Origin of the sequence: Rufibacter ruber, assembly GCF_014138425.1 — a bacterium.
Classification (GTDB): domain Bacteria; phylum Bacteroidota; class Bacteroidia; order Cytophagales; family Hymenobacteraceae; genus Nibribacter; species Nibribacter ruber_C.
The window spans coordinates 1-57,671 of record NZ_JACJIQ010000023.1 but is presented as its reverse complement, the minus strand read 5'-3'; the positions used below and the strand labels follow the sequence as shown (position 1 = coordinate 57,671).

Annotated in this window: 41 protein-coding genes (1 of these 41 running past the window's edge); 30 read left to right on the top strand and 11 right to left on the bottom strand. The window is 53.3% G+C overall.

Annotated elements, in window-relative coordinates; all coding sequences use genetic code 11:
• Positions 1-126: the final stretch of an FtsB family cell division protein gene (locus tag FHS90_RS20295; protein WP_182514380.1), read on the top strand. The gene continues 198 nt to the left of window position 1, outside the view; 126 of the gene's 324 nt are visible here — the last part of the coding sequence; the start codon falls outside the window, past its left edge; the stop codon is at positions 124-126.
• A 107-nt stretch (positions 127-233) separates the two neighbouring features.
• Here FHS90_RS20295 and dnaK read toward each other — a convergent pair whose 3' ends face one another.
• The 3 genes from dnaK to FHS90_RS20280 all read right to left on the bottom strand — a co-directional run bounded on the left by dnaK (position 234) and on the right by FHS90_RS20280 (position 4,241).
• Positions 234-2,093 (bottom strand): molecular chaperone DnaK, encoded by a 1,860-nt coding sequence (gene dnaK / locus FHS90_RS20290; protein ID WP_182514379.1) that lies wholly within the window; start codon positions 2,091-2,093, stop codon positions 234-236.
• A 190-nt stretch (positions 2,094-2,283) separates the two neighbouring features.
• Positions 2,284-3,102 carry an FkbM family methyltransferase gene (locus FHS90_RS20285; protein WP_182514378.1) on the bottom strand — a complete coding sequence of 273 codons (819 nt, stop codon included), beginning with the start codon at positions 3,100-3,102 and terminating at the stop codon, positions 2,284-2,286.
• 80 nt (positions 3,103-3,182) lie between these two features.
• Positions 3,183-4,241: an Ldh family oxidoreductase gene (locus FHS90_RS20280; protein WP_182514377.1), complete on the bottom strand. Its 1,059-nt coding sequence runs from the start codon at positions 4,239-4,241 to the stop codon at positions 3,183-3,185.
• Positions 4,242-4,512: 271 nt separating this feature from the next.
• On the opposite strand from FHS90_RS20280, the gene FHS90_RS20275 reads away from it, so the two are divergent.
• Together FHS90_RS20275 and FHS90_RS20270 are read left to right on the top strand one after the other, a co-directional pair.
• A complete protein-coding gene (locus FHS90_RS20275; protein WP_182514376.1) occupies positions 4,513-6,078 on the top strand; it encodes a DUF4139 domain-containing protein in 1,566 nt (521 codons plus the stop codon).
• A 474-nt stretch (positions 6,079-6,552) separates the two neighbouring features.
• Complete coding sequence (locus FHS90_RS20270) at positions 6,553-8,913, top strand: tetratricopeptide repeat protein (protein WP_182514375.1); 2,361 nt, start codon at positions 6,553-6,555, stop codon at positions 8,911-8,913.
• Between the two features lie 1,308 nt (positions 8,914-10,221).
• Here FHS90_RS20270 and FHS90_RS20265 read toward each other — a convergent pair.
• On the bottom strand, positions 10,222-11,151 hold the full coding sequence (locus tag FHS90_RS20265; RefSeq protein WP_182514374.1) for a Ppx/GppA phosphatase family protein: 930 nt from the start codon (positions 11,149-11,151) through the stop codon (positions 10,222-10,224).
• Between the two features lie 666 nt (positions 11,152-11,817).
• A complete protein-coding gene (locus tag FHS90_RS20260) occupies positions 11,818-12,705 on the bottom strand; it encodes a class I SAM-dependent methyltransferase (RefSeq protein ID WP_066832434.1) in 888 nt (295 codons plus the stop codon).
• 195 nt (positions 12,706-12,900) lie between these two features.
• On the opposite strand from FHS90_RS20260, the gene dapF reads away from it, so the two are divergent.
• The 8 genes from dapF (at position 12,901) to FHS90_RS20220 (ending at position 24,419) form a co-directional block, all read left to right on the top strand.
• Positions 12,901-13,671 (top strand): diaminopimelate epimerase, encoded by a 771-nt coding sequence (gene dapF, locus FHS90_RS20255; RefSeq protein WP_182514373.1) that lies wholly within the window; start codon positions 12,901-12,903, stop codon positions 13,669-13,671.
• Positions 13,672-13,796: 125 nt separating this feature from the next.
• Positions 13,797-14,354 carry a GNAT family N-acetyltransferase gene (locus FHS90_RS20250; protein ID WP_182514372.1) on the top strand — a complete coding sequence of 186 codons (558 nt, stop codon included), beginning with the start codon at positions 13,797-13,799 and terminating at the stop codon, positions 14,352-14,354.
• A gap of 194 nt (positions 14,355-14,548) precedes the next feature.
• Positions 14,549-15,829 (top strand): glycosyltransferase, encoded by a 1,281-nt coding sequence (locus FHS90_RS20245; protein ID WP_182514371.1) that lies wholly within the window; start codon positions 14,549-14,551, stop codon positions 15,827-15,829.
• Positions 15,830-15,944: 115 nt separating this feature from the next.
• On the top strand, positions 15,945-17,141 hold the full coding sequence (gene glf, locus FHS90_RS20240; RefSeq protein WP_074987945.1) for a UDP-galactopyranose mutase: 1,197 nt from the start codon (positions 15,945-15,947) through the stop codon (positions 17,139-17,141).
• Positions 17,128-19,380, top strand: coding sequence for an SDR family oxidoreductase (locus FHS90_RS20235; protein ID WP_182514370.1), 2,253 nt, complete (start codon positions 17,128-17,130; stop codon positions 19,378-19,380). The genes glf and FHS90_RS20235 overlap by 14 nt, the downstream gene beginning before the upstream one ends.
• Positions 19,381-19,832: 452 nt before the next feature.
• Complete coding sequence (secA, locus tag FHS90_RS20230) at positions 19,833-23,213, top strand: preprotein translocase subunit SecA (protein ID WP_182514369.1); 3,381 nt, start codon at positions 19,833-19,835, stop codon at positions 23,211-23,213.
• 1 nt (position 23,214) lies between these two features.
• Complete coding sequence (gene deoC, locus FHS90_RS20225) at positions 23,215-23,874, top strand: deoxyribose-phosphate aldolase (RefSeq protein WP_241498946.1); 660 nt, start codon at positions 23,215-23,217, stop codon at positions 23,872-23,874.
• Between the two features lie 11 nt (positions 23,875-23,885).
• Positions 23,886-24,419 (top strand): sporulation protein, encoded by a 534-nt coding sequence (locus FHS90_RS20220; RefSeq protein WP_182514368.1) that lies wholly within the window; start codon positions 23,886-23,888, stop codon positions 24,417-24,419.
• A 79-nt stretch (positions 24,420-24,498) separates the two neighbouring features.
• Here the strand turns inward: FHS90_RS20220 and FHS90_RS20215 are convergent, their stop codons facing one another.
• The gene (locus FHS90_RS20215; RefSeq protein ID WP_182514367.1) at positions 24,499-24,930 is read right to left on the bottom strand and encodes a hypothetical protein; all 432 of its coding nucleotides are present in this window, start codon (positions 24,928-24,930) and stop codon (positions 24,499-24,501) included.
• Between the two features lie 198 nt (positions 24,931-25,128).
• Here FHS90_RS20215 and FHS90_RS20210 point away from each other — a divergent pair, with 198 nt between their 5' ends.
• Entirely contained in the window at positions 25,129-26,331 is a 1,203-nt protein-coding gene (locus FHS90_RS20210; RefSeq protein ID WP_066834740.1) for a M20 metallopeptidase family protein, read from the top strand.
• Positions 26,332-26,402: 71 nt separating this feature from the next.
• On the opposite strand, the gene FHS90_RS20205 is transcribed toward FHS90_RS20210, so the two are convergent.
• Positions 26,403-27,611 carry a porin gene (locus FHS90_RS20205; protein ID WP_066834737.1) on the bottom strand — a complete coding sequence of 403 codons (1,209 nt, stop codon included), beginning with the start codon at positions 27,609-27,611 and terminating at the stop codon, positions 26,403-26,405.
• A 416-nt stretch (positions 27,612-28,027) separates the two neighbouring features.
• On the opposite strand from FHS90_RS20205, the gene FHS90_RS20200 reads away from it, so the two are divergent.
• From FHS90_RS20200 to FHS90_RS20120, 17 genes are all read left to right on the top strand, one after another.
• The gene (locus FHS90_RS20200; RefSeq protein WP_066834734.1) at positions 28,028-28,456 is read left to right on the top strand and encodes an Hsp20/alpha crystallin family protein; all 429 of its coding nucleotides are present in this window, start codon (positions 28,028-28,030) and stop codon (positions 28,454-28,456) included.
• 178 nt (positions 28,457-28,634) lie between these two features.
• The gene (locus FHS90_RS20195; RefSeq protein ID WP_066834731.1) at positions 28,635-30,125 is read left to right on the top strand and encodes a Do family serine endopeptidase; all 1,491 of its coding nucleotides are present in this window, start codon (positions 28,635-28,637) and stop codon (positions 30,123-30,125) included.
• A 134-nt stretch (positions 30,126-30,259) separates the two neighbouring features.
• A complete protein-coding gene (gene amaB, locus FHS90_RS20190) occupies positions 30,260-31,804 on the top strand; it encodes an L-piperidine-6-carboxylate dehydrogenase (protein ID WP_182514366.1) in 1,545 nt (514 codons plus the stop codon).
• A gap of 221 nt (positions 31,805-32,025) precedes the next feature.
• Positions 32,026-32,523, top strand: coding sequence for a DUF4442 domain-containing protein (locus tag FHS90_RS20185; protein ID WP_182514365.1), 498 nt, complete (start codon positions 32,026-32,028; stop codon positions 32,521-32,523).
• Between the two features lie 399 nt (positions 32,524-32,922).
• Positions 32,923-33,483 (top strand): RNA polymerase sigma factor, encoded by a 561-nt coding sequence (locus FHS90_RS20180; RefSeq protein ID WP_066834719.1) that lies wholly within the window; start codon positions 32,923-32,925, stop codon positions 33,481-33,483.
• Between the two features lie 44 nt (positions 33,484-33,527).
• A complete protein-coding gene (locus tag FHS90_RS20175; protein WP_182514364.1) occupies positions 33,528-34,139 on the top strand; it encodes a hypothetical protein in 612 nt (203 codons plus the stop codon).
• The gene (locus FHS90_RS20170; RefSeq protein ID WP_182514363.1) at positions 34,120-35,481 is read left to right on the top strand and encodes a hypothetical protein; all 1,362 of its coding nucleotides are present in this window, start codon (positions 34,120-34,122) and stop codon (positions 35,479-35,481) included. Before FHS90_RS20175 ends, FHS90_RS20170 begins: the two co-directional genes overlap by 20 nt.
• 113 nt (positions 35,482-35,594) lie before the next feature.
• Positions 35,595-36,020, top strand: a complete 426-nt coding sequence (locus FHS90_RS20165) for a RidA family protein (RefSeq protein WP_066834759.1) — start codon at positions 35,595-35,597, stop codon at positions 36,018-36,020.
• Between the two features lie 197 nt (positions 36,021-36,217).
• Complete coding sequence (locus tag FHS90_RS20160) at positions 36,218-38,020, top strand: MutS-related protein (protein ID WP_066834713.1); 1,803 nt, start codon at positions 36,218-36,220, stop codon at positions 38,018-38,020.
• Positions 38,021-38,157: 137 nt separating this feature from the next.
• Positions 38,158-38,406: a hypothetical protein gene (locus FHS90_RS20155; protein WP_066834710.1), complete on the top strand. Its 249-nt coding sequence runs from the start codon at positions 38,158-38,160 to the stop codon at positions 38,404-38,406.
• A gap of 158 nt (positions 38,407-38,564) precedes the next feature.
• A complete protein-coding gene (locus FHS90_RS20150; protein WP_153042703.1) occupies positions 38,565-39,005 on the top strand; it encodes a hypothetical protein in 441 nt (146 codons plus the stop codon).
• Positions 39,006-40,165: 1,160 nt separating this feature from the next.
• Positions 40,166-41,086, top strand: a complete 921-nt coding sequence (locus tag FHS90_RS20145) for a nucleotidyltransferase family protein (RefSeq protein ID WP_182514362.1) — start codon at positions 40,166-40,168, stop codon at positions 41,084-41,086.
• Between the two features lies 1 nt (position 41,087).
• Positions 41,088-42,233 carry a phosphotransferase enzyme family protein gene (locus FHS90_RS20140; protein ID WP_182514361.1) on the top strand — a complete coding sequence of 382 codons (1,146 nt, stop codon included), beginning with the start codon at positions 41,088-41,090 and terminating at the stop codon, positions 42,231-42,233.
• 16 nt (positions 42,234-42,249) lie between these two features.
• Positions 42,250-42,891, top strand: a complete 642-nt coding sequence (locus tag FHS90_RS20135) for a carbohydrate-binding family 9-like protein (protein WP_182514360.1) — start codon at positions 42,250-42,252, stop codon at positions 42,889-42,891.
• A 182-nt stretch (positions 42,892-43,073) separates the two neighbouring features.
• Positions 43,074-44,369 carry a sugar MFS transporter gene (locus tag FHS90_RS20130; protein ID WP_182514359.1) on the top strand — a complete coding sequence of 432 codons (1,296 nt, stop codon included), beginning with the start codon at positions 43,074-43,076 and terminating at the stop codon, positions 44,367-44,369.
• Between the two features lie 72 nt (positions 44,370-44,441).
• The gene (locus FHS90_RS20125; RefSeq protein ID WP_182514358.1) at positions 44,442-45,881 is read left to right on the top strand and encodes a Gfo/Idh/MocA family protein; all 1,440 of its coding nucleotides are present in this window, start codon (positions 44,442-44,444) and stop codon (positions 45,879-45,881) included.
• 115 nt (positions 45,882-45,996) lie between these two features.
• The gene (locus FHS90_RS20120) at positions 45,997-47,655 is read left to right on the top strand and encodes a beta-N-acetylhexosaminidase (protein WP_182514357.1); all 1,659 of its coding nucleotides are present in this window, start codon (positions 45,997-45,999) and stop codon (positions 47,653-47,655) included.
• 660 nt (positions 47,656-48,315) lie between these two features.
• Here FHS90_RS20120 and FHS90_RS20115 read toward each other — a convergent pair.
• The 4 genes from FHS90_RS20115 to FHS90_RS20100 all read right to left on the bottom strand — a co-directional run bounded on the left by FHS90_RS20115 (position 48,316) and on the right by FHS90_RS20100 (position 55,713).
• Positions 48,316-49,149, bottom strand: a complete 834-nt coding sequence (locus FHS90_RS20115; protein ID WP_246387247.1) for an endonuclease/exonuclease/phosphatase family protein — start codon at positions 49,147-49,149, stop codon at positions 48,316-48,318.
• Between the two features lie 299 nt (positions 49,150-49,448).
• Positions 49,449-50,669: a BT_3987 domain-containing protein gene (locus tag FHS90_RS20110; protein WP_182514356.1), complete on the bottom strand. Its 1,221-nt coding sequence runs from the start codon at positions 50,667-50,669 to the stop codon at positions 49,449-49,451.
• A gap of 11 nt (positions 50,670-50,680) precedes the next feature.
• A complete protein-coding gene (locus tag FHS90_RS20105) occupies positions 50,681-52,525 on the bottom strand; it encodes a RagB/SusD family nutrient uptake outer membrane protein (protein ID WP_182514355.1) in 1,845 nt (614 codons plus the stop codon).
• Positions 52,526-52,545: 20 nt separating this feature from the next.
• Complete coding sequence (locus FHS90_RS20100; protein ID WP_220483114.1) at positions 52,546-55,713, bottom strand: SusC/RagA family TonB-linked outer membrane protein; 3,168 nt, start codon at positions 55,711-55,713, stop codon at positions 52,546-52,548.
• Positions 55,714-56,338: 625 nt separating this feature from the next.
• Between FHS90_RS20100 and FHS90_RS20095 the strand changes: the two genes are divergently transcribed.
• Positions 56,339-57,394, top strand: coding sequence for a LacI family DNA-binding transcriptional regulator (locus FHS90_RS20095; RefSeq protein ID WP_066834674.1), 1,056 nt, complete (start codon positions 56,339-56,341; stop codon positions 57,392-57,394).
• The last annotated feature ends 277 nt before the right edge of the window (positions 57,395-57,671 follow it).

The following is a 57,671-nucleotide window of genomic DNA, read 5'->3' as shown; positions in this document are numbered from 1 at the left end:
ATGAGCAACCCTGAGCTGCTGGAGAAGTTTGCCCGGGAGAAGTACCTCATGAAAAAGCCCACTGAAGACCTCTACATCATAGTTGAAAAAGACGAAGAGGAACTGCAGGAGCAGCAACAGCAGTAATATACCTATTCCTATACAAGCAGAAAGCGCAGCCACCGGCTGCGCTTTCTGCTTGTATAAGTCTTTCTGTTTTCGGCCTGTTTTCAGAAAAACAGGCCGAAAACGCATTACTCAATCTTCTTGCCGGTCATGGCTTTCTTGATGGAAATTTGCATCACGCGCTCCGCAAACGGACTGGTCTGCTCCTCCAGCACATCCACGGCCTTTAGAATGGTGTCTTTATCTCCTGAAGGAAGTACATCTTTCAAGTGCTGCACGTTCTGGCGGGTGAGGGCAATTTCCTCTGGGGTCAAATGTTCACCGTTTTTCTCCAGGAAGCGCTCCACCTGGTAAATCATCTGCTCAGCCGTGGTGCGGGCTTCAATGACCATGCGGGTAGAAACATCTTCGCGGGCGTGGGTGATAGAATCCATCAGCATCTGCTCCACCTGTTCATCGGTGAGGCCGTACTGCGGTTTCACCTCCACCTCTTGGCGCACGCCGGAACGCAGTTCAAGGGCCTCTACTTTCAGGATACCGTCGGCGTTTAGGATGAAGTTCACATCCACCTTGGGGAAACCGGCGGGCATGGCCGGAATGCCTTTCAGGTCGAACTCGGCCAGTTTGCGGTTCTCTTTCACCAGATCCCGCTCGCCTTGATAGACCGAGATCTTCATGTTCACCTGCCCGTCTACCGACGTGGTATATTGGCGGCCTGCCTTGGTGGGGATTTTGGAGTTGCGTGGAATGATGGAGTCCATCAAGCCGCCCATGGTCTCAATGCCCAACGTGAGCGGCGTCACGTCCAGCAGCAGAATGTCTTTGCGGTTCCCGGCCAGCACATCGGCCTGAATGGCGGCGCCCAGGGCCACCACCTCATCTGGGTTGAGGGAGTTGTTGGCGGGCTTCCCGAAGAAGTCGCTCACGGTCTGGTACACCAGCGGCACGCGGGTAGAACCGCCCACCATGATCACGGTGTCAATCTGCTCCGGTGCCAGGCCTGCGTCTTGCAGGGCCATGCGGCAGGAGGTCATGGTACGGTCCACAATGGGCGTGATGAGCGTCTCAAACGTGTGCTTGTCCAGTTGCAGCTCAATGCCGTTCAGTTCAGAAGAATAGCTTTGCTGGCTGCTCAGGGTCTTTTTGGCTTCCTCGGCTTTGAGCCGAAGCGCCTGGGAGGTGTTGGCATCCTGGCCGGCTAAGTCAGCAACCAATTTGTTCCCCCGCGTCCAGTGCTCAAGAATGGCCCGGTCCAGGTCGTCGCCGCCCAAAAAGGTGTCGCCGTTGGTAGAAAGTACTTCAAAAATGCCCTGGTGAATCTTCAGGATGGAAATATCAAACGTCCCGCCGCCTAGGTCATACACGGCAATGGTTTTCTCCTCGGTGGGGTCCAGGCCAATGCCGTAGGCCAGCGAGGCCGCGGTAGGCTCGTTCACAATGCGCAGCACCTCCAGCCCCGCCAGTTTGCCGGCGTCACGGGTGGCCTGGCGCTGCGAGTCGTTGAAGTAGGCCGGCACGGTGATCACGGCGCGGTTTACCGGGGTTTTCAAGGCGTGCTCGGCGCGGGCTCTTAGCTCTTTCAGAATCTCGGCAGAGAGTTCAATGGGCGAGTAGAAGCGGTCCTGCACCCGTATCTTCACCAGTCCTTCAGAATTGTCGTCAATGATCTTATACCCGAAGAAATCCTTGTGCTCGCCCAAATCCTGGTACGATTTGCCCAGCAGGCGCTTCACCGAGTAGATGGTGTTGGCCGGGTCAGTGATCAGGTACTCTTTAGCGGCATTGCCCACCAGCACTTCGCCCTCTGGCGAGAAATGCACCACAGACGGCACAATGGTGCCCATGCCCAGGTCATTGATGGCAATGGGGGTTTTGTCTTCTGGGTGCATGTACGCCACCAGGCTGTTAGTAGTGCCCAGGTCAATGCCTACTATCACCTCTTCCTGCTGGATGGAAGCGGTGGTTAAGTTTATTGCTATTTTAGCCATGGTATCAGATTTTTAACAGGCCGCCGTAGCCGCCTAGGCAAAAGTACAAAGAAATAGCCGCTTACCCGTCTACGGTATCTCTTCGGGAACTGGCGGTGCTGTAGGTGAAAGAAATTTCCGCTCTGCGGGAACGGGGAAAGGGTTTTCTGTTTTAAGGCTGTTTTCCCAAAAGCAGCCCTAAAACAGGCGGTTACCTCCTGGTGAAATGCAGAAGGTAGTCTGTGGTGTTCTCATAGAGGTCTGCAGACGTGGTAGAGGTGGCCTGAAAGCCTTCCTGCTCAAGCAGGGAGAGGAAGGGGGCAGGTTCACCATTGATGGCGGGGTGGAACTCCAGAACCAGTTCACCTATGTCAGAAATCTTCTGACTGGCCACCAGCTCGGCAATCACGGGTACTTCTGCGCCTTCAATGTCAAGCTTCAGCACGTCTACCGGCTGGGTGAGATAGGTAGAGAGCTGTACCGTGGGTACTGTCAAGGCCACGGTCTGGGCGCTTGCTGTAAACGTGCCGGCATCTAAGCGCCCCAACTCCTCATGGGCATAGAAAGAAACAGTGCCAGCGGTGGCCGCCAACGCCGCATTCACCAGTTGGACCTGGTGTAGCTTGTTCTGCTGTACAAACAGCTGCAGCAGGTGAAACGCCTGGGGGTCTGGCTCAAACGCGAGAACAGAAGCGGTGGGGTAGGCAGTGATGAAAAAGAGAACCGAGACCCCAATATGGCTTCCGCCGTCTACAATGAATCTTTTTTCCCCGGCGGTTTTGGCCCGGTAGCAGTCTAAGACAAAGATTTCCTCAAACTGGTAAAGCAGGAAAATATAGCTGGTAAAGTAAAGCCGCTTTCCAAACAGCAGGATGCTCTGAGTGCCAGAATGCCGGCTGCCCCGCTTGCCCGCCCAGTGGGCCTGCACCAGCAACCTGGTGTACGCCCACAGGAGCGCCCCTCTGGGACAGGCATGCTGCCTGAAGAGAATGAGCCTGTAAGCCTTGAGGTAGTGGAGGAGCAGTTTCATGTGGTAGATCTGTACCGTAAGCAAGGGGTTTTCTGTTTTAGGGCTGTTTTCCTGAAAACAGCCCTAAAACAGAAGCTATTTTATAATTGCACCCCAAACTTCTCGCCCAAGACTTCCAAATCTTTGACCACCGGCGGCAGCAGCGGGATCCCGTCTTTCAGGCGTTGCTCGGTGAACAGGCGTTCCGGCTCCCCGGGAATGAGCACCTGCTGGCCTTCTTTGGCTTTGGAAGTCTTGAAACGGGTAATCCAGTGGTCCATGTGCTGTTTGAATTCGGCCGCCGGGCGGAAGGCATCTACGCGCATCGCCCCAAAGAAATGGCCAATTCCCGCGCCCACAGGGTCTGCGGGCGGCGCCAGGAAACTCACAAACGGCGGTACCCACGGCCCGTAGTTGGCGCCAGAAAGTACCGCTGAGAAAATGTCAACCACCGCGCCCAACGCGTAGCCTTTGTGGCTGCCCGTGTCGCCGCCCAGCGGGAGCAGTGCGCCGCCGTCTTTCAACTCATTGGGATTGGTAGAGGCACTCCCGTCTGCGGCCTGAATCCAGCCCAGCGGGGCCTCCAGGTTCTTGCGCTGCAGCATCTCCAATTTACCGTTGGCGGCGGTGGTGGTGGCCATGTCGGCTACAAACGGGGGCTGCTCGCCCGCCGGAATTGCCACCGCAATGGGGTTAGTGCCCAGCAGCCGTTCCAGCGAATGGGTAGGGGCCACCAACGGACTCGCATTGGTCATAGACATCCCAATCATATCATGCGCCAGCGCTTTCATGGCGTGGTACCCGGCAATGCCGTAGTGGTTGGAGTTTTTCACGCTCACCCAGCCGCTGCCTGCGTTTTTGGCCTTTTCAATTGCAATCTGCATGGCTTTGGGAGCCACCACCAGGCCAAGGCCGCCGTCGCCGTCTACCGTGGCGGTGCTGGGGGTCTCATGCACAATGCGCACGGTGGGGGTGGCGTTGATGCGGCCCGCCTCCCAGAGGCGCACATACCCCACCAGGCGGGCCACGCCGTGCGAGTCTACGCCACGCAGATCAGCTGAAAGCAGGGTTTCAGTGGCGCTGAGGGCATCTTCTGCCGGGCAGCCCATACTCAGGAAAATCTTATGGGAGAAGTCAAAAAGGCGTTGGTACGAATACATGGGCAGATCAAATTCTAGTGGCCCAAAGGTACGGCAAAGAGATGAAAAGTTTCCCGGGGAAATGTTAGCTTTGGTTGGAATAAGAAGAGCCAGTACCCGCTATCTTTTCCTGCGTTATCAAAAGAAAGAACGCAGGCGTATGGAATAGGTGCGCGGCTGGCATCTTGTTTAGAACATCAACGCAACTGACATGAAGAAATCTTTTTATCTACTCTTAGCGGTTTTCTCTTTTTTGCCTGTTTTTCAGATTTTAGCCCAAAAACAGGAATCTATGGACACCCAGGTGAAACGGGTGACCGTGTTCCTGAACCGGGCCCAGGTCACCAACACCGGCCGCGCCAGCGTTGACGCCGGCGTAACCGAGCTGGTGCTGGAAGGCCTGCCCGTGCAGCTGGATGAACGCAGTGTGCAGGTAAACCCCACCGGCAACGTCACGCTGCTGTCAGTGCGCTATGAACAGAACTTTCTCCAGAGTGCCGGTAAACCCAAAGAGCTGCAACGCCTGGAAGATTCGCTGCAAAGCTACAACGGCCGCATCAGAACCCTCACTGACCAGCGCGAGGTGCTGCAAAAGGAGGAGGGGCTGCTGCAGGCGAACCAAAGCATTGGCGGCCATGATGCGGGCATCACCGCCGCCCGCCTGAAAGAGGTGGCAGAGTACTACCGCACCCGTCTCCTCGCCATCCGGAGGGAGATCCAGACCGTAGACCTGCAGCTGGCTATCCTGCGCGACCGGCAGAACCAGTTCAACAGCCAGGTAAACCAAGCGAGAAGCAACCAGCAGGCCAACAACCGTGTAATTGTGGCGGTGCAGGCCACTGGCCGGGCACAGGTGGGGCTGGAAGTAACCTACCTGGTCATGAACGCCGGTTGGGAGCCCATTTATGACCTCCGCGCCAGCGGAAACCAGGGGCCCGTGCAGCTCCAGTACAAAGCCAACGTGCGCCAGAACACCGGGGTTGACTGGAACAACGTGCAACTCACCCTAGCCACCACCAACCCCGCCGAGGGCGCCCAGAAACCGGAGCTGGACCCGCAGCGGATAGGGTTTGTGCAGCCCAGATCCATAGATGCAAGAGTAATGGGAAGAGCCGCTGGGGTGTCTGTGCTGGAAGATTCTAAACAGCAGTTGAATGAAGTAGTGGTGACGGGTTATGGTGTCAAGAGGAAAGAAGCTGTTGCAGCCCCAGCCATGAGCACGTCAGACTACACAGAAGCCGTGGCCACTACCTTGGCGGCCGAGTTTAAGATTGGGATCCCGTTCAGCGTGCCGTCAGACGCGAAGCCGCACACGGTAGACATTCAGCAGCACAGCCTCACCACCACGTACGCCCACACCGCCGTGCCTAAGTTAGACCCCACCGCGTTTCTTGTTGCCCACCTCACTAATTGGGAGAATCTGAAACTGCTGCCCGGTGAGGCCAACGTGTTTCTGGCCGGTACCTTTACCGGTAAGTCTTACCTGAACCCGGAGCAGACCCGTGACACGCTTACGTTATCTTTGGGCCGTGACCAGAACGTGGTGGTGCAGCGCGAGCGCATGAAAGATTACCAGAAACGGTCTACCCTGGGCAGCAATATCAAAGAGCAGGTAGGCTATGAAATCAGTTTGCGCAACACCAAGGCACAGCCGGTGACCATCACCGTAGAAGACCAGATTCCGCTCAGCACTACCTCTGAGATTGAGGTGGAAGACATAGAGACCAACGGCGGCACCCTGAACAAGGAAACCGGGAAAGTGACTTGGCAACTTATGCTCAAGCCTAATGAAACCGTAAAACGCACCCTGCGCTACGTAGTCAAGTACCCCAAAAACCGGCAGCTGAGCGGTTTGTAAGCAGAAAAGCGTTTTCGGGCTGCTTTCAGAAAAACAGCCCGAAAACGAAAAAAATCCGTATTTGCTCATCTATGCGGAAGAAGACGGGCAGCGGTGGCTATTGGCACAGACGCTCGCAGGTCCTCTGGACGCTACGAGGTCTTTTGTGCCGGCGCTTTATGTTCTGGTTCTAGAGATAGTAACTATGGCGTAGAAGTTACTTGCGTGCCTTTTATCTGCTTCACTAGCGTTGTACAAATTGAAGAGGATTTGCCCCTCACCCTACTTTCCCCGCAGCGATAAGCAACACCCAGATCCGTTTCCGGGCTGTTTTTCCAAAAACAGGCCCAAAACGCACCGCCAACTTCTTAGTTGTTTTTCTTCGCCGCAGGCAACTGAACCTTTCCCTGGCGCATCTACTCAGTAGAGATTGCAATAAAGATGATTTCTGGAACAGAATTTGCCTTCACCAGAATATCAGATAAAGCTAATATTATGAACGCACGCCTACTCTCCCTCTTTCTCCTGGTATTGCTCTTCTGGAGCGGGCAAGCCCGGGCGCAGTCTAAGGTAATTTATGACCAAAAGAAGCTGGAGAGCCTGACGTTGTCCAGCGCCGACCATGCTGAGCTGCACTCCATTGCCGTAGACCTGGGGTATGTCTCCAGCCGGTCCCGCACCACCAGGCTGTTGCTGCCGGTAGAGTTTGAGCAGCAGGAGCGCATCACGCGTGACGGAAACCAGATCAACTTTACCGCCTCTCTCAAAAACATGCGGGTACGGGAGCGCGTGCTGTACCGTGAATTTGATTTTGCAGAGGCGCTGGTGCCGGCCACCATTACCGCCAAAGTGCAGCTGTTAGGCGCTGAGGACAAGGTGTTGCAGACGTTTGACGTGTACACCAAAGACATTGACCAGAACGGCACTACCGTATTGGCCCAGAGTTTTATCAAAGACACCACCGCCTTCAACGGTTATAAAGTAAGGGTGGTAGAGACCAAACTGGGGTTTTCGGCCAAAAACCGTTCGCTGGTGCGGGAGCGTAAAGAGTTGGTGAACCGCTACTATGACACAGATGCCCGGCTGGCACAGCTGTCACGGGACCTGCAGACCATCAACCCCAATGATATAGACCGGCTGGCCCAGCACGGCGAACGCCTGAAAGCCTTAGAAGTAGAGATGGACCGCGCGGTAGACAGCAAAATGGAGAGGGAACTGGGGTTAAGGCAGCATGACCCTGTGCAGCTCATGCGCCGCGCCAGAGACCTGGACAGCCGCCTGCGGGAACGCCGCGCCGCCCTTGACCAGATGTGGGCGCGCCTGCCTGAGATTTTCTACAACCGCGGCCTGGAACTGGCCATGAACGGGAACGCCCGCGCCGCCCGTGATTTCTTTGAACGCTCCGTGGCCGCGAACCCTGCCTTTGCACCGTCACACTTGCAGCTGGCAAGACTTGACCTGCAGGCCGGCTACCTGAAAGAATCTGCCCAGCGCACCCGTGATCTCCTGAACCGCATGCAGCCTGACCCGGAGACGTTCCGGTTTGCCCAGGAATTGGCGCTGAACATCCAGAACGAATACGTGCGCTTTGGCGAGCAACTCAACAACCAGGGCAATTACCACCAGGCGCTGCAGCAGTTTGAAGAAGCCCGGGAGTTCTGCCGCGGCATCTCCAGCCTGCGGTGCCGCCCTGAACTCTGGGAAAGCGGCATTGCCTACGCCACCAACGGAATCTATGACAACCTGTTGCAAGCCGGAAGAACAGCCTTGCACGGCAAGAACCTCCCCCAAGCCGAGAAACTGGCCCGTGAAGCCCAGGCCTATGCCCGTAACAACCGCACGTTTATTCGCACAGACGCGGCCGCCCAAACCTTGATGCGGGACGTGCAGCAGCAGGTGTATGTGAACCACATGGCCTCCGGCCGAAAAACCTTGCAAGCCAGGCAATACGCAGACGCGCTCGCTTCTTTTGAGAAAGCCAAAAGCGTGGCCGCAGAATATGACCTGAAGGAGCAGGCAGATGCTACCTCTTTGCTACGGCAAGCGGCCAAGCCGGTAATTCTGGCCAGGATCAATGACGGGCAGCAGCAAGCCGCTAACAACCGCTTGGCCCAGGCCCGCACCATTGCCGCCGAAGTGACCAACCTGCAGGTGAAGTACAACCTGGTAAGTGACAAAGAGCTGGATGCCAAATTCCGGCAGTTAAGCCAGGGTATTTTCTCGCAGGAATGCGCCAACGCGCAGGCCAGTTATGAGCAGCATTACCAACGGTCATTGCAGTTGAGCCGCCAGGGGCAGTTTGCCCAAGCCGCCGCCGCGCTTGATCAGGCCCTGGCCGCGGCCAAAGAGAATGGCGGCTGCGCCATCTCCACGGCTACCGCCGATGCCGAACTAGTGCGCATTGACGCTCCCGCCCATTACCAGGAGACCCTGCAAAAGGTAGAGTACCTCATCAGCCAGAACAAAATGACCGAGGCGGTACAACTCTACCTGCAAGCAGGGCAACAGTTTGCAGAAGATGGCGTGGAGCGGTTTGGCCTGCAGCATGCCCCGCTGTTAGCCCTGGCAGCCCGGCATGAAAACAAGACCTTCGTGGCCGAGGTGGCCCGCCACACCGCTGCCCACGGAGAGGCCGCCGCTGCCATTGATCTGATCAAGCGTCTGGTGTCCCTGAAGTATACCAAATACAACCTGAACCAACTGCAGGAGCAGGTAGGCGAGCAACTGGCGGTTCGGGATGTGCAGGCCAACCCCAAAGCCAACTACAAGCAGCAAGCCGAAACCTATACCGGTGGCAACAAAGACCTGAAAAAGCTGAACAAGGCGTACCAGAAGAAATTCAAGAAGTTAACCTAGTCACAGAAGAGCGGTCCCGCAAGGGCCGTTCTTCTGTTTTTGGCCTGTTTTCGAGAAAACTGCTCCAAAACGCAGTAGCGTTGTTCCCTCTCCCATGGGGAGAGGGCTAGGGTGAGGGGCAAGCTATGAAACAGAGTAGTTGGCCCAGACACTCACAGGAGCTGCGCACATTACGAGGGCTGAAGAATGGCTGATTGTTTTTTGCTGATGGTTGGAAGATGGAACTGGCGCGAGACTCCGCTCCCGTGCCGTGGGATGGGGAGAGGCTCCAAACTCGTCGGGAGCCGTTCAGCCATGAATAGAACCCCCTCCTGCCGCTCCCGGGAGGGGAGTTATCTGGCATGTGAGGGGCAAGTGCCCTGTGCCCCTACATCTGGCATGCGTGTCCCTCGGCAGTCCGGGATTTGCCATCCCGGACACAGTGCCTGCGGATTTGCAATTTGCGGCGCCTGCAGATCAAACGTGTCGCCACGGGGGTTGCAAATCCCCGTGTACCAGCTTCCGGATTGCAAATCCGGAAGAGCGTGATACTGGGCAGGAGTCAACTATATGTGGTAACAAGGGAATTGATCAGGAATGCGTGTCCTCCTGTGTAAACATCCCCCTTCGCCCCCTTGAAAGGGGGAGTATCTGGTAGCGTTACAAGGCACGGAAGTAACTTCCGCGCCATAGAGGAGCTATAGAGGGCAGAAGTCATGTGAGGCTGCCGCCTCATGGAAGCTGAAAGCTTCCGCTATTATAGGTCCAAGTTGGAAACTTGAACCAGAGAAAGTGGCAAACCAGCAGCAAGAAGTAAACCAACAAACAATTATTAACAATCAACGCTTCTTCTAATGGCACCTCTGTAAATTAGCACTTCTGCCCCTGGCTGATGTGCGCAGCACGGGCTCGCCATAGGCTAGCGGAACAGCAGTAGTTACCTGCAGAGGCAGACAGAGCAGTACAAGCAGTAATAGCAAAGGAACCTGAACCAGTCCTGGGGGTGAGCGCCTCTGTTAATACGGTGCCGCGCCAGCGGCAAGGCCGGAGGGCCTAGTTTTAACAGCAGTGCGAACCGTCAGGACGGGGCCCCGCGGCCGTGAGCGCTTACCGGAAAAGATGAAACAACATCGCCCGTGAACTAACGCATCAAACAGCACAGCCAAGGGAACTACAGACTACACATTGCCACTGCTACCGCAGAAGCAACTTCTCATGCAGCAGCAGCAGGCTGCACTTTCCTGCCACAGCAATGGACCCACCGCCGCTGCAAAAACATACAGCAGCAAACAGATTAGTTACAAATCAAGCGAAAGCAATAAATAAACTTTATCCCTGTAATAACTCCGCCAACATCCCCTCCTTCAAAGCATACGAAGAAACCCTGATGTGCTCCAGGTTGTACTTCTCCAGCACCCAGTCAATGAGCACGCATGCCACCACAATCATGTCTACCCGCATCTCCAGCATGCCGGGAATAGCCATACGCTCTGTCCGGTTCTTTTGGAGGAGTTCTTTGTTCTGCCGTTGAAAAGTGGAGACACTTAACTCCATTTCTGGGGAGCCGTTGGCGTCACGGGTGAGGCCTTGTTGGGCCAGGTCCATGTCTACCAGCGTGTCAAAAGTGCCGGAGGAGCCCACCAAAACCTCGGGCTGGTGCTGGAGCACGGCGGCGGTGAGCTTCTGGAGCTGGTCTTGCAGGTAATGACGCTGGGCCTTCACGTCTTCAGGGGCCATGGGGTCTGTGTGGAAGAACTTGTCCAGCAGGCGCTGGGCTCCAATCTCAAAGCTTCTCTTCCAGAGAATGCCCTTGTCTGTGCCAATGATAAATTCTACGCTGCCGCCGCCAATGTCCATGACCAGCGCCGGCTTGGGGCCTATCTGCAGCGCCTGCTGCACACCTTTGAAAATCAGCTCAGCCTCGCGGGCGCCACTGATCACCTCAACGTCAATGCCGGTGTGTTCTTTGATAGCCTGCACCACCTCTATACCGTTGCTGGCGTTCCGGATGGCGCTGGTGGCCGTGGCTTTCACTTCGGCCACGCCGTGTTGGGCTATGATTTCCTGAAACTCCTTCAGGGTCTTGAGCCCCCGTTCCCGCGCCTCTGGCAGGATTTCGCCCTTGCTGATGCCGCCTTGCCCCAGCTTCACCGGAACCTTGGTCTTGAAAAGCGTCTTCGGCTCGCCGTCTTCCTGTAGTTCTACAATGAGCAGGTGAAACGTATTGGTGCCAAGGTCAATAAGGGCTAAACGGCGCATCTTTTTAATGGGGAATTAAGAATTATGAATTAGGAATGGGCAAAATAGGCTGTCGGTTTTTACTAACTCCGGGTGTTGTACGGGAAAAGTAGAAGACCGCAGTTGCCCTAAAACAAAATTGTTTCGGCGCAGCCTATGTTGCCCAATAAACAAAGAAAGCTGTTTTTGGCCTATTTTCTGAAAAACAGGGCAAAAACAGCTTTTGATATTTAGCTAGATATTGGAGAAATTATTCTGGGTGCTTCTCTCTTTTGTCATCCTGAAATGATCTTGCGTGCTAGCTAGACAGGCATTTGCTCTATGGAAAGAAAATGTACTTTCTCTGCTATTTGAGATTTGCAATCCCGAATTTGGTTACCTGCGGATTTGCAATCCGCGGTGCGTGCCGATTAAAAGTACGGAAGCGGGGATTACTCATCCCCGAGGTAGGGCTTCCGGATTACAAATCTGGAAGAGCCTTCACCCGTACTCTTTTTCCGCTTTTTCTACTGTGGTAAACACCCGTCATGTGTCAGCTGCTTTTCTATGCAACTTGAGTTAGATGGTACAAAAGAAGACAGTTTCCTGTATTTAGCTTTTGTCTTTCTAGCTGGCTCAAAAGATCCTTTCAGGATGACAAAGTAGAGGAAGATGATTGGAGATTAACAATCAACTAACAACCAACCTCTACTTCTCAGAGCTGAACCTGAAAAAAGTACCCAGCGGCAGTTTGCGCTGGCCGCGGTCTTGTAAGTAAAGCTCCCCCAGTTCCTCATTCTTCACCGTCTTCCCGAAGGAGGCTCTGATCAGATTGTCCAGTATCAAAGCCGAAAAGCCCAGGGAATACAGGTTGATCACGAAGAAGTTGTTTTCAGGCTCCAGCAGGTCGGCGCAGAGCTTGATGAGTTCGTTGATCTGCTCTTCCAGCTGCCATTTCTCGCCGTCCGGGCCTCGGCCGTAGGCGGGCGGGTCCAGGATGATGCCCTGATACTTGTTTCCGCGCTTGACCTCGCGGCGGGCGTATTTCATGGCGTCTTCCACCAGCCAGCGTATGTTGTCCAGGTTGCTGGCCTCCATGTTCTGGCGGGCCCAGAAGTTGACTTGTTTCACAGAGTCTAAGTGCGTAACATCGGCGCCGCCGGCGTTGGCGGCCAAAGAGGCGCCGCCGGTGTAGGCGAACATGTTCAACACCTTCGGCTTGCCGGGCAGGGCGCGGGTTTTATCATAGATGAACTGCCAGTTGGGGTCTTGCTCCGGGAACAGCCCTACGTGCTTGAAAGAGGACAGCCCCAGCCTAAACCGCAGCTTAAGGTCATTGTAGCGGTAGTTGATGAACCACTGTTCGGCCATGCCTTTCCTGAGCTGCCACTGGCCTTTCTCAGCGTTTCCCTTCTCACGCTTGAACACCGCCTGCGCCAGACGGTCCCACTCGCTCTCTGGCAAATGTTTGTCCCAGGCGGCCTGCGGCTCAGGGCGGGCCAGGATGTAATCGCCGAAGCGCTCCAGTTTCTCAAAGTTGCCGCAGTCAATGAGTTCATAGTCCGTCCAGGCGGTAGTGGTCAGGAAAGAATACATATCTTTGTAAAGTAGTGGTGCCGCAAAGGTACGTTATTCGTAGCACGTAGCACGTATCAGGTAGCACGACTTGAGTATTCTCAGTGAGGCCGTTTTTGGCCTGATTTCAGAAAAACAGGCCAAAAACGGCATTGTGCTTTGAAAAAGAATTCAGTTCTGATACCTGCTACGTGCTACCTGATACCCCAAAGAAACATGAAGTTGACTTTCTATAAATACCAGGGCACCGGCAATGATTTTGTGGTGCTGGACAACCGCTCAGGAGACATTTCGCTTACCCAGGAGCAGGTGGCGTTTCTCTGCGACCGCCGCAAAGGCGTGGGTGCCGACGGCCTCATGCTGCTGCAGCTCAAAGAGGGCTATGACTTTGAGATGGTCTACTACAACGCAGACGGCAGGCCCAGCTCCATGTGCGGTAACGGCGGGCGCTGTCTGGTGGCCTTCGCGCAGTTTCTGGGGGTGGTGCAAGAGGAGGCGTATTTTATTGCGTCAGACGGGCCGCACCAGGCGTATCTCAAAGACGGGCTGGTGCACCTGCAGATGATAGACGTGCACCACGTAGAGGAGCTGGAGAACGCCTGCTTCCTGAACACCGGCTCGCCGCATTACGTGCAGCAGGTGGCGGCGCTGCAGGAGCTGGACGTCTTTGCCGAAGGCCGTGCCGTTCGTTACTCAGACCGCTTCAAGGCTGAGGGCACCAACGTGAACTTTGTGGAGCACCTGCCGGGGAATAAACTGTTTGTGCGCACCTATGAGCGGGGCGTAGAAGACGAAACCTTCTCCTGCGGCACCGGCGTGACGGCGGCAGCCCTGGCGGCCAGCCGAAGCGGGTACCAAAGCCCTGTAAACATCAAGGTGCTGGGCGGGCAGCTGCAGGTGAGCTTTGAGAAAGACGGCAACAGCTTCAAGAATGTCTTCCTCATCGGCCCTGCCGAACAAGTCTTCAAAGGCGAAATCACGCTATGAAACCCTTTTCTGTTTTTGGCCTGTTTTCTGAAAAACAGGCCAAAAACAGGTAATTTATTCTTGGTTGATTTCGGCACAGCCGATTACAATTCTTAATTCCTAATTCCCCATTCCCAATTAAAAAAGTGCTGCTGCAAACCCACCGCCTCTTTCTCCGGGCCCCGGAGCCCACTGACCTGGACTTTCTCTACCTGTTTGAGAATGACACCACGCTGTGGCCGGTGAGTCTGTCATTGGCGCCGTTCTCCAAAGAGGTGCTGCGGCAGTACCTGGAAAACGCGTCACTGGACATTTACGCGGCCAGGCAGCTGCGGCTCATGGTTTGTCTGCAGCAGGGGCAGACCGTGATTGGCACGGTAGATCTGTTTGATTTTGAGCCGCTGCACCGGCGCGCCGGGGTGGGCATTGCCGTGATGCAGGAGTACAGAGGCAAAGGCTACGCCCGGGAGGCCCTGCAGCTACTGGAGTTCTATGCGGCGCAGGTGCTGCAGCTGCATCAGCTAAGCTGCTCAGTAACCGCAAACAACGGGGCAAGTCTGGCGCTTTTCCGGCAGTTGAACTACACTCAGGTGGGAGTCAGGCAAGACTGGCTGAAGACGCCAACCGGCTGGCAAGACGTGGTGGAGTTTCAGAAAATACTGTCTTTGGGCGGTTCCAGCAAAGATGCGCAACTAACTGGTTAGCCACCAGGTAAATACGGTTCTCTGTTGGCTTGTTGAGGTGTTAATACGGGTTTTCCCTCCGGTCTGGAATAATATAAAGTCTGATTGGGCGTTTCACGCAGCCTTTTTAAGAAAATTACGTAAGCAAGTGGGCAATGAGAAAAAGGGCTTCCCTTTTTCTATGATAGACCCACACTAAACAAAAGCTTACGAATATGTTTGACCTAGACTCTGATTTTATTCCCAGTGCGGGAAGCGGCTATTTTGTATCTGAGCCTGAAGCGAGCACTGCCAGTACTACTTCTGCTGCCTCCAAGAAAGATCTAAGAGCCACTTCTGGCAAGTCAGCCGGTAACAGTATGGAAGAGTACCTGAGCACTGTTTCGGCTCTGGTCTGCCTCTCGCACCTGCGTTGGGATTTTGTATATCAGCGTCCGCAGCATTTACTTTCCCGCTTCGCCAAACATACCCGTCTCTTCTTTATTGAGGAGCCGCTTTTCTTTGACAACGCCCGCCCGCGCCTGGCGGTTTCTAGCCGCGAAGACAACGTGACGGTGGTGGTGCCGCACCTGCCGCATGGGTTGACCGGGGCTGAAATTGAAGCCGAACAGCGCAACCTGCTGGACAAATTCTTCAAGGTGAACAAGCTGGAAGACTACGTTTTCTGGTATTACACGCCCATGGCCCTGGAATTCACCCGCCACTTCACCCCAAGCCTCACCGTGTTTGACTGCATGGATGAGCTGTCTGCCTTCAAATTTGCGCCGCCCAGATTGCTGGAGCTGGAGGCAGAATTGATGGCCAAGGCCGATGTGGTGTTCACCGGCGGGCAAAGCCTGTATGAGGCCAAGAAAGACCGCCACAAAGAAGCCTACGCGTTCCCCAGCAGCATTGACAAAGTGCACTTCGGCAAAGCCCGCCAGCCGCAGGAAGACCCCGCCGACCAGGCCCACATTCCGCACCCGCGTATGGGCTTCTTTGGCGTAGTAGATGAGCGTTTTGACATTGAATTGCTGCGCTCTGTCGCCGCTGCCCGCCCAGAATGGCAGTTCGTGATTATTGGGCCCGTGGTGAAAATTGACGAAGCAGACTTGCCTAAAGGTGAAAACATTCACTACCTGGGCGGAAAATCATACCAGGAACTTCCTTCGTATTTGGCGGGCTGGGACGTGGCCATGCTGCTCTTCGCCCACAATGAGTCTACCAAATACATCAGCCCAACCAAAACCCCAGAATACCTGGCCGCCGGTAAACCCGTAGTATCTACCTCAATCAGAGATGTAGTGCGCCCGTACGGTGAGCAGAACCTGGTGCACATTGCTGATGGCGCCGAAGCCTTTGAGCAGGCCATAGAAAAAGCCCTGGCCCAGAAAGAAGACCATGGCTGGATGCGCCGCACCGATGATTTCCTGGCCGGAATCTCTTGGGACAAAACCTGGCAGAACATGGTGCGCCTCATGCAGTGCATCAGCAAAGAGAAACAAACCAAGGCATAATTATAAAATGCGTTTTGGGCCTGTTTTCCCAAAAACAGGCCCAAAACAGCACCTGGCTACTCCTAGTGTGAGCGCCAGTAGAAATCTTATTGCGTAACTGTTACTATCCAACATTATGTTTGACTATCTGATTGTAGGGGCAGGATTTGCCGGAAGTGTACTGGCCGAGCGATTGGCGTCAGCGTCCAATAAAAAGGTCTTAATCATAGACAAGCGTTCCCACATTGCGGGCAACGCCTATGACCATTACAACGAAGACGGTATTCTGGTGCATAAATACGGCCCGCATATCTTCCATACCAATTCCAAAGAGGTGTTTGAGTACCTGGGCCAGTTCACCGAGTGGCGCCCGTATGAGCACCGCGTGCTGGCTAGCGTAGACGGCCAGCAGGTTCCCATGCCCATCAATCTGGATACCATCAACAAACTGTATGGCTTGAGCCTTACTTCCTTTGAGCTGGACAAGTGGTTTGAGTCGGTGGCCGAGAAGGTAGACACCATTAAGACTTCTGAAGACGTGGTGGTGAGCAAAGTGGGGCGCGAGCTGTATGAGAAGTTCTTCAAGAACTACACCCGCAAGCAGTGGGGCATGGATCCGTCTGAACTGGATAAGTCAGTGACTTCGCGCGTGCCCACCCGCACCAACCGTGACGACCGCTATTTCACAGATACCTACCAGGCCATGCCGCTGCACGGCTTCACCAAGATGTTTGAGAAGATGCTGGACCACCCCAACATCAAAATCATGCTCAACACAGACTACCACGAGATTCTGGACGTGATTCCGTTCAAGGAGATGATTTTCACGGGGCCGGTAGATGAGTACTTTGACTTTAAATACGGAAAGCTGCCGTACCGCTCGCTGGAGTTCAAGCATGAGACCGTGAACAAAGAAGTCTTCCAGCCGGTGGCGGTGGTGAACTACCCCAATGAGCAGCTCTATACCCGCGTGACCGAATTCAAATACCTGACTGGCCAGCAACACCCTAAAACCAGCCTGGTGTATGAATTTCCGCGCGCGGAAGGAGACCCGTATTATCCGGTTCCCAAACCCGAGAACGCCGAGCTCTACAACAAATACAAAAAGCTAGCCGAGGCAACTCCTAACGTACACTTCGTAGGCCGTCTGGCCACCTACAAGTACTATAACATGGACCAGGTGGTGGCGCAGGCGCTCACGCTGCACAAGAAACTGACGGGAAAAGAGAAGCTGGCGGTTCCGGCATTGGACCCCTCTGCCATTCTGCCCAAAGAAGTGCGCGAAGCCCTCAACGGAAGTTCCACCAAAGTGACTACGAATGGCAAACATTAACCTATGGGGAGGCGTGGAGTGTACGGTCAACCGCGTGGGCGACCAGTACTTTGACCAGCTGGCCAAAAGCGGGCATGACCGCCGGCTGTCAGACCTGGACCTCTTCGCTGACTTAGGCTTAACAAAAATCAGATATCCGGTTCTCTGGGAGCACGTAGCCCCCAAGCACCCTGAACAGCAAAACTGGGCTTGGGCCACAGAACGCCTCCACAAGCTCCGCGACCTGAACATTGATCCTATTGTGGGCCTGCTGCACCATGGCAGCGGCCCACGCTATACCAACCTGCTGGACCCAGACTTCCCCCAGAAGTTTGCCGCCTACGCCAAAGCGGTGGCCCAGCAGTTTCCGTGGGTGACGTATTATACCCCCGTGAATGAACCGCTCACCACCGCCCGCTTCAGCGCCCTTTACGGTTTATGGTACCCGCACAAGAATGATGATGCGTCGTTTGCCAAAGCGTTGCTGAACCAAATCAAAGGAACGGTACTGGCCATGCGCGCCATCAGGGAAGTGAACCCCAATGCCCAACTGGTGCAGACCGATGACCTGGGCTACATTCACAGTACGCCCACGTTACAGTACCAGGCAGATTTTGAGAACCACCGCCGGTGGCTTTCCTGGGATTTACTCTCCGGGAAAGTAGACCAGCAGCACCCGCTCTGGAATTACCTGACCAATGCGCAGGTGCCGGAGGAGCAATTGCTGGAGCTGGTGGCAAATCCTTGTCCGCCCAACGTGATTGGCGTGAACTACTACGTGACCAGCGAGCGCTACTTAGATGAGCGCATCACAGAATACCCGCTGCACACGCACGGCAGCAACGGCCGGCATAAATACGCAGATGTAGAGGCCGTACGCGTGACCTCGGCTGTGCCGCTGGGGGTACAGAACCTGCTGGCACAGGTGTGCGAGCGGTACCCGGAAAACCAGATTGCCATCACCGAAGCCCACCTCTGCTGCACCCGTGAGGAGCAGATGCGCTGGTTGGCTGAAGTTTGGGATTCTGCCCTGTTTTTAAAAAATCAGGGCAAAAACGTCATTGCCGTCACCGCCTGGTCTTTACTGGGAGCCTTTGACTGGAACAGTCTCCTGACCGAGGAGCGGGGCTTTTATGAACCCGGCGTTTTTGATGTGCGTAACGGGAAACCCGAACCCAATGCCGTCGCCAAACTTCTAAAAGGGCTGGCCGACAGCGCAGACAGGCACCCCGTGCTGCAGATAGATGGCTGGTGGAAGCGTTCTTGCAGAACATTGTTCCCTGCTTCGCCGGAAGTTCCTGAAACCTGGTGCATAGGTACTCAACCATCGGCGCAGCCGAAACAAAATACCGTAAAGCCTTTGCTCATTACCGGTGCCACCGGTACGTTGGGCCGCGCCTTCGCCCGCATCTGTGACACGCGGGGCATCCCGTACGTACTGCTGACCCGCCAGGAGATGGATATTGCGCATGAGGCCTCAGTGGAGAAAGCCTTGCGGAAATACCAGCCCTGGGCCGTGGTGAACACCGCCGGTTACGTGCGCGTAGATGACGCCGAGAATGAACCCGAAGCCTGCTACCGTGAAAACGCGCAAGGACCCGTGAACTTAGCCAAACACTGCCACGCCAGAGGCATTCAGCTGGTGACGTTTTCCTCTGATCTGGTGTTTGACGGCCAAAAAGGGGAAGGCTATCTGGAAACAGATCTCCCCAACCCCCTGAACGTGTACGGCGGCAGCAAAGCGCTGGCAGAGGAGCAGGTGCTGAAACTGATGCCCAGGGCTTTGGTGATCAGAACCAGCGCTTTCTTCGGGCCCTGGGACCAACACAACTTTGTGTACCACGCCCTGCGCACATTGGCGCACCAGGAGTTTTTTGAGGCCGCCGCAGATACGTTTATCACGCCTACCTACGTGCCAGACCTGGTGAATACCACCCTTGACTTATTGATTGATGAGGAATGCGGCATCTGGCACTTGGCTAATGAAGGAACGTACTCCTGGGCGGGTTTGGCCGAGGCAGCTGCCAGAGTGGCGGGAGTAGAGCCAAGCCCTTGGCTTCTGTCTAAACCTCAGGAGGAGTTTCACTATTTGGCCCCCAGGCCAACCAATGTGCCTTTGAAAACAAGTAAACGTGCGGTTTTGCCACCGGTGGAAGACGCCCTTCGGCGGTTCCTGTTCGCCAGTGAAATCCCGTTCCGGCCCCTGTTGCCCAAGGTGGAAGAAGGGGAGGAGGACTCCCTGCTGGCGGCCCAGGCATAAGCTGGCGCTATGAAAATGTGAAACCTGTTTTCAGGCTGTTTTTGGGAAAACAGCCCGAAAACAGGTTTTTGTTTTGATACCACAGCTGTTTTAGTGCCTCCCTCGCTTCACGTGGCGCAGATTCTCCCCTGGGTGCTGCGTCTGCGTTTAGGCAGCTCCCTGACTGAACCGGTTACACCATCTTTAAAAACAACAATGTGCCGCAATGGCACTCCCTTTCCCTGAAAGGGAGAATCAGAGGCTGCTTCCTGTTTTCGGCCTGATTTTCCTAAAACAGGCCAAAAACAGCTTGGTAACCCTCAGGGGTGCCACAGAAAAGTTTAACCTTTTCCTGCCATCCCGTCAGGTGGCGGCCACTAATGCGTAAGTGGTATTGTTTTAGCTAGATAGGAAAATGTCGGAAAAACCGCGTATTTTTGAAATTGCAACCACTACATCTTAAATAGCTTTTTATGTTTGACTTTTTTGGGAAGACGGTCGCCAAGCTTTTCGGTACCAAGTCAGAACGGGATATCAAAGGGGTAATGCCGTATGTGGCACTCATCAACCAAGAGTTTGCCACGCTTGCCTCCCTGTCTGATGACCAGCTGCGCCAGCGCACGCAAGAGGTGCAAGCCACCATTGCCGAGCGCCTGAAACCCATTGATGATAAAATTGCCGCGCTGCACCAGCGCATTGAAAACGAGCCGGAGCTGGACATTGCCCAGAAAGAGGAGATCTTTGTGGAGATTGACAACCTGGAGAAAGACCGTAACAAAGATCTGGAAGTAGTCCTGATGGAAGTGCTTCCGCAGGCGTTCGCCATTGTCAAAGAAACCGCCCGCCGCTATAAGGAGAACGGACAGCTGACCGTTTCTGCCACAGAGTTTGACCGTGAAATTGCCTCCCGCAAGCCAAACGTGCAGATCAACGGCGACCAGGCCGTGTGGGCCAACCGCTGGCTGGCGGCCGGTACCGAGGTGGTGTGGGACATGCTGCACTATGACGTACAGCTGATTGGCGGTATTGTGCTGCACCAGGGCAAGATTGCCGAGATGGCGACGGGTGAGGGGAAAACCCTGGTGGCTACCTTGCCGGCCTTCCTGAACGCCTTGGCCAAACGCGGCGTGCACGTGGTAACCGTGAACGACTACCTGGCCAAGCGTGACTCTGAGTGGATGGCGCCGTTGTTTGAGTTCCATGGCATCACCATTGACTGTATTGACAAACACCAGCCTAATACTGAGGCGCGCCGTCAGGCTTACCGGGCAGACATCACCTACGGAACCAATAACGAGTTCGGGTTTGACTACCTGCGGGACAACATGTCCCGCGAAACCAGTGAGCTGGTGCAGCGCAAGCACCACTATGCCATGGTAGATGAGGTAGACTCCGTGTTGATTGATGACGCCCGTACGCCGTTGATCATCTCCGGACCCGTTCCGCGCGGCGATGAGCACGAGTTCTACATGCTGAAACCCCGCGTAGCCGCTCTGGTAGAGGCCCAGCGCAAGCTGGTGGGTAACTTTCTGGTAGAGGCCAAGCGCCTGATCAAGGAAGGAAACGAGAAAGAAGGCGGTCTGGCCCTGTTCAGAGCGTACCGCGGTCTGCCTAAAAACAAGCCGTTGATCAAGTTTTTGAGTGAGACCGGTGTCCGTCAGATTCTCCTGAAGACCGAGGCGTTCTACCTCCAGGACCATTCGCGCCAGATGCCAGAGGCAGACAAGCCGCTGTACTTCACCATTGACGAAAAGCATAACCAGATTGAACTCACGGAGAACGGCATTGACCTGATCACCGGTCAGGGCGAAGATCCGCAGTTGTTCATCCTGCCAGATATTGGAACGGAGATTGCCAATATTGAAAGCCATACCGGGCTCACTGCTGATGAGAAACTGCACGAGAAAGAGCGCCTGATCCAGGAGTACCAGGACAAGACGCAGCGCGTGCACACCATCAACCAGTTGCTCAAAGCCTACACCCTGTTTGAAAAGGACACTGAGTACATTGTGACCGAAGACCGCAAGGTGAAGATTGTAGACGAGCAGACGGGCCGTGTCATGGAGGGCCGCCGCTACTCAGACGGTCTGCACCAGGCCATTGAGGCGAAGGAGAACGTGCGTGTGGAAGACGCCACCCAAACCTATGCTACCGTAACGCTGCAGAACTACTTCAGAATGTACCATAAGCTGGCCGGTATGACCGGTACCGCTGAGACAGAAGCCGGGGAGTTCTGGGAAATCTACAAACTGGACGTGGTGGTGATCCCTACCAACCGTGTGGCCCAGCGCAAAGACGAGCATGACAAGGTGTACAAAACCACCCGCGAGAAATACAACGCCGTGGCCGAGGAGATTCAGGAACTCACCAAGCAAGGCCGTCCGGTGCTGGTAGGTACCACTTCCGTGGAAATCTCTGAACTGGTAAGCCGTATGCTCAAGATGCGCGGCATCACGCACCAGGTTCTGAACGCAAAGCACCACCAGCGCGAGGCTGAGATTGTGGCCGAAGCCGGTAAGCCGGGCGCGGTAACCATTGCCACCAACATGGCCGGCCGTGGTACAGATATCAAACTTGCCCCAGAGTCAAAAGCTGCGGGAGGGTTGGCCATCATTGGTACCGAGCGCCATGAGTCCCGCCGGGTAGACCGCCAGCTGCGGGGCCGTTCCGGCCGCCAGGGAGACCCGGGATCTTCCCAGTTCTTCGTGTCACTGGAAGACAGCTTAATGCGTCTGTTTGGCTCTGACCGTATTGCCCGCCTAATGGACCGCATGGGGCTGGAGGAAGGCGAAGTGATTCAGCACTCCATGATCACCAACTCCATTGAGCGCGCGCAGAAGAAGGTGGAGGAAAACAACTTCGGGATCAGAAAGCGTTTGCTGGAGTATGATGATGTGATGAACGCCCAGCGCGAGGTGGTGTACAAACGCCGCCGCAACGCCCTGTACGGCGAGCGTCTGGAGCTGGACATCCTGAACATGATCTATGACGTGGCCGAGGACATTGTACAGACCTACAAAGCCACCGGTAACCATGAAGACTTCCTGCTGCACATTATCAGAGTGTACGGCTTCAACTCGCAGATAACCGCCGGTGAATTGGCCAGTCAGTCTGTTGAGGTGTTAATGGACCGTCTTTACAATGAGGCGCTGGATTTCCACACGGCTAAAAACCAGCAGATCATGCAGCAGTCGGCCCCCATTCTGGCAGACATCTACGCCAACCGCGGTGCCCTGATTGAAAACATAGCCGTGCCGTTCTCAGATGGCCGCCGCCAGATCACCGCTATTGCCAACCTGGAGAAAGTGGTAAGCACCCAGGGGCGTGAGCTGATCAAGACAGTAGAGAAGGTCATCACCCTGGCTACCATTGACCAGGCCTGGACCCAGCACCTGCGCGAGATGGATGACCTGAAGCAGAGTGTGCAAAACGCGGTGTATGAGCAGAAAGACCCGCTCTTGATCTACAAGTTTGAGTCATTTGAGCTGTTCAAGCGCATGATTGCCAAAGTGAACGAAGAAACGGTGTCATTCCTGTTCAAGGCAGATCTGCCGGTGCAGCAGGAGCAGCCGGTTCCGGTACAGGAGGCCCGTCCGGCGCCCGCGCCAAAGGCCCCCAAACTGCAGGTACAGAAAGAGGAGGTGCATTCTACCTTAGAAGACCACGTGCCTAACATGCCGCCAATGCCGCAGGCGCCTGCCCCTAAACCGCAGCCGGTGCGCGTAGAGAAAACTGTGGGCCGTAATGACAAGGTGAACGTGCAGTACATGGACGGCCGCGTGATGAAAGACGTGAAGTTCAAGAACGTAGAACAAGACCTGCTCAACAACCGGTGCTTTATCATTGAAGACTAACGTGCCCATATCACCAGATCAGAGCCTGGCGCCGTACATTGACCATACGGTGCTCAGGCCTGACACCACGCAGGCCCTGGTGGCGCAGCTTTGCCAGGAGGCGGCTGAACACCATTTTGCCGCCGTTTGTGTGCCTCCCTGCTTTGTAAAGCAGGCGGTGGCGGCCCTGCAGGATACGGGCGTGCAGGTGGCCACGGTGGTGGGGTTTCCATTGGGGTACCAGCTGGCCAAAGTGAAGTTCTTTGAGGCCCATCAGGCCCTGGCTGAAGGGGCTACCGAGATTGACGTGGTCATGAACATTGCCGCATTCAAATCTGGTAGGCACGAAGAGGTCATGTCTGAGCTGCAGGAGCTGAGTACCTTGTGCCACTTCAAGAATTCTATCCTGAAAGTGATCATTGAGACCGCTTTGCTGAGCCCCAGTGAGATGGTGCAGGTGTGCAAACTCTGCATTGAGGCCGAGGTGGATTATGTAAAAACCTCTACCGGTTTTGCCGCCTCCGGGGCGCAGGTAGAAGATATTCTGTTACTGCGTGCTACCTTGCCAGCGCATATTAAAATCAAGGCCTCCGGCGGAATCAAAACCAAGGAAGCCGCCCTTGCGTTGGTAAAAGCCGGAGCCGACCGGATTGGAACATCTTCCGGCGTTTCATTGCTATGACGTTACAAAAAATGACCTCAAGAGTTTTAGGATTTCTTTGCCTGGTAGTAATGATGGGCTGTGCGGCCACCAGCAGCAGCACCTCTTCCGGCAACGGCACCGCCTCAGATGATAACCGCAAAGCGGAATCAAAAGGAGGGACGGCGGCGTTGGTAGACACCAAGAAATATCTGCCCACTTTTCCTTCGGCGCCAGCCGGGAATACAGCCCCTGCCGCTCCGGCCATGCCCACCAACCACCTGCGCAACCAGGTGGCGTTGCTGCTGGACAGTGTGGCGCAGGTGCAGAAGAACATCAAATACGCCACCGGCTACCGCATTCTGGCCTATACCGGCATTGAGCGGAACTCAGCCATGGCGTTACGCAACAACCTCATTCAGCGCCTTCCAGAGCAGAGGGATTACCTCACCTTCAAGCAGCCCACGTACCAGCTAAAATTTGGCGATTTCTTTACCCGGGTAGAGGCGCAGGCCGCCCTGAGCAAAGTGCAGGATCTGATCCCGAACGCTTTGCTGGTGCGCGAAACCATCAACATCCCTAAATAAGGCTTTTTTTTTAAGAAGGTTGTTTCCGCCGTTTTTGGCCTGTTTTCTGAAAAACAGGCCAAAAACGGCGGAATTTTTTTTAGTAGAAATCACTCTCACTGACCGTGAGGGTGTAAGAGGCTTCGTAGGCTTTGATTTTATGGTAGGTCCAGTGCTTTGTTAAAGTGAAGTCTGTTTTGGGCTGGTTGAGCATGCCGTTGCCTTTCATGAGCACCTGCCTGAAAGACTGCATTCGGGGGTGTTTTTTCTCAAAGTCAAAGACCATTCCTTCTTCAGTAGATCCGGAGGAGCCCCAGACGTTTGCCGTTTTGCCGGGGGCAACGGTCCAGCGCATGGTGCTGGTGGCATGGCTAGTGGCGGGGTCAGGGTCTAGGGTGACCTCCAGGGTTTCACGCGTGTGGTTTTGCACCTTGTACCAATACTGCGGCGACTGCTCCGGCCAAACCATGTCGCAGGCAGAGCCAGCTAAGAGTAGCAGCAGTACGGCAAGGGTGTTGTAAGAATTTCTCATGGCTAAGTGGCTCTATGGCAGAGAGACAACAGTTGCCGGAGATGAGTTCACGCCAGGCCTGTGGTCTTTAGACAGTTAGATGAGGGAGTGTTGAATCTTTGCGTATTTCTGTTTCTGGCCTGTTTTTGAGAAAACAGGCCAGAAACGGCGCTTTCATTTTATAGCCGTACCTTTGCCCTGGAAAATTCCGCTTTAGCCATGAAAGAACTGACCAGCCATATTCAGCAACTCGCGAAACAATACGCCGCAGACACTGTGGCTACCCGGCACCACCTGCACCAGAATCCCGAGCTATCCTTTCAGGAGCACAACACCTCTGCCTATGTTTTCCAGAAGCTGCAGGAGTACGGGCTGGAGCCGGAGCGGGTCACCGAGACGGGGGTGGTGGCGCTGGTGAAAGGTAGAAACCCGCAGAAAGCCACCACCGCCCTGCGGGCCGATCTGGATGCATTGCCTATTCTGGAAGCCAATGACGTGGACTATAAAAGCCAGAACCAGGGTGTGATGCACGCGTGCGGCCATGACGTACACACGTCGTCTTTGCTCACCACCGCCAGAATTCTGCAGGAACTGAAAGACCAGTTTGAAGGTACGGTGAAACTCATTTTCCAGCCGGGCGAGGAGAAATTCCCCGGAGGGGCCTCTCTGATGATAAAGGAGGGCGTATTGCAGAATCCCGCGCCGCAGAGCATCATGGGCCAGCACGTGTTCCCTATGCTGGAGGCGGGCAAGGTGGGCTTTAGGTCAGGTATGTACATGGCCAGTGCAGATGAAATCTACATCACCGTGAAGGGCAAAGGCGGGCACGGCGGCTTGCCGGAACAGTTGGTGGACCCGGTCCTGATTTCGGCGCACTTGCTGGTGGCGCTGCAGCAGATTGTGAGCCGGCGGGCCAACCCTAAGGTTCCGTCGGTGTTGTCTTTTGGCAAAGTCATTGCCAATGGGGCGACCAATGTGATTCCGGGGGAAGTGCACATAGAAGGCACCTTCCGGACCATGGACGAAGCCTGGCGCGCCGAGGCGAAGCAGAAAATTAAAAAACTGGCCGAAGGACTCTGCGAGAGCATGGGCGGCAGCTGTGACATCACCATCATGGACGGCTACCCCTTCCTGAAAAACGACCCGGCTTTGGTAGCCCGGGCGCAGGCCGCGGCGGTAGAATATTTAGGCGCAGAAAACGTGGTGGAGCTGGATATGTGGATGGCCGCTGAGGACTTTGCTTACTACTCGCAGCAGGTTGATGCGTGCTTCTACCGCCTGGGCACCAGAAATGAGGCGCAGGGCATCACTTCGGGCGTGCACACGCCCACCTTCAACATTGATGAGTCTGCCCTGGAACTGGGCAGCGGGTTAATGGCGTGGCTGGCTATTCAAGAGTTACAGGCGCTGGCCCGCTTATAGTTATCATCAAATTTTCGTTTTGGGCCTATTTTCCAGAAAACAGGCCCAAAACGGAGTTGACTTACAGGTTCTTAAATGCCCAATTCCATCTGGAACCGCAGAATCCAGTTGTCTTGCTGACTGTTGTCTACGGCTAAGTTCTCGCGGGTTTGGTAGGTGAGGTCAGACTGCAGCTTGATGCGGTGCCACCTTATGTAATAATTGGCCCCCAAGGTGTAATGCCGGGTTTGGCGCGCCAGGTGCTGGATTTGCTTTTCTGGCGTGATGACGGCGTAGCGGGCGGCCAGCTCAAAATGGTTGGGCCATTGGTAACTCACCTGCCCGTTGTAGCCTTGCCCGGCATAGATAAACGAGTCTGATCCGTCTCCGGTCAGGAACTGGGTTTGGTCTGCCTTGCGCTGAATCCATTCATGTTGGGTGGCCCAGCCGTTGTATTTGAAGATCAAGTCGGCCATGTAAGCCTCCAAATCTGTGAAACCGGGCAGCTCAGAGCCTATCTGCCCGCCGGTGCGGTAGGCGTTGTCATTTTCAGAAAGGCCGAAACCGAGCGCTAATTTGGGTTTCGGTTCGCGCACCCAATCGCCCTCAAAATAATCTCCGTCCAGAGTGAACTCACCAAGCGGAAGCACCTCTACCCGGCCGGTGTAAGCTGCGCCGGAGCCTTCTACGGGCGAAGCGTTTCGGCCGTCACCGTTAGTCAGGGCCGCCTGTAAACGTATAGGCACCGTGCCAAGCTCGTTTTCATAGAAAGCAAATAACCCAAAATCACGGTCAATGGTGAAGGTGGCGTTCACAATAGAACGGTCTACAAACTGTTGCTCCCCAGAAGAAATCACGCGCTGGCGGTTGCCGGGTAACTTGGTTTGCCCAAACCCAATTTTCAGGTTGGGGGTGAACTGGTAGAACAGAACGGCGTCCCTAATCAGCTGCGGGTGTTCAGAATTCTCTACGTCCATGTCGCCGGGAGAAAAACCGAGCTGCAGGGAGTAGGTGAGTTTTTTGCTGAGCAGGTAACCAGATGACCGGAGCCGAAGCCGTTTGATGTAACCGCCATGAGAGGCTAAATCCAAATCGTCACCGGCCTGGGTCTCAAAGTCGGCCCGGTTCTGGATTCTGAAGCGCAGGTTGATGCTGGCGGTTGAGTCACGGGTAGTAAAGTTGAGGCCGTCTGTGAAATGGAGGTTTACGCCCGCTTCGCGGGTTTCAGGTACCTGGGCAAACGCGGCGGTGGTGCCAAAAAGAAGACTTGCCAGAAGCCAAAGGTAAAGGTGTTTTCTCATAGTTTGGTGGTATGGATAGTTACAAAGCCAGCCAAATAAAAACTGCTGAAGTTGGCTGTGAACGGGAATGCTGAAGTAGGCCGCAGGTTACCCGGTTCTATACTGTTTTGGGCGAAGTTAAGCTGCGAAAACAGGAAAGATTCTGGAACAGGAAAGTTTTCACCGTTCATTCCTTCTGTTTTAAGCCTGTTTTTAGAAAAACAGGCTTAAAACACAAAATACTTTTATAAAGTTCTTTTCCAGGAACGGCTAAAATCTTCTCTATTTCTGTCATTGTGTCTTATGTTTGTCTGGCTGTTATTGTGAATCAAGACATTCTGTCTTATTTTTAGGTGAGGGATGGGTTGGTACAAAATTTTCTATAAGGGAGGTGTCCACCTTAGAATTGAGCAATCAACCTTAAAAAGATAAAGACAATGGCAACTGTAAAACAGCATCCGGTAGTACAAAACAGAGTCCCTTTTAGCAGCCTGTTAGACACCTTCTTTCAGGATACGGTGAACAACCGCCGCGTAAGTGGCTTCACCCCGGCGGTAGACCTTTGGGAAACTGAAAACAGCTATAAGCTGGAAGTGGCCCTGCCCGGCCTGAAGAAAGAAAACATTCACGTTGAGTTTCAGGACGGTGTGCTGACCGTGAGCGGCGAGCGCGCTTTCAGCAAAGAGGAGAAAGAGCATAAGTACCACCGCGTAGAGAACCTGTACGGCAAGTTCAGGCGTTCTTTCCAACTCCCAGACCATGTAGACGCGGGTAGCATTGACGCCCAGTTTGAGAACGGCCTGCTGCAGATCACCGTTCCCAAGGTTGAGGAGAAAGTGGTGAAGCGTCAGATTGAAGTAAAATAATGAAACGTTAAAGAAATGTTAAAAAGGCGCTGCAAAGCGCCTTTTTGGCTTAGTGTTTGATTGACTTATAATACTAGTTTTGCTTTTTTAGCGTTTCAGACGTACACAAAAAAGAAGCCTTGCTTCAGATACTAAAACTAGACTAATACATTATTAACCTATATAGCTGACCTATTGTATGAAAACTAAACAGTTTATGTTGGGTCTGATGCTCTCCGCTATGTTAGGTGGGGGAGTAGCAGTTGGAAGTTACAAATTGCTGGAAGAAGACAGGCCCGCTGCCGGACAGCAGCAACCCAATACCAATGTAAGATATACCAGCGCCATGCGTGCGTCTAACGTGACGGTGCCAGAAGGCATCAACTTTGTGACCGCGGCTGAGTTGGTAACCCCTGCCGTAGTGCACGTAACCACTGAATATAGAGTGCAGGCGCGCCGGTCGCCAAGTGAGATCCACCCGTTCTTCCGGGATTTTTTCGGAGATGATTTTGAAGGCTACCAGCGCCAGCAGGGGCCTGCCATGGGCTCAGGCTCTGGGGTGATCATTGCCTCTAACGGGTACATTGTAACCAACAACCACGTCATTGACCGGGCAGATAAAATCAAGGTGATCTTAGATGACAAACGCACCTTTGACGCCACACTGGTGGGAACAGACCCAAACACAGACATTGCCCTGTTAAAAATCAACTCAGAGAACCTGCCGGCCCTGCGCTACGGCAACTCAGACAACGTGCGGGTAGGGGAGTGGGTGTTGGCCGTGGGCAACCCGTTCAACCTCAACTCAACCGTAACCGCCGGTATTGTGAGTGCCAAAGGCCGTAACGTGGGCATCTTGCAGAATGCGGGTAGTATGAGCGTAGAGTCTTTTATTCAGACAGACGCCGCCGTGAACCCTGGCAACAGCGGCGGGGCCCTGGTGAACCTGAACGGTGACCTGGTGGGCATCAACACCGCCATCGCCTCCCAGACCGGTTCCTTTGCCGGTTACTCCTTTGCCGTGCCGTCTTCTATTGTAAGCAAAGTGGTAGATGACCTGCTCAAATACGGCGAAGTACAGCGCGCCCTGCTGGGAGTTTCTATGCAGGAGGTTGACGCAGAGCTGGCCAAAGAGAAAGGCATCAAAAACCTGAACGGGGTGTACGTGGCCGGTTTCTCTGAAAGCAGTGCCGCCAAATCTGCCGGTCTGCAGGAAGGTGACGTGATCACAGAAATCAATGGCGTGAAAGTGAACACCGGTGCCCAGCTGCAAGAGCAGGTAACCCGCTACCGCCCCGGTGATAAGATTAAAGTGGGCTTTGTACGCGGCGGAAACGCCAAAACCATTAACGTGACCCTGCGCAACGCCAATGGAAGCACTGAGATTGTGAAGCGTGATCCAAACGCGGCCAAATCCATGACCATTGAGGGGGCTACTTTTGAGGCCGCCAGCAAGCAGGAGTTAAGCAAACTGGACATAACCGGTGGCGTGAAAGTGACCGGTATTGAGAAAAGCGGCTTTGCCGAAACCGGCATGAAAGACAACTTCATCATCACCAGAATTGACCGCAACTCAGTGAACACCCCGCAAGACGTAGAGAAAATCCTGAAAAGCTCCCGTGGCGGCGGCCTGCTGATTGAGGGAGTGTACCCAGACGGTAGGCGCGCCTACTACGCCATTGGCCGCTAGTTTTGCCCTGAAATAGAAAAAACAAGCCATAAACGGCTCTTTAGAAAGCTCCTGCCCACCGGCAGGAGCTTTTTTGTTTCAAAAGTTAACAGAAAGGGCTATACTAGGGACTTTGAACCAGCATTTTTAAAACTATGTCACAACCAATATCAGATATTCTGGCGCAGTTAGGCATCAAGGATACCAATCCTGCTTACAGCACCGGTTTGCAGTGGGGCGGTGAGAGCCACCGTGACACCCGCACTGTTTCCTCCCCCACCAACGCCAAAGAGATTGCCAAAGTAAACATGGCCACGGCCGAAGACTATGAACGCGTCATCACCACCGCCCAGCAGGCGTTTCTGGAGTGGCGCAAATGGCCTTCGCCCAAGCGGGGCGAAGTGGTGCGCCAGATTGGCCAGAAGCTGCGCGAGTACAAAGAACCGCTGGGCAAACTGGTGAGCTATGAGATGGGCAAGATCCTGCAGGAGGGGCTGGGCGAAGTGCAGGAGATGATTGACATCTGTGACTTTGCGGTAGGGCTTTCGCGCCAGCTGCACGGCTACACCATGCATTCTGAGCGCCCCACGCACCGCATGTATGAGCAGTACCACCCGCTGGGCATTGTAGGCGTGATTTCGGCCTTCAACTTCCCGGTGGCCGTGTGGAGCTGGAACGCCATGCTGGCCGCTATCTGCGGAGATGTGGTGGTCTGGAAACCGTCTGAGAAAACCCCGCTGACCGCGGTGGCTTGCCAGCACATCATCAAAGACGTGTTGCAGGAAAACAACGTGCCTGAGGGCGTGTTCAGCATGATTGTGGGTGATGCCAGCATTGGCAGCCAGATGGCGCATGACGGCCGCGTGCCGCTGGTATCGGCTACGGGTTCAACGCGCATGGGTAAGAAAGTAGGCGAGGCCGTGGGTGCTCGTTTAGGAAAGTCTCTGTTAGAGTTAGGCGGCAACAACGCGATCATCCTCACTGAGAATGCTGACCTGGAAATGGCTATCCGGGCCGTGGTGTTCGGGGCTGTGGGAACTGCAGGGCAGCGCTGTACCTCTACCCGCCGCCTCATCATTCATGAAAACATTTACAACGAAGTAAAAGAGCGCCTGCTCAAGATTTACCCCAACCTGCCCATTGGCGACCCGCTGAAAGACGGCATTCTGGTGGGGCCGTTGATTGATAAAGACGCGGTTTCTGCGTTCCTGAAAGCGTTGGATGACGTGCAGAAAGAAGGTGGTAAACTCTTGACCGGCGGTACCGTGCTGGAAGGTGAAGAATACGCCACCGGCACCTACGTGACCCCGGCCATTGTAGAAGCCAAAAACGAGTATCACACCGTGCAGGAAGAAACCTTCGCGCCTATTCTGTACCTGATCAAATACAGCGGCACCGTAGAAGACGCCATTGAAATCCAGAACGGGGTACGCCAGGGCCTGTCTTCTTCTATTTTCTCTACCAACCTGCTGGAGACCGAAGCCTTCCTGAGCCACTGGGGTTCTGACTGCGGCATTGCCAACGTGAACATAGGCACCTCCGGGGCTGAGATTGGCGGTGCGTTTGGCGGGGAGAAAGATACCGGCGGCGGCCGTGAGTCCGGGTCAGATGCGTGGCGGTTCTACATGCGTCGGCAGACCAATACCATCAACTTTGGGCGGGAGCTGCCGCTGGCGCAGGGGATCAAGTTTGATCTGTAACCGGTTCACGCTTGCAAGAAACCAAATGCCCTTTCTGGTGCTGCGCCAGAAGGGGCATTCCTGTTTTGGGGCTGTTTTCAGAAAAACAGCCCCAAAACAGGAAGTTTCTAAAGCCAGATCTTTTCTGCCGCTGCAGAAGTTGCTACCTTCTATTTTTGAAATCGTAAAGAAGCTATTGCTGCAGATGGTATTTCTGCATTGAACCTTGAACTAACCCCGTCATGCCTACTCCCACCAGCGTTGCCGCCTTTAAGAAAGTCATCACCAACCCGGTTAAGCTCAAGCTGTTCCTTTTCAAGAACCTGCCCATGGCTTATCTGGCCGGTGTCAGGATCAAAAGCCTCACAGAGCAGGAGGCGCAGACCACCATTGAATACGGCTACCTGACCAAAAACCCGTTTAAGTCCATCTATTTCGCCTGTCTGGGCATGGCGGCCGAGCTGTCTTCCGGGGTGTTAAGCATGATGTACCTGTACAAAGCCAATCCGTCAGTGTCCATGCTGGTGGTAGACCTGCAGGCCACCTTCACCAAGAAAGCCGTGGGGGTGATTACCTTCACCTGTGCAGACGGGGAGGCCATAGCACAGGCGGTGAGGCAGACCCAGGAAACCGGCCTGGGCGCCAGCCTGCAGACCGTGAGCATTGGCCGTGATGAGGCAGGAGACGAGGTGGCCCGGTTTGTGATCTCGTGGTCGTACAAAGTGCGCAGTAAGAAATAGCCTGTGTGAAGTAAGCAGTTCAACTTGCTTTCCTAATTCAGAAAATCCATCCCTTCCAGAAAATCCTGCTCTTCCGTTTTTGCGGCTGTTTTTCCCAAATCAGCGCCAAAACAGGTTTTGTTAAACATCTGTTAAAGTAGCGGCGCCAGTTGGCGGCGTTGTAAAATCTTGGTAACTAGGGCACTGATTCGCCACCGCCCTCACTCCGTGTCAGCGGCTATACGCCCCTTATAAAAAGCAGAAGAATTTTAGGAACACCGTGCAACCCATGTACAAACCTGTAGTCTTTAGTACAGAAGTTTGGAACAGAGCGCGTCAGAGGGCGCTGTAGAAAGGGTTGGTGTTGTTCCGGAGAGCTGCTTTACCAGGATATCATGAGAAAGCCTTAACAGTTACAATTTGGAGACGCTGGAATACACCGACGTTAACGCGCACGTAGTGGCCCGCTGCAAAGCAGGTGACCGCAAGGCGCAGTATGAGCTCTACAAGCTCTACAGCAAATCTATGTTCAACGTGAGCATGCGTATCACCAATGATTACACTGAGGCAGAAGATGTCTTGCAGGAATCGTTCTTGAACGCGTTCAGAGAGCTGCACACCTTTAAAGGCGACTCTACCTTTGGGAGCTGGCTCAAGCGCATCGTTATCAACAAGTCCATCACCAAAGTGCGCAGCAGGCGTCTGCAGGTGGTGCAGATAGAAGACCATCAGGACTTCGCTGAGGAAACATCTGAGGGTGACTTTGAAGACATGGAGTACAAGGTAGAGAGCATCAAGCGCGCCATTCAGCAGCTGCCAGACGGCTACCGCGTGGTACTCACCCTGTACCTGCTGGAAGGCTATGACCACGGTGAGATTGCCGAGGTCCTGGGCATTAGTGAGGCTACTTCCAAATCACAGTACAGCCGGGCCCGCAAAAAGCTGCTGTCCCTAATGGAAGAGCAGGCCCTTTCAAGATAGAAGAGAGAAAAGCAACCAAGCGTAACCTGAAGAGCGAAACCGCCATGAAAGATAAACTGAAAGATTTTGTACACGCCCACCGGGAAGAGTTTGATTCTTTTTCGCCCCGCCCTGACCTGTGGCAGGATATCTCTGCCGAACTGCCGGCTGAGCCGGAGCCTGAGCAGAAGGAAGAGCAGGTGAAAGAAGCCAGGATTCTCCCTCTGAACTGGAATGTGGCCTGGCGGTACGCCGCCGCCGTAGCGGTACTGGTGATGGTGGCCATCTCAGGCCGCTATTACGGTTCTGGCACCTGGCAGCGTGACCCGCTCCTTGCCGCCGCCCAACCGGTGTCCTTAGATAAGATTGCCCCAGAGGTAAAGCAGATTGAAACCCGCTTTGTGGGTGTGATTGAGCAGAAAGAGGCACAGCTGAAAGAGTATGACCTGAAAGCCCTGGGCATGGAGAAGGAATGGGAGCGGGAGGCCACGGCTCTGGATTCGGCGTACGCCGAACTCAAAAAAGAACTTTACACCACCCCTAACAAAGAAGTGGTGGTAGAGGCCATGCGCGAAAACCTGAAAATGCGAATCGCGATCCTGAACCGGCAGTTGCAGGTTCTTGAAAACATACAGACCGTAAAACAACAAGTGAGTAATGAAACCAAGACACTCTAAACTCGCCCTTTTGATAGCCGCCCTCTTCAGCTTTGCCGGGGTACAAGGGCAAACGGTATCAACGTCAGCCGCTTTTTCAAAGGACCTCTCTACCTGTGTGAATGTGCTGGTGCAAGAAAGGCTGCAGGAGGTACTGGAGCCGCAGGTAGCCCAAGCAGTAGCCCAGTCTCTGAAGAGCCTGGAAAGCCTGAAGGGTTTAGAAACGCTGTCAAGTTTACAAAACCTCTCTGGCCTGGAGAGCCTGAAGGCTTTGAAATCACTGGAGGCGTTAGAGGGGCTGGGGCAGCCAGACCCTGACCAGCCAGACCTCATCATCAAAGATGGCGAAGCGCTGCAGGTTCCGTTTGCCGCTGAGAAAACCAAGAACATTGCACGCAGCTTCAAAGTCACGGGTGCAGACAAACTCAGCATCAGCAACAGCTTTGGCAGGGTAGACGTGCAGACCTGGAACCGGAACGAGGTGACCGTGGAGGTGCGCATCATCACCCGTGCCTCCTCTGAGGGCAAAGCGCAGGAGATTCTGGACAAGATTGACGTGAACGTGACCGAAGGCGGGAATCTGATCTCCTTTGCCACCCAGTTGCAGCCCATGCAGATCAGAAGCAGCTCAGAGAAAAGCTTTGAGATCAATTATCTGGTGAAAATGCCCAAAACGAATGCGGTGGCCATCAGCAGCCGGTACGGGGTCATCCAGTTGCCAGACTTTGATGGGCCTACTGACTTGACTGTGAAATATGGCAAGCTGACCACCGGCCGCTTGAATAACCGCAGAAACAGCATCAGCGTGACCTACAGTACTGGCGAGTGTGTGCTGGAATATGTTAAAGCGGGTGATCTGGAGGTGAAATACTCCCACCTGCGCCTGAATGGCGGCGAAGCCATTAACGCCGCAACCGCCTATAGCAGAGTAAGCATTGACAAAGTAGACAATCTGGCGGTTGAAAGCCGCTATGACACCCATTTTAATGTGGGCAGCGCGGGTGAAGTAACGGGCAGGAGCAGCTACACCTCGTTCTCTATTGGCAGCATTTCTGAGGCCCTGGCCATGGATTTAAAATACTGCACCAAGTTTGAGGTAGAGAATATTAGCAACAACTTCAAGAAAGTGAACCTCACGGGCGGCTATTCATTTATCAAGCTGGGATTTTCTGACAAAAGTGCTTTCAACTTTGATATCAGCACCTCTTACTGCGGCAACCCTAAGTTCAATGAAGATAAGATAGACTTCACCTTCAAAGAAGTGAAAAACACTTCTGCCGTGTACCGCGGCAGGTACGGCAGCTCTTCCCCTAAGGGCACGGTAAACGTGACCAACAAGTACGGGAGCCTTGCCTTTCACTAAAGACAGGATTTTAGAATTGTTTTGTGTTGAAAAGGCGGGTCTGGAAGGCCCGCTTTTTTTATACCGCTGTTTTTGGCTTATTTTTGGGAAAACAGGCCAAAAACGCATTCGTTATGGATTCATCATCTGCCGCCGCCTTCCATGCCGCTAATGCCCCCAAACCGGTAGGGGCGTACCCGCACGCTCGCAAAGTAGGCAACCTGCTGTTCCTCTCTGGCGTGGGCCCGCGGGAGCCTGAAACAAACCAAGTGAAAGGGTTGGTCTTAGACGCAGAGGGCTCTATTGTGCAATATGACATGGAGGCGCAGTGCCACGCTGTGTTCAAGAACGTGCGGGCTATTCTGGAGGCATCTGGTTCAAAGTGGGAGAACCTGGTAGACGTGACCGTGTTCCTGACCAACATGAAAGCAGACTTTGAGACGTACAACCGCCTGTACGCGCAGTATTTCAGAGACTGCCAGCCTTGCCGCACCACCGTTGAGGTAAACGCCCTGCCCACGCCCATTGCCATTGAACTGAAGTGTATTGCCACTATTTAGTACAGCTGAAGTGCCATCTGCACAATAATTATCCCATCTTTGCTTTAGAAAAAGGAAAGCCGTTTTTGGCCTGTTTTTGAGAAGACAGGCCAAAAACGGAAAGTTTACAACGGCGTGCTGTTGGGCTGCCGGAAAGTAGACCGCCCAAATCCACTGCGGTTGTATTCGGGCGCAGCCGAAAATGATTCATTCCCTGCATGACAGATACTTCCCCAGAAAGGTTGTTCGCTGAACGTGAGCAACGCTTTTTCGCCGCCGAGGAGCGGCAGGCTTCTACCTACCGCTGGGTGGGCTGGCTTCGGCTGACCTTCTTTGTGGGCGCAGTGTTGGGCTGCGTGGTGTTGTTCTACTACCAACACGCCGGTGCCGGCCTCACGCTGCTGGTGAGCGGGTACTTCATCTTTGCCGCGCTCATTCACTGGCACAACAAAATTGAGTACGCCCGCAAGCACCAGCTGTACCTGGGCGTGATCAACCGGTCTGAGCAGGAGCGCCTGCGGGGCGAGTTGAGTGACTTCCCCAGCGGGGCCGAGTTTCAGGAACCCAACCACTATTACACCGCAGACCTGGACGTCTTTGGGGCTAACTCCATTTTTCAGCTCCTGAACCGGGCCGTGACCCGGCTGGGGCAGCAGCGGCTGGCCGAGTGGCTGAAGGTTCCCGCGGCTTCGCAGGAGATTCTGGCGCGGCAGGAGGCCGTGGCTGAGCTGGTGCCTGATCTGGAGTGGCGGCAGCACCTGCAGGCGCGGGCCATGCACCACCACCGTAAAACGCAACAGTTGCCACAGCCTTTCCTGCTCTGGCTTAGGGAGCCCAACTTTTTTAAAGGAAAGGCCTGGCTGGTGGTGGCTACCTTTCTGCTGCCGTTCCTGACCCTGGGGGCTGCCGTGTATTGGGCGCAGGGATCTTCCCATTACCCGTTTATTGGGCTGGTGCTCCTCCAGTTTCTGATTGCGGTAAAGTACCAGCGGCAGCGTGATGCATATTATGAAGAAAGCACCGGCATGTACGAGACGCTGCGCAGCTATACAGACCTGCTGGTGCACATTGAAGGCCGAACTTTCCAGAGTGCCAGGGCGCAGGCGTTGCAGCAGCAGCTTAAGATTGACACCAGACCGGCTTCTGAACACGTACGCCAACTGGCTTCCATCATCCAATACCTGTCGGCTAGGTTGAACACGTACCTGAACTTTATTCTGAACCACGTGCTCATGTGGGATTTTATCTGGATGTACAGGCTGGAGCGCTGGAAGAAAACCATGTCTGGGAACATTGGGCAAGTGCTCAACGCGGCCGCCGAGTTTGAGGCCCTGGCCAGTCTGGCCGCCTTCCAGTATGCCAACCCAGCGTATGCCGTACCCCAGATCAGTGTTAAGCCCTTTCAGTTTGAGGCCGAAGAATTAAGCCACCCGTTGATCTTCAGCCCCAGCCGGACCGCCAACAGCCTTGCCTTTGCCGGGGCTGGCCACACAGTGCTGATCACCGGTTCCAACATGTCTGGCAAGAGTACTTTTCTGCGGGCCGTGGGTGTGAACATGGTGCTGGCTTTTACGGGTGCGGCGGTTTGTGCCAAACGCCTGTCAGTATTCCCCGCGCAGGTCTACACCAGCATGCGAACAGAAGACAACCTGGCAGAAAGCACTTCTTCGTTCTACGCTGAGCTAAAGCGCCTGAAGATTCTCCTTGACCTGACGGGCGCCGGCCAGCCGGTGTATTTCTTTCTGGATGAAATTCTGAAAGGCACCAACTCGCATGACCGGCACCAGGGAGCCATGGCGTTGATCAGACAGTTGAACCGCCGGCAGGCCGCTGGTTTTGTCTCTACCCATGACCTGGAGTTGGGCAATATGGAGCAGGAGTTGGTGGGGGCAGTAGAAAATTACAGCTTCAACAGCTACTTTGAGAACGGCCAGCTGCGGTTTGACTATACCTTGCGCCCCGGCATCTGCCAAAGCTTCAATGCCAGCCAGTTAATGCGTCAAATGGGAATTGAGTTGTAGCGTTTATGACCTGTTTTTCCCAAAACAGGGGTAAAACAGATACCCTGTGCTGCTGAGAGGGGGAATAAATCTAAGAAATCACCCCTGATTTTGAATCCCTGGCTTTTTTGCTTCGTACTTCTAATAACTTTTGTAAAATGCGTGTAGTAACAGATATTCCACATCCTGAAATCAAGATCACTCTTTTTGCCTGGAACGGGAAATACCTGCTCAAACTGGAGCTGGGTCCCTTTGAACAGACCTACAAGGTGAGTGAGATGGACGTAGACGGGGGCGACGGGGAGATCAAAAGATGGATTGATGAGGCGTTTCTGCAAAGCTGTATTGAGCTGTTTCTGGCCATGCGCACCAACTGGAACGAGACCAGACGGCGGAATGAATACTAGCCTTATTCCGTATAAATACTATATTTTGGAACTTTAATGGGGAAAAGCCTGTGGGAAACTTGTTTATAAGTGTTTATTGATCTACTTTCAGTTCAAGACAGACTACCGACAAATGAGTACTTTTTTGATTACCACCTCCTAGCTCAAACCCCTCACTCATGAAGATAGGACAAAGCAAACATAGTAAGATCTCCTATCGGGCGGATATGCAGACGGTCATCATCCGGTGGCAGCAGCCTGTTACGTTCACAGAGTTCAAGATCAACTGTCTGTCTATGCTGCAAGTGGCCACTGAAAATGCCGCCACCTGCTGGCTGTTTGATTATAGGTCAAAAGGAGAGCTCACCCAAAAGGAAAGTGAGTGGCTGAGCCAGGAATTCTATCCCAAAGCCCTTCAACTGATTGCCCCCCAACTGCTGGTCGCCTTTTTACTTACCCCCCGGCAAATGCAGCGTTTGCAGGAAAACAAAGACCTTTCATCTGCCTTAGACGCGTGCCCTGAGGTGCGGTACCAGGCCTTTTTGACCGAGCAGGATGCCGTGAAATGGATGGAAGACACCGTGGTAGAGTTGGTGACCAAAGTGCACCGTCAGGCATAATAGTTACCTCCCATCACATTTTTCCCGCCCTTTTCAGCCAAAGCCGCGCACTAATGCTGCCGTTGGTGCATAATGTAGGTGGTACTGTAATAGGCAAGATTTGGCTTTGAGTGAAATGTACCCTATCGCATGCAGGCAGGCAAACTGCTACTGTGTCTGTCGCTGACTTTGACAGAGGCGAGTCATTCTTCAAACAAAGTTTTCTTCCCTTCTAGCAGGAGAGCAACGGTATGATTTGGGCCAGCTTTACTTATATTTCTCTGCAACCCCTGATGCTATATTGGAGAAAGTAGCCAATCCTTATATCCTACTTAAGGGCATATCCCTACTTGTCTAGACAAAGACATACCCCAATGCATGCTGTTCTTGTAGGTGTTCTAAATTGATCATCTTCTTCTGGGCGCTTTCTTTAAAGCTTGTTTACTTTTTGCTTTTGCAGGAGAAAGCATGGGGCAACCAGTAGAGAAGATCCTTTTGATGCCCGTTTGTAGCCCAATAGACATGTTATATGCTCTTGATATAAGGGGGATACTTGTTTGTTACTGTGGACATCAGTCAATAACACCATACGTGCTTTGGGGTGATAATTAATAGTTTTCAAAACAAAGACTATTTGCCCTTCTGGTCGCTTTTATATGAAGGTATTGGGTGCAGTTTAATTCCTGGGTTAGCTATTCCGCTTTCATGGTAAGCTGTTTTTATGGCAGAAGATCAATAGTTACTCTTCTCCTGACCTAGAGGTATATTGGGCATTGATAGTTGGGTTGCAATGAAAAAATGCAAAATAGATATTATATGTGATTTTGATGGACTACATATTGTGTTCGTAAACACTTTAATTATATCTTGTGTGTTCGAACACATTTTTGCACTTAAACTTTGCAAATCTTAATGTTAGTTTCTATGTTTATCTCAGAAACATGAAATTAGCCTGAGTTTCTAAGGTTTGTAAACCGAAACAGTTGTTTAAAGTGGGTTGATCTAAGGCCTTTGAAAGAAAAAAGGCTTTTGTTCCCAGGCATTTAACAGGAAAGTACTTATCAGGAGGCTGGCCTTTAAATGTATGATTGAAGTCAAGAGGCATCAATTTTAAGAGCTGGCTATGGGCACAAAGGCTAATTAGACATAGAATAAGATATTACACTAATCAGGATCTTCCTATGGAGGTAAAACCAACGCTGGTTGTATTGGCGGCTGGCATGGCAAGTCGGTACGGTAGTCTAAAGCAGATAGATGGCTTTGGGCCTAATGGTGAGACTATAATAGACTATTCAATTTATGATGCTGTCAGGGCTGGCTTCGGGAAGGTGATTTTCATTATCAGAAAGTCTATTGAAGAGGAATTCAGGGCGGTTATGCTGAACAAGTTCAGCGATAAGATTGCCGTGGAATATGTGCTGCAGGAGTTAGCGGTGCTGCCAGACGGTTTAACAGTGCCTGAGAACCGCGTGAAACCCTGGGGAACGGCCCATGCGGTGTGGGTAGCCAGGGAGAAATTGCAGGAGCCTTTTGCGGTCATTAATGGAGACGACTTTTACGGGGCTAAATCCTTTCAAATCATAGCTGATTTTCTGCGGAGCGGGCAGCCCTGCGGCCTGGTGGGTTACCAGCTGGCCAATACATTATCTGAGCACGGGGCGGTATCACGGGGTATTTGTGAGGTAGACGCAGACGGAACTCTGCGCAGCATTACCGAGCAAACCCACATTGAGCGGAAAGAACAGCATATTGTGGCTATTAGGGCAGATGGGGAGGAAATCCCTTTGGCCCCGGACCAAATCGTGTCTATGAATCTGATGGGGTTCTCGCCGTCTTTGCTGCCGTATTTTGAGCAGTATCTGAAAGAGTTTATCAACGAGCAGGGCCATCAGCCGAAGGCGGAGTTTTACCTGCCCTCGGTGGTAGACCGCTTGGTGAAAGCCGGAGTGGTGAAGGTGAACGTGTTGCCTACCCCTGAAAAATGGTTCGGGGTGACCTACCCGGCAGACAAGCCTGTGGCCACCAAATCGCTGGGGCAATTGGTGGCCCAGGGGGTGTACCCCAAAAACCTATGGAACAGAAGCTTAGAAACAGTAGAATAACATGGTAGAGAAAGCAGAGGCAGGCAGTGAGCTGAAACAAATTCTTGCACAGTTTCAATTAGAAGGGGCAGTGGCAGCCGTCACCGCGCATGGGTCGGGGCATATCCATGACACGTACCATGTGCAAAATACAGCGGCGGCGTCTCCAGACTACTTGTTGCAGCGCGTGAACCACCACGTGTTCAAAAACGTGCCTGCCCTCATGGAGAATATCCAATTGGTGACCACGCATCTAAGGCACAAGCTGGGAGCCGTGGCGGGGGCAGAACCCAGCAAAGAAGTACTCACCTTGGTGCCTACCAACGCAGGCCCATGGTTTTACCAGGACCAGGAAGGCAATTACTGGCGCATGTACCTCTTTCTGGAGAATACCACCAGCTATGATATAGTGACCTCCTCCCGGCAAGCGTATGAGGGCGGAAGAGCGTTTGGCAAGTTCCAGGCGCTCTTGGCTGACCTGCCAGTGGAGCGGTTGCATGACACTATCCCAAACTTCCATCATGTAGTCAGCCGGTTCAACCTGTTCAAGCGTGCGGTAGAGGCAGATCCGGTGGGACGGGTGAAAGAGGTAACCCCTGAAATTGCCTTTGTGCAAGACCGCATAGAGGCCATGAGCACCATCTACCGCCTGGGGCAGCAAGGGGTTTTGCCGCTTAGGGTCACGCACAATGATACCAAATTCAACAATGTGCTCCTTAACCCGGAAGGCAAGGCCCAGTGCGTCATTGACCTGGACACCGTCATGCCAGGATATGTGGCCTATGACTTTGGTGATGCCATTAGAACCACCGTCAACACGGCTCCGGAAGATGAAGCAGATGTCAGCAAGATTCATGTGGATTTGGCCCTGTTTGAAGGGTTTGCCCGCGGGTTTCTGGAAGAGACCGGTGCCGCCTTGTCTGAACAGGAGGTTGCGTCTTTAGTGCCGGGCGCACTTTTGCTCCCCTATATTATGGGGCTGCGGTTCCTAACCGATTATATAGACGGGGATCACTACTACAAAATCCATTTTGCGGGGCATAACCTGCAGCGTGCCCGGGCGCAGTTCCAACTGGTACACCAGCTGGAAGCGTGCCAGCCCCAGTTAGAAGATATTATTGAGAAAGTAGTGCAAGAAGTACAGGCTATTCCTATCACTGCTAACTGATATTCCTGTGAAGCAATTGGAAGTCCCATTTTTGCCGCTGCTGGACCGGCAATCATCTCTCCAAGAGGTATCAGAGTTGCTGGACAACCTGGAGAAACACGCCATTGACGCAGCGCCGTGGCCTGCTTTTGGCTACAAACCAAGGGTGGCGTTTTCGGTGGCCCACAGCAGTGATTGTTTTCTGGTGAAATTCTATGTGCAGGAGAACGCCATCAGGGCGGTGTTCAGAAAAACCAATGACCCGGTGTACAAAGACAGCTGCGTAGAGCTTTTTATCGCCTTTAACGGCGAAGAAGCCTATTATAACCTTGAATTCAACAGCCTGGGGACTTGCCTGATGGGGTTCGGCAACGGCAAGAATGACCGGCAGGTCTTTTCAGAAAGCATTATCAGGGAAATTAAGCGGTCTGCGCAATTAAACGTGCGCGAAAGCAAGCGCGGCGCAACGGTGGTACACTGGGAACTGACGCTGCTGATACCAGTAGACGTGTTTTGCTGCCATGATTTCGCCACGCTGGACGGCCAGAACTGCAAAGTCAATTTCTTTAAATGCGGTGATGACTTGCCCAATCCCCATTACCTGACCTGGAGCACCGTCACTGCCGAGGAACCTAACTTTCACCTACCGGAATATTTCGGGGAGATGCAGTTCCAGTGAGAGAGCATTAATTGTCCATCGGCAGCGCCGAAGAAATAGAAAAACAACCCGTTTTTGGCCTGTTTTCTGGAAAACAGGCCGAAAACGGAAAAAAAGTTTAGGCGGCATTTCAGCTGACCAATGAAACCTGCATCAGCTATTGCTGACCTGACACAACCTTACACCAAATACAAACAAACGCTATGTCACTTGTCACCACTTCGCCAGAAACATCGGCCCCGCCGCTGGCCTCGCAAACGGGCAGTGCCCGGCCCATCATCATCATTGGGGCGCTGTTCTTCATCTTCGGGTTTGTCACCTGGCTGAACTCGGTTCTGATTCCCTACCTGCAGATTGCCTGTGAGTTAAGCAATACAGAGGCCTATCTGGTAACCTTCGCCTTTTATATCTCTTATCTGGTGATGGCAATCCCGTCTGCTTGGATTCTGAAAGTTGTGGGTTTTAAAAGAGGCATGTCAGCGGGATTAATTGTGATGGCAGTGGGGGCGGTAGTGTTTATCCCGGCCGCTATGACCCGCACGTACGGCCTGTTTTTATTGGGGCTGTTTATCCAGGGCACCGGCCTGGCGCTGCTACAGACGGCAGCCAACCCATATATTACCATTCTGGGGCCGCGTGAGAGTGCTGCCAAACGCATTAGCGTGATGGGTATTTGTAACAAGGTGGCCGGTATGATTGCACCAATTGCTTTGGGCGCGGTAGCTCTGAAAGACGCAGATGCGTTGGTGAAACAACTAGCCCAGATGGATTTAGTGCAAAAAACTGCCCAGTTAGATGCTTTGGCCCATCGTGTGATTGTACCTTACTGCCTCATGGTAGGCGTGTTGCTGGTCTTGGCATTGGTGGTGTATTTTTCCTCGTTGCCAGAAGTAGACACTGACCAGGAAGATGAGGCCGTGGCCGCCGCCAATTCAGGCAAGAAAAGCATTCTGCAGTTTCCGCATTTGTTGTTGGGTACGGCGGCTATGTTCCTGTACGTGGGCGTTGAAGTGATTGCCGGTGATACCATTATCAGTTACGGAGCCTCGCAGGGCATTGCCTTTGCCACGGCCAAGTTTTTCACCTCGTTTACCCTAGGGGCCATGATTGTAGGTTATCTGGTGGGCATTGTGACCATTCCCAGGTTTATCTCCCAAGAAAATGCCCTGAAGCTGTCTGCGGTGCTGGGTATTGTGTTTGGGTTAGGCGCTATTTTCACCGACGGTTTCGTGTCGGTTCTGTGCGTGTCGCTCATGGGGCTGGCCAATGCGCTGGTGTTCCCGGCTATTTGGCCGCTGGCCATTGCGGGGCTGGGCCGTTTCACCAAGATTGGTTCCTCTTTCCTGATTATGGCGTTGGCGGGCGGGGCCGTACTACCGTTGCTCTACGGCTATCTGGCTGACCATTTTGACCCACAGCAGGCGTATTGGCTCGTTATTCCCTGCTATTTGTTTATCCTGTATTTCGCCACGGCCGGTCATAAAGTGAAGTCCCGGTAACAGACGTTGATTGGCGCACTCCGTGCGATGTTTGATTGTATTCCTTAGCCCTTTACCCTTACACAATTTCATATGAGCAGTAACCGTAGAGACTTTTTGAAAATGGCCAGCCTGACCGGTCTTGGACTGGCTACTACCGGCCTGGTGAGCAGTTGCGCTACTTCAGCCCCTGCTTCTAATTTAGGTCAAATCCAGAAAGAGGCCGGCAAAACCCATCGGCAGGTATTTAACATGAGTGGCTATGCGGCACCCAAGATAGACAAAGTGCGCATTGGGTACATTGGTCTGGGCATGCGGGGCATTGGTTCCGTGAAACGGGTAGGGCATATTGAAGGGGCAGAGATTACTGCGTTGTGTGACATCAGGCCAGAACGGATAGATCTCTCCCGCAAAGAAATGGCCGCCGGTAGACCGGCCCCGGCCACGTACTCCGGCACCGAAGACGCCTGGAAAAAGCTTTGCGAACGGGAAGATGTGGATTTGGTGTACATCGCCACGCCGTGGCACCTGCATACCCCCATGGCTGTGTACGCCATGGAGCATGGCAAGCACGTGGCCGTAGAGGTGCCCGCCGCCAAGACCATTGACGAGTGCTGGCAACTGGTAGAGACATCTGAGCGCACCAAGAAGCATTGTATGATGCTGGAGAACTGCTGCTATGACTTCTTTGAGATGCTCACGCTCAACATGGCCCGCCAAGGGTATTTCGGGGAGATTGTGCACGGCGAGGGTGCGTATATTCATGAGCTGATTGACCTCAACTTTGGCAAAACCAGCGAGACCGACCAGGCTTATTATGACATGTGGCGGCTCAAGGAGAACGGACGCAACGGTAGCCTTTACCCCACGCACGGCCTGGGTCCCATCTGCCAGATCATGGACATTAACCGCGGTGACCAGATGGACTATCTGGTGTCTATGTCTTCCAATGATTTCACCATGGGCGCTAAAGCCAAGGAACTGGCTGCCAAAGACAGTTTCTACAAAGACTTCGCGCAAATGAACTTCAGGGGCAACATGAACACCACCACCATCAGGACCCGGAGAGGCAGGACTATTGTGGTGCAGCATGACGTGTCCTCTATCCGGCCTTATTCCAGGATCCATTTGGTGAGCGGCACCAAAGGTATTGCCCAGAAATGGCCCATGCCTGCCAAAATCGCCAATGGTCATAAGTGGCTCTCGCCCGAGGATTTCACGAAAGTGCAGAACCAGTACACCCCGCCGCTCACCCAGAAACTGGGCGAAATGGCCAAGAAGATTGGTGGCCACGGCGGCATGGACTTCCTGATGGAATGGCGCTTGATTGACTGCCTGCGCAACGGGCTTCCGCTGGACCAGGACGTGTATGACGCCGCCTTGTGGAGCGCCATCGCGCCGTTGAGTGAATGGTCGGTGGCCAACCGCTCCAACTCCATTGACGTGCCTGATTTTACCGGCGGTACCTGGCAAAAGAACAAGCCGGTTGATCTGACTTTGGCCGGGGGCGGAACCACGAACGTGCGGGCGTAACCGCCAGAACTGTTTTCCGGTTGAACCCACTTTTCCGTTTTCGGGCTGTTTTTAGAAAAACAGCCCGAAAACGGGAAGATTCCCATCTCCCTTGCATCTCAAATCCTCCTCTACCATGATAAGAATTATTCCTGCCTTTCTTTTCCTGTTCCTGCTCAGCCAGGCGCAGGTTTTTGCCCAGGACAGCCTGCGGTACGCCATCATTCCCAAGCCGCAGAAGTTGACGCCCCAAAAAGGCGAATTCGTCCTGGACGGAAAAACCACCCTCATTTTGCCTGCAGACAGCCCCGGTTTCAAGCTGGCCGCCGACTATCTGGCGGGATTGGTGAAAAACGCCGCCGGTTACCAGTTGCCGTACGCCAAGCCGGACAGCAAACCCCAGAAAAACTCCATCTCGTTTCTGGTAGACACCTCCATTAAAAATGCCGAAGGGTATAAGCTGGAGGTGACGCCCAAGCAGGTGCTGGTGAAAGCCAGAACGGCCCAAGGAGCCTTTTTTGCGCTGCAGTCGCTTCGGCAGTTGATGCCCGCCGAGATTGAAGGCAAAACCCAGATGCGGACCTTTAAGGTACCGGCGGTGGCCATTGAAGACGCGCCCCGTTTTGCTTACCGCGGCCTCATGCTGGACGTGGGCCGGTATTATTTCCCGGTTGATTTCCTGCGGAAGTACATTGACCTGATGGCGTTCTACAAAATCAACACCTTTCACCTGCACCTCACCGAAGATGCGGGTTGGCGCATGGAAATCAAGAAATACCCCAAACTGCAGGAAATTGCCGCCTGGCGGGACAGCACCGTGGTGGGCCACGTGAAAGACAAACCCCGTAAATATGACGGCAAGCGCCACGGCGGCTATTACACCCAGCAAGAGCTGAAAGATCTGGTGAAATACGCCCAGAACCGCTTTATCACCATTATTCCGGAGATAGACATGCCGGGCCATTCCCTGGCCGCGTTGGCTGCATACCCAGAGTTGGGCTGCATAAAAGACACCACGTACCAAGTGCTCACCGCCTGGGGCATTCAGAAAGACATTTTTTGCCCGCATGAGACCACGTTCAGATTCTTGGAAGATGTGCTCACTGAGGTGATGGACGTGTTCCCGAGCAAATACATTCACATCGGCGGAGACGAAGCCCCTAAAGACCGCTGGAAAAAGTCTGCTGAAGCCCAGGCCGTGATTAAGCGCGAAGGCCTCAAAGACGAACACGAGCTGCAAAGCTATTTCATTCAGCGCATTGAGAAGTTTGTGAACTCAAAAGGCCGGGCCATCATTGGTTGGGACGAGATTCTGGAAGGCGGTTTGGCCCCCAACGCCACGGTCATGAGTTGGCGGGGCGAAAAAGGCGGGATTGCCGCGGCCAAGCAGAAGCATGACGTGATCATGTCGCCCAACACGTTCCTGTACCTGGATTATTACCAAACCCCTGACGCCCGCAAAGTAGAGCCGGTGGCCATTGGCGGATACTTGCCGCTGGAGAAGGTGTACTCGTACAACCCCGTGCCGGCCAGCCTCACCCCAGAGGAAGCCAAGCATATCCTGGGTCCGCAGGCCAACGTCTGGTCAGAGTACATTGGCACCCCAGACCACGCCGAGCACATGACCTTCCCCCGGGCTTCGGCCTTTGCCGAAGTAGCCTGGACTGCCCCCGAGAAAAAGAATTTCAGCGACTTTAAAGCCAGGTTATTCAAGCACGTGCAGCACCTGGATAAGCTAGGTGTAAAGTATGCCCCGTATTTTAAAACTGAGAAAGCGTTAGGGCAGGTCAAATAGGATAAGTTGTAAACTAGTTTGTTGTAGAGTAAAGCCGCCTTGGTTAAACCAGGGCGGCTTTCTTTGTGGGCATAGGTACGTATTCCTGCAGAAGCCAGCACCACTTTTTAGTTGACGGAATAGGTTTGAAATGTAATAATGGCACTTGGGGAAGGCGACCAGAGAAGATGTTCTTATTTTTTTTATTCGCCCACGGCGGAAGTTACTAAAGCATCGGCCGCAGGCCGAAAGCAGGGGAGACGCTGACATTTAGTTTTGTGGGAAAGCTGCCAAAACGCTTGCAACGCATACAATCAAACTTGTGTTTTCGGCCTGTTTTCCAGAAAACAAGCCATAAACAGGAACCCGATTTGCTATCTCCATCCACGCAGTCTGTCCCCCTTTGAAGGGGGTAAGGGGATGATACTCATGCAGAAGTACGCATTCTCGAGAATCATTTTTTCAAAGACATTTGGCAGAAGCTGGCGGTTCTTCAACGGCCTTGGTCATCCCCCTACCCCCTTCAAAGGGGGACGGAATGCGTGTTAAACCAAAATTCCGTTTCCGGGCTGTTTTCACGAAAACAGCCCGGAAACGGAATTTAAAAACCCAAGATGAAATGGCTTTCAAATAATCCGTAGTCGGTTTGCTAACTTTTCTACTGAAAGCGGAATACAAAAATTACTTCTTCAGCTGGATCTCTGAAACCAACGGCAGGTGGTCAGAGGCGTAGGTTTCGGTGATGGTGCGGTAGCTTTTGATGTTGAATTTGTTCAACGGGTGCACCATGATGTAATCTATGGTGCGGGTGGGGTTAATGGCCGGGAACGTGAAGGGGCACGCGCTCTGGCAACCGGAGCTTAACTGCTGGAACAGAATACCCATGGTGGTAGAGGTGGGCACCGCGTTTAGGTCTCCGGCAATGATTAGAGGCAACGTAAATTCCTTGACCACCTTCACCAGCTCATTCGCTTGCAGGATCCGGTTATCCTCGGGGCCCAGATGGTCTAAGTGCGTAGACGCGAAATGGAATTTATGTCCCTCTTTCTCCACTGTGATCAAGGCCACCGAACGAGTTTCTCCGCCCAGCTGGGAAGTTACCGGCAATTCATAGCGGCGTTTTTCAAGAATGGGCAGGCGGGACAGCACGGCATCACCAAATTGGCCGCCCTGGTAATCAATGGCCTTGGTGTAGTAATAGTGCATGCCAGTTAACCGGGCCAGTTCTTTCGCCTGGTCCACTGTTGATCCTGACCTTCTGGTGTTCACATCTACTTCCTGTAAAGCCACCAGATCAGGTTTTTGGAGGTTGATCACGTTGGCGGCTGCCTCCAGTTCCCGGTAATCGGCGGGTTTAGAGGGCGGGTTGCCAATATGGATGTTATAGGACATCACTTTGACCACAGGGCCCTGGGGGGCAGGGGCCGGAATCTCCTCTTCCTCCGGGTCGGCACTGGTTCCGCCGCAGGCGGCCAGAATGCATAAAGGCAGGAATAACTTAAATAGTGGCTTCATAGGGGTATGTTTGGTTTGTTGTTTAGTTAGATGACCGGAAAGGGAACCTCCAGTAGTAATTTTTCTAAAATCTTAAACTGCCGGAAGCTGGCATCCATTTTTGGTCTGTTTGTCTGAAAACAGGCCAAAAACGGATGCCAAGTCTGGAGTTGGGGTGTTGCTTGAAACCCCCGGCCGCTTCCGGTGAATTTCCGCCGGGCGGAAGTTTTGATTCTAACGTTTTGCGTGGTAGTTATCTCCTTTTAGAAGCCCCGTCCGCTGTGAATTGAGTGGAAACTATTCCCAGCGGGCGGAGCGTCTTAATCTTTGTACACTTGAAACTGGGCAATAACAGGCAAATGCGCGCTGGTAGACGTGGTGCCCACCGTGTACCCCATCACTCGGAACCGATTTGGTTGCTTGTACAGGATAAAGTCTGAATAGTTCACCGGGTTTGTGACCGGCGTGTTGGCGGGGCAAGTGCTGCACGGGAAAATGAACTGGGCGTCTGCTAAGGAAACGTACACCGGCCCAGACGGCGGCCTCTCGTTGAAATTGCCAACTAAGATGAGCGGCTGGGTAGTGTAGGTGTTCATAACGTTCAACAGTTCCGGGAGCTGGGCCGCCCTGCGGGTGGCGTTGGAGTTTAGGTGCGTACCGGCAAAAACCACCTCGGTGCCGTCTGCCAACGCCACGGTAATGATGCCCAGCGGGCCTTTCTCGGTGTTGATGTCACCGGTGGGCAAGATGTGGTAGATCTGTTCTTTGATAGGCAACCTGGAGAAGATAGTGGCCCCATAAGAACCGCCGTCATAACTGGCAATAGACGGAATGTACAGGTAATGCGGCATACTGATCAGTTCTGCCAGCGCAGCGGCCTGGTCTATTTTGCCGTTGCGGTTGGTGTTGATATCCATCTCCCTTACCAGCAAAATGTCTGGGTTATGGGGGTTGATGATATCTGCCACCAAGGCCATGTTGTGCGCCCCAGACCCTTTCCCGAACGACATGACTTTGAGCGGCGTGCCTTCGCGCTGGCCTTCCACCACAAAATAGGTGGTTTTGAGGCTCTCATTCACCGGTATGTTCCCGTTCACCTGATCAATGGTCACCGGTAGCAGGTACTGCTTGAAGGGCTCTAACGCGCCTTTGGTTTTTACCTTTATCCGTAGCGCGGAAGAACTGACCCCGCCCGCAGAAATGCTTGCCCTGGGGTTGGGTAATTCATAACTCCCGGCGGGCATGGGGGCATAAGACGTGCCGTTGGCATTGTTAAAGGCGTCTACCAAAGCGGGGTCTACCCTAAATGTGACCTCTATAGGACTTTCAAGCGAGTTCGGCCCGCCGTAGGCAGCCCCAATCACAATGCTCTGCAGGGTGTCTGCCATCACAAACGTGCGCCGGGCCGGGGTGTCTATGGCCTGGGGCATATATACTTTGGCGTAGTCACTGGGGTTGGGGATGTCTGTATCATATTTGCATGCCACCAGACAGCAGCTTACAAATAAGGCTATGGCATAGAGATAGTTTATTCTTTTCATGGGTTTCATGCTTAATAGCCTGGGTTCTGGACCAAATTCATGTTCTTGTTAATTTCCGGCTGCGGAATAGGGAAGAAGTAATAGCTCTTCCGGAAGACGCGGTTTTCAAAGACCACCCGCTTGTAGAACTCGGGCGGGTTGGCGCTGATGTTCATGCCGTAGAAAGGACCAGCGTCGGTCTGTTCGGCAATTTTCCAGCGGCGGGTATCAAAGTAGCGCATGTGCTCAAAGGCCAGTTCTATTCTGCGCTCATGGCGGATCAGCTCCCGTACGGCGTCTGGGGAAGGAGTGGGGAGCGGAGAAGGCCCTTCTCCAAACTGGGGAATGCCCGCCCGTTCACGTATGTCGTTCAGGTACTGCAGAATGTCTGGGTTGGAAGGATCGGTTTCATGCAGGGCTTCTATATAGTTGAGTAGAATTTCCGCGTAGCGGAACATCACCCACGGGCGGGCGGTGTTCACCCCCGTTCTGGGGTTGGCAGCGGGGGAGACATTCTTACGGTTGATGTAACCTGTGCGGGAGTGGTCCCAGGAGCCGGCCGGGCCGGATTCACCGGTGTTGTAGGTCTGGATGACTTTCACTCCTTCACTGGTGTTGATCCATTGAACGCCGTTGAAATTCACGTTGGCATAGAAGCGCGGCTCCCGGTTCACGTACATGTTGTAGGTGTTGGCGAGCGTGTACTTGGTGGCAGCGGCGGTAAAACCGGTCTCTGAATAACCAGAGGGGGCATTGATGATGGGCGAACCGTTGGAAGTATACCCAAGAACCGGTCTCAACCCATTGGCCATGTGGTATGCATCTACCATTTGCTGGGTAGGACCAGTACTCGCGAACCCACTGGCCAACCTGGGGCTGGAGGCACGTTCCCACCCGGCAATGTTGTTCGCCACCCGGGCAAAAATTACTTCAGGGTTCCAAGCATCCAGGAAAACACCTCTGTAAGAAAGCAGTGGGTCAAAATTGCCCTGTGCGTCATTCTTTTTGTACAGCGACAAAATGTTCAGGTCAATAATGTCTTTGGCCGCTTTGGCTGCTCTTTCCCATTTTGCAGGGTTATACTGCTGGCTGATCAACTGCTTACCGTCTTTGTTCGTGAAACCGGCGTACTCCTGGTTGCCATTTACCAACGGGCTGGCGGCATACAGCAAGACACGGCTTTTAAGCGCCATACAGGCCACTTTGGTAGCACGCCCAAACTCACCCACGCCATACTGCTGGCTGTTTGATTCTTGGGTGGTCCAGTGCAGCGGAAGGTCCTGGCCTGCCAGGTCCAGTTCAGAGACAATGTAGTCTACGCACTCATCATAAGAATTGCGGGGCAGGTGGAGTTTTGCGTCATTGGGTTCCAGGTCCCCGGGTATAAGTTCATCCCCCAGAATGGTGACGGGCCCCCAGGTGCGCAACAGGCTGAAGTACAGGAACGCCCGCACAAACCGGGCCTCGGCGGTTCTCCGGGTGATCAGTTCTGGGGTAAACTGGGGGTTGTTGCCAATGTTGTTGATGAACGTGGTAGCAGACCTGATGCCTTTATAATAGTCACCGTAGTAGTTGTCATAGTACCCAGAGGCGGCACTCCAGTTCCCAATGTTCATCAGGAAGGTGAGGTAGCCTGGGCGGTCATAGGTCACGTCCCCTTCGTCTGAAAGACCAATCCAGGGGGCGTTGTTGGTGACCATGCTTTCATCCTTGATGTAGTTGTACACATTGGCCAGGTATTGTTCAGAGGTCTCGCGGCGCAGGAACACCTGCTCAATGGTTAAGCGGTCATCTGGCACCTGGTCCAGAAAATCATCCTGGCAAGAACTGGAGAACAGCAGGATAGTGAGACCAAGAATATATTTTAGACTTTTCATAATAAACGTGGTAAGTCTGGTTAGAAGTTGAGGTTAAAGCCAAGGCTGTACGTGGCCACGTTGGGGTACATGGCCCCACCGGGGAAGGCGGCGTCACTACCGTCTCCTAATTCCACATCCCATAACTTAAAGGGGCTGAAGGTGAGTAGGTTCACCCCGGAGAAGAAGATATCTGCATTGGCCATTTTGGCTTTGCTGACAAAGCTCTTAGGCAGTTTGTAAGACAATTGGGCGGTTTTGAGGCGCATGTACCGGCCGTTGGCAATCCACCAGGTGCTTCTGGCGTAGTTGTCATTGATGGTACCGGCTCCCAAGCGAGGATAAAAGGCATTGGGATTCGGGTTTTCCACGGTCCATCTGTCTTCAATGTTGTTGAACAGGTTGCCCCGGCTCAAGCCCTGCTGGAAAGGAACCAGACCTTCGCCGTTGAGCCAGATATCCATGTTGCCCACCCCCTGGAAGAGCGTTGAAAGCGTGAACGCCTTATAGCCAAGGGTAAACCCGAACCCGTAGATGATTTCGGGCACTTGTCCGTAGCCGATGGGTGCCTGGTCATAGGCGTCAATGCGGCCATCTGCGTTCAGGTCCTTGAATTTGATGTCGCCGGGGCGAACGTCACCCGCTTGCAGGGCGCTGTTAGCAATTTCGTCTTCGCTTTGGAAAAGCCCCAGGGCAATGTAGCCAAACCGCTGGCCCACTTTCAGGCCTTTGCGGTCAAGCCAAGGGTAGATGGGCTCGGGTTGGTCGTCTTCCACCACTTTGTTGCGGTTGAAAGTGATATTGCCCAGTACCTGGAAGTTGAAATGCTTGCCAAGCTTACCTGAGTAATTGGCAGAGGCGTCTATCCCTTTGTTGTCAATCTTGCCCACGTTGCCGTAGGGGTTGTTGCGCATGCCCACATAGGCCGGGAGTGAAGCCCTGCGCAGGAAAATTCCTTCCCTACGCTCCTGAAAGATATCTACCTGCAGGTTGAGCCCGCTGTTGATGGTCCAGATGTCCAGGCCCAGGTTTGATTTGGTGGCGGTTTCCCAGGTTACGTCTACGGCGTACTCGCCAATGTCATAACCGCCAAGGCTGGAAGGAGTCTTCCCGAACGAATAACCGGTGGTGGAAGACACGGTTCCTAAATAGGCAAACCGGCGACCGCCAATATTGCTGTTCCCTACTATGCCATGCGAGAAGCGCAGTTTTACCATCTGGGCTACGCCTTTCAACGGAGTAAAGAAAGGTTCTTCAGAGATTAACCAGCCTACGGCTGCCGAAGGGAAGAAACCGTACCGTTTGCTGGGCAGGAAGTTCTCTGAGCCGTTGTACCCAAAGTTCACCTCGGCAAAGTATTTCTCTTTGAACGCATACGTGGTGCGGCCCGCCAACCCCCGGAACCGGAAAGGCAGGGAGGATTCAAAGTCAGAGGCCTGGGTATTGATTTCATCGCTTTGGTTGAAGAGAATCATGCCCCCAAAGTTGTGGTTGCCGAAAGCCCGCTGGTAGTTAAGTGAGCCCTCACTGTAAATGGTGCGGGAACCGTTGTTGTTGCGGCTGTAGGCCAGGTATTCTGTACCAATGCGGGTCTGCTGGAAAATCAGATTCCCATCCGCATCGCGGCCATTGGCCAGCCAGGTGTCAGGGGTTTTGGTTCTTCTCAAGCTTACGTAGTTGTAGGCGTCAAAAGAAAACATACCGGTAGCTGACAAACCCTCAGTGATGAAATCCAGGGTCTGGGTTACCCGCAGGTTAGAGAACAGTTGGTTGCGCCATTGGTTGGCATAGCCGGTTTGGGTCAGCAACGCGTACGGGTTCTGCACGCTGGAGGCCGCCACATCGGCCATTTTTCCGTCTGGGTACTGTACCGGGTTGAGCACCGGCGTCATGAAAAAGGCTTTCTCAAAGATGTCGCTGGCGTTGGTGCCTGGATAATTTACATTGGCCAGGTATCCTTGTACCCCAAGTTTCACGGTGGTGGTGACAGACGGCTTTAAAGTGATGTTTGAGGTGAGGTTATATCTTCTGTAGGAGACCTGGGAGTCATATTCAGCCAGCTGGTCTGTTTTGTATAGCCCTTTTTCATCATAGAAGCTGGTGGCCACGTAGTAATTGACCTTGTCACTTCCGCCGTTAATGTTCATGTTCACCCTTCTGGTGCTTCCCCATTTGTTGAAGAGCTCTTTGTACCAGTCTACATTGGGGTAGAGGTAGGGGTCTGTCTGGTTTCTGGTAGCCTGTATGGTTTCTTCAGTATAACGGGGTTGGCCGCCCCGGTTGGTAAGCGCCTCATTGGCCATCTGCATGTACGTGACTCCGTTAGCAAAAGCAGGGACTTTAGTAAAAGTGGTAATACCCTCATTATACCTAATGTTGAATTTCGGTTTGCCCATAGTGCCGCTTTTGGTAGTGATAAGGATCACGCCGTTGGCACCTCTTACCCCGTACACCGCCGTGGCAGAGGCATCTTTGAGCACCGAGAAGGTTTCTATGTCTTCCGGGTCTACGTCTGAAAACGGGCGGGGAACCCCGTCTACCAGCACCAGCGGTTTGCTCAAGCTGTTGCTGAACGTAGAAATACCCCGTATGTAAATATCGGCGTCATCTCCGCCTGGTTCACCGCTGCGTTGCACAGAGACCACCCCAGCCAGACGGCCACCCAGAGAAGTACTTAAATTCCGGACCGGGAGCTGAAGTTCTGTAGGCTTGATAGTAGACTGCGCGCCTACCGTACTGATTTTTTTCTGGGTGCCAAACCCCACAACCACTACCTCATCTACCTGCGAAGAATTGGATCTCAAGATTACATTTACCACGTCTTTTCCCCTCACCGTGGCTTCTTGCGAGAGATACCCTATGTAGCTAAAAACCAGCGTGGCATTGTCTGGGGCGCTCAGAATGTATTTCCCGTTGACATCTGTGCTGGTGCCAATGGTAGTGCCTTTAATTAATACCGTAACCCCCACTAAGGCAGTCCCGGTTGAGTCTTTTACAGAGCCGGTAATATCGCGGTTGGTGGTTTGCTGCACCATGGCTGCATATTCTTCAGCAGCAGGTGGCGGTGGGGTGGCAGCCTCAAGTAGATCTTTGCTAGTACCGGAGACATCCGTCGCTAAAGACCTATCCCTGGCAAGGCTGGTGTCAGGTGCCGCAGAAAGCAGTGCTGCTAGCATGACGGCAGACGGGTAAGGTAACAGTTTTCGCATTGAGAGAAGTTTAAAGGTTATTTCTGGGTAGATGTTGCTGTATAGGTATTCCGGCTTCTGAAAAGGAACCTGCGTTCTGCCGGGGCAGAGTGGGAAAACAAATCCTCAGGAACACAGTACCAGTTGCCTCTCTCTTTCCTTGTGCCCTCAAGATGCCGTTATGAACCCATGTTTATGGCATTATTGCATTTTTAAGCCATGGGTTTTGTCTTGCTCAACCAAATATGAATAAAAAAAACAATTATGCAAACAAATTCATAAAATAAATGTGTTCGTAAACGCATGAAAAATTTATAAGTGTTGACGTGCACACAAATTTCTGTTTAATTCTTGCCTTGGGAGATTGTATATATGTAAGTACCTTTGGGATTCAGGAAGAATTTGAAATATAAAGGTAAGGGATCAGGACGGAGAGATGGATTAAGGATTTGTTAAGCTTTTTTGAAAACAAATAGCTAGATCAGGTTTACCTTTAAAGTATACCTTTTAACTTTAGAAAGATATTTCCTATTTGTGGTACGCTAGCCGAAAGTTCCTCCGCCCCGGCAATAGTGCAGAATGCTAAAGAAGTGAAGTGCCTCTTCTTCTCAGGGGTTCCACTTAATAGATATTTAAGAATATATAAATGGTCAGGATTAAAGATATAGCCGAAAAGGCCGGGGTCTCAACGGGTACGGTAGACCGGGTACTGCATGAGCGTGGCCGCGTGGCCGAAGACGTACGGCAAAAGGTTTTAGAAATTGCCAAGGAGCTTAATTATCAGCCCAATCTGCTGGCCAGAACCTTAGTGAACAACAGAACCTATGATATTGCGGCACTCATTCCAGATCCTGCGCAAGATGATTATTGGCAGGCTCCGCAAACCGGCATAGAGAAAGCAGCTGCAGAATTAACCCAGTACGGGGTAAGGGTGACCCAGTTTATCTTTGACCCGCTTAACGCCAACTCTTTTAAGGAACAAGCCGCAGAAGTAAGAGCCCGGCAGCCTATCGCTATTTTGGTAGCTCCCATCTTTTACCGGGAGTCCTTGGCGTATTTTAAGCAATGGAAAGAAGCAGGTATCCCCTTCGCCCTGTTCAATACCCATATCCCAGACTATGAACCCCTGATCTATATTGGGCAGGACTCTTACCAAAGCGGATATCTGGCGGCTAAACTGCTGCAGTATGGTCATCCAGAGGGCGGGACATTCTTAGTGGTACATATAGATGTTGACTTGGCCAACTCCTCACACTTGATTAACAAAGAGCAAGGGTTCTATGATTATTTCCACCAGCATTCTGCGGGCAAGATGTTTAAAATAGTGCAGGCAGATCTGGGGAACTCCACCTCAGAGGCGTTTCAGGACCAGCTAGACAAGCTGCTGCTGCAGAACCCAGAGGTAAAAGGCATATTCGTGACCAACTCCAAGGCACATACCGTGGCCCAGTACCTGCAAACTAAAGGCATCTCCCAGATTAGGCTGATTGGCTATGACCTCATGGAGAAAAACCTGGAGTTTCTGAACAAAGGGACCATAGATTTCCTGATCAACCAGAACCCCAAAGGGCAGGGGTATTGGGGCATTTACGGCCTGGCAGACCAGCTGGTGTTCAAGAAAAAGACCAACCCCATCAAGTACCTCCCCTTAGACATCATCACCAAAGAAAACCTGCATTATTACATAGAGGCAGATCTGTAGAACGTTCCCGCTTTTGTTGCAGCGTCTCACCTATCGGCTGTTTCTGGGCTGTTTTGGCCAAAACAGCCCAGAAACAGCCAACTACATTTAACGCCCCAGACTGCAGTTCTGAGGACTTTAGCGTTTTAGGCCTGATTTTGCTAAAACAGGCCTAAAACGGGTTGTAAGATTATTTCATAACCATGAAGCTGTTTAGAGTTTTTGATTTTGGTTGAATTTTCGGATAAACAAGGCTGTAAAGGCTAGCAGATGCAGGGCAAGCCAGTGCTGCGCCCTG

Coding starts and splice junctions, on each gene's coding strand:
- dnaK (WP_182514379.1), bottom strand. CDS start 2,093: ATGGCTAAAATAGCAATAAACTTAACCACCGCTTCCATCCAGCAGGAA.
- FHS90_RS20285 (WP_182514378.1), bottom strand. CDS start 3,102: ATGAAACTGCTCCTCCACTACCTCAAGGCTTACAGGCTCATTCTCTTC.
- FHS90_RS20280 (WP_182514377.1), bottom strand. CDS start 4,241: ATGTATTCGTACCAACGCCTTTTTGACTTCTCCCATAAGATTTTCCTG.
- FHS90_RS20275 (WP_182514376.1), top strand. CDS start 4,513: ATGGACACCCAGGTGAAACGGGTGACCGTGTTCCTGAACCGGGCCCAG.
- FHS90_RS20270 (WP_182514375.1), top strand. CDS start 6,553: ATGAACGCACGCCTACTCTCCCTCTTTCTCCTGGTATTGCTCTTCTGG.
- FHS90_RS20265 (WP_182514374.1), bottom strand. CDS start 11,151: ATGCGCCGTTTAGCCCTTATTGACCTTGGCACCAATACGTTTCACCTG.
- FHS90_RS20260 (WP_066832434.1), bottom strand. CDS start 12,705: ATGTATTCTTTCCTGACCACTACCGCCTGGACGGACTATGAACTCATT.
- dapF (WP_182514373.1), top strand. CDS start 12,901: ATGAAGTTGACTTTCTATAAATACCAGGGCACCGGCAATGATTTTGTG.
- FHS90_RS20245 (WP_182514371.1), top strand. CDS start 14,549: ATGTTTGACCTAGACTCTGATTTTATTCCCAGTGCGGGAAGCGGCTAT.
- glf (WP_074987945.1), top strand. CDS start 15,945: ATGTTTGACTATCTGATTGTAGGGGCAGGATTTGCCGGAAGTGTACTG.
- FHS90_RS20235 (WP_182514370.1), top strand. CDS start 17,128: ATGGCAAACATTAACCTATGGGGAGGCGTGGAGTGTACGGTCAACCGC.
- secA (WP_182514369.1), top strand. CDS start 19,833: ATGTTTGACTTTTTTGGGAAGACGGTCGCCAAGCTTTTCGGTACCAAG.
- FHS90_RS20220 (WP_182514368.1), top strand. CDS start 23,886: ATGACCTCAAGAGTTTTAGGATTTCTTTGCCTGGTAGTAATGATGGGC.
- FHS90_RS20215 (WP_182514367.1), bottom strand. CDS start 24,930: ATGAGAAATTCTTACAACACCCTTGCCGTACTGCTGCTACTCTTAGCT.
- FHS90_RS20210 (WP_066834740.1), top strand. CDS start 25,129: ATGAAAGAACTGACCAGCCATATTCAGCAACTCGCGAAACAATACGCC.
- FHS90_RS20205 (WP_066834737.1), bottom strand. CDS start 27,611: ATGAGAAAACACCTTTACCTTTGGCTTCTGGCAAGTCTTCTTTTTGGC.
- FHS90_RS20200 (WP_066834734.1), top strand. CDS start 28,028: ATGGCAACTGTAAAACAGCATCCGGTAGTACAAAACAGAGTCCCTTTT.
- FHS90_RS20195 (WP_066834731.1), top strand. CDS start 28,635: ATGAAAACTAAACAGTTTATGTTGGGTCTGATGCTCTCCGCTATGTTA.
- amaB (WP_182514366.1), top strand. CDS start 30,260: ATGTCACAACCAATATCAGATATTCTGGCGCAGTTAGGCATCAAGGAT.
- FHS90_RS20185 (WP_182514365.1), top strand. CDS start 32,026: ATGCCTACTCCCACCAGCGTTGCCGCCTTTAAGAAAGTCATCACCAAC.
- FHS90_RS20175 (WP_182514364.1), top strand. CDS start 33,528: ATGAAAGATAAACTGAAAGATTTTGTACACGCCCACCGGGAAGAGTTT.
- FHS90_RS20170 (WP_182514363.1), top strand. CDS start 34,120: ATGAAACCAAGACACTCTAAACTCGCCCTTTTGATAGCCGCCCTCTTC.
- FHS90_RS20165 (WP_066834759.1), top strand. CDS start 35,595: ATGGATTCATCATCTGCCGCCGCCTTCCATGCCGCTAATGCCCCCAAA.
- FHS90_RS20160 (WP_066834713.1), top strand. CDS start 36,218: ATGACAGATACTTCCCCAGAAAGGTTGTTCGCTGAACGTGAGCAACGC.
- FHS90_RS20155 (WP_066834710.1), top strand. CDS start 38,158: ATGCGTGTAGTAACAGATATTCCACATCCTGAAATCAAGATCACTCTT.
- FHS90_RS20150 (WP_153042703.1), top strand. CDS start 38,565: ATGAAGATAGGACAAAGCAAACATAGTAAGATCTCCTATCGGGCGGAT.
- FHS90_RS20145 (WP_182514362.1), top strand. CDS start 40,166: ATGGAGGTAAAACCAACGCTGGTTGTATTGGCGGCTGGCATGGCAAGT.
- FHS90_RS20140 (WP_182514361.1), top strand. CDS start 41,088: ATGGTAGAGAAAGCAGAGGCAGGCAGTGAGCTGAAACAAATTCTTGCA.
- FHS90_RS20130 (WP_182514359.1), top strand. CDS start 43,074: ATGTCACTTGTCACCACTTCGCCAGAAACATCGGCCCCGCCGCTGGCC.
- FHS90_RS20125 (WP_182514358.1), top strand. CDS start 44,442: ATGAGCAGTAACCGTAGAGACTTTTTGAAAATGGCCAGCCTGACCGGT.
- FHS90_RS20120 (WP_182514357.1), top strand. CDS start 45,997: ATGATAAGAATTATTCCTGCCTTTCTTTTCCTGTTCCTGCTCAGCCAG.
- FHS90_RS20115 (WP_246387247.1), bottom strand. CDS start 49,149: ATGAAGCCACTATTTAAGTTATTCCTGCCTTTATGCATTCTGGCCGCC.
- FHS90_RS20110 (WP_182514356.1), bottom strand. CDS start 50,669: ATGAAAAGAATAAACTATCTCTATGCCATAGCCTTATTTGTAAGCTGC.
- FHS90_RS20105 (WP_182514355.1), bottom strand. CDS start 52,525: ATGAAAAGTCTAAAATATATTCTTGGTCTCACTATCCTGCTGTTCTCC.
- FHS90_RS20100 (WP_220483114.1), bottom strand. CDS start 55,713: ATGCGAAAACTGTTACCTTACCCGTCTGCCGTCATGCTAGCAGCACTG.
- FHS90_RS20095 (WP_066834674.1), top strand. CDS start 56,339: ATGGTCAGGATTAAAGATATAGCCGAAAAGGCCGGGGTCTCAACGGGT.